The organism is Streptomyces sp. NPDC111606 (assembly GCF_055656945.1).
The window spans coordinates 1-54794 of record NZ_JBVKBY010000024.1 but is presented as its reverse complement, the minus strand read 5'-3'; the positions used below and the strand labels follow the sequence as shown (position 1 = coordinate 54794).

Sequence of the window (54794 nt, the reverse complement as noted above, 5' to 3'; positions counted from 1 at the left end):
GTGTCTTCGTCCACCTCCACGATCGCGATGTTGGGGTCGTCCAGGTTGTCCTGGACCCAGTCGGCGTCGACGAGGACGTCGCTGCGGCTCATGCTCTTTCTCCTCCGGGGCAGTTGCGGCGGGGCGTGCGAGTGAGAGGGGTGCGTGCTCGGACCGAGACGACGCACCTGTGCCCTGGTCAGGGCAGCGGGGAAACGCAGAAGTCGGAGCTTCCGCTCAGAAGGGGCGACAGAGCATGGCGGCAACGCGGCAGAGGTCTACTGCCCGCCGCTTCGTGAGATCCGCCTGTCGCTTCATGGGCTCGATCGTAGGGACGGACAGGCAGGCGTGTCACCGGCGTGTCGCATGCTGAGACGAGATTGTCCGGGATGCGGGATGCAAGGACCGCCGAGGCTGCTCCGGCCGGGCTTCCGGGCGGACGTATCGGCGGTCACATCTACGGTGCGGACGGCACCGTCTCACCAGCCGGACAGCGGGCAGCCGGGGGCCGGGAACACGACCCCGAGACCGACGCCGGTCCCGGTACTACCCGGCGAGGCGGACGTTCGAACCCTTCACCGTGATCTCGACGCCGTCCTTCGCCGCCTGGACGCTGTCGAGCTGGATGCCGCCGGGGAGGCCGTCGATCTTCTGCTCGAAGTCGGTGATCGCACGGGCGCGGTCCTCGGCGATGTCGGCGCCGCCGAAGTTGGGCAGGGTGTCGGCCTTCACCCGCACGGTGTCGCCCTGCGCGGAGACCGAGCTGAGGACGTAGACCGGGTTGGGGAGCTTGGTGCCGAGGACGGTGGCCTCGATGGCGACCTTGATCTTGCCGTTGCCGCCGTCGGAGAGGCCGACGACGTTCGCGGTGACACCGGGGGCGACCTGGGTGGGCTCGGACTTGGCGGTCTTCAGCAGCTCGGCGTAGGTGATGGACGCCGTGCCGGAGGCGGTCGTCGCGGTGGCGGAGCTGTAGTCCCCGGAGAACTCGACGCCCTTCATGTTCGCCGTGAGGTCGTCGATCCGGATCGTCTTGCCGTCGGTGCCGGCGGTGGCCTCGTAGTCCTTGATCCCCACCTCGACGTCGTCCAACGAGCCGCTCGCGACCTGCGTGAGGAACGGGAACCCCTTGATGGACACGTCCGGGGCGGCGGCAAGGTTCTCGCTCGCCTGAAGCTTCCCGGCCGCCTCGTCCTCGGCGAACCCGACGGCCAGCCGGTCGGCCAGCACGAAGAGGCCGCCCAGGATCACGACGACTATCAGCAGTATCCGCAGGGCGCGCATGTTGTGGTGTTCCCCCCACCTCGGCGTACGTCAACGACGCGAGGGTAACCCTGTGGCGGGGTTGACCGGCGAATTGTCGATCATCTGTGACAGGGGGTTTGCCTGCGGGCCCTGCCTTCAGCGGCTTCGCCTCTCGGCGTCGGTCCGGGCATTCCAGCCCGTCCGGCGTTTGAGGACGAGGCCCATTCAGGGCCGAAGCGGGGGTCTGGGGGCCGCAGGCCCCCAGGTCCGGGGTCGAAGGGGCAGCGCCCCTTCGAGGACGGGAAGGGCAGGGCGGCGGGGACGAGGAGAACCCCCGCCTCAGACCAGCGCCCGCCCCAGCAAGTAGACCGCCGGAGCCGCCGCCGCCAACGGCAGCGCAACCCCCGCCGTGAAGTGCACGAACCGGGACGGATAGTCGTAGCCGGCCACCCGATGGCCGATCAGGGCACACACCCCGGCCCCGAGCCCGAGCGCAGCCCCACCGGACCCGATCCCCGTCATCGCACCGACAACAGCGCCCGCCCCGGCCCCCGCCAGCAGAGCGGCCACGACGGAAGCCACCGTCGGCAACGGCAACGCCCGCGCCAGCACCGCGACGGCAACCGCCACCGCCCCGACGCTCACCGCATCCGGCTCGGCCGCGAGGTACCCCGCCGCGACGATCGCCAGCGCCGCCGAGACAACCGTCGCCATCAGCCCGTACATCCGCTCGTCCGGATCGGCGTGCGAACGCAGCTGCAGAACCAGAGTGAGCAGTACCCAGACACCCAGCGTGCCGAGGATCGCCGCGGGCGCCCCGTCGGCCACCAGCAGCGCCACATCCGCCGCCAGCGCCCCCGCGAAGGCCAGCGCGATGCCCTGCCGGGCGGGCCACATGCCGTTCAGCCGGAACCAGCCGGCGGCCGTCACGGCCTGCAGGGCGACAAGGGGCACCAGCAGGGCGTACGACCCGACCGCAGCCGTGACCGAGAGCAGCAGCCCCAGCAGCGCGGTGAGCGCAGCCGGCTGAATCCCGGGCTCGATGATCGGGGAACGGCCCTCGAGCCGGGCCCGCTGGGCGTCCGTGACCCGGGTGTTGCCGGCGACGGTCGCCGGACCGTAGTCGGGGCCGTCACCGGTTCCTGCCTCCGCCTCGGGCCGGGGGGCCTGGGCGTGGGACGGCTGAGCGTGGGATCGCTGAGCGTGGAAGTGCTGACCATTGCCCTGCTGGGCGCGCCCCTGCGGCTGAGCGGCGGCATGCCGTCCCTGGGCCTGTGCCTGGGCCTGCGGCACCCCGTCCCACCCCTGGGCCTCCGAAGCACCGCCGTACCCCGCATACGCCCCCGCGCCCTGCGAGGGCAGGTAGGACGTCTCCGCCGCAGAAGCCGGCGGCTGCACCTGGGTCTCCCAGGTCTGCCCCTGCCACTGCTGCGTGTACTGCTGGGCGGCCTGCGGATCGTCGTACGCCTGCTGCCCCGGCCACGCCTGCGGCGCGGTCGGCTGCTGCGGCTGCTGCGGCTGTCGCTGCTGCTGATACGGGTCGTACCCGTCGTAACCGTCGTACCCCTGATACGGCTGGTCGGTCATCGTCACCCTCCTGCGAACGGCGGGAGCACCTCGACCGTGCCGCCGTCGGCCAGCCGTACCGTCTCATGTTCGCGGGTGCCCACGGGGTCACCGTCGACGAGGAAGGAGCATCGCTGCAGGACGCGCACGAGTTCACCGGGGTGTCGCTCGCGTGCGGCATCGAGCGCCTCGGCGAGGGTGGCCGCGTCGAACGGCTCCTCGGCGATCCCGGCCGCGGCCTTCGCGGCGGCCCAGTAGCGCACCGTGACCTTTGGCATCCGGTTCCTCTGTCGATCGGCTGTGTACCCCGTCAGGCTAGCCGCCCCGTGCGGCGGCCCAGCCCCCGATCCGGGCCAGCAGTTCCTCGGAGGCCGCGTGCTCCGCATGGCCCATGCCGGGCTCCAGCCAGAGTTCGCCGTGGTCACCGGCCGCCTGGGCCAGCATGCGGGGGTGGTCGAGGGGGAAGTAGCCGTCCAGCTCGCCGTGCACGATCAGCAACGGCGTCGGCGCGATCCTCGGGACCGCCTCCACCGGGGACATCGGCACGGGGTTCCAGTCCCGGTGGTGGATCCGGGTGCGGAATCCGTACCGGCCCACCAGGCGCCCCTCGGGCCGGGTCACCAGCCAGTGCAGGCGGCGCATGGGGGGCGTGCCCCGGTAGTACCAGCGCGCAGGCGCGCTCACGGACACCACCGCGTCCGTGTGCGCACCGCGGCCCCCGTGCGCCCCGGGCGCCCCCAGCTCCTCGCCGCCCCCGCCATCCCTGCCGTCTCTGCCGCCCCCGCCGTCCTCTCCGTACAGAGCCGCGTGCCGCAGGACCACCGAGCCGCCCATGGAGAAGCCGATGGTCGCCACGCGCGTGTGCCCGAGTTCGCGGGCCCATCGCACCGCGGCCGCCAGATCGAGCACCTCCTTGTCCCCGACCGTGGACCGCCCGCCCGACGCGCCGTGCCCGCGGAAGGAGAAGGTGATGACGGCCGCGTGCCGGGTGAGGGCCTGCGCCACCCGTCGTACATGTGGCCGGTCCACATCGCCGGTGAAGCCGTGGGCGACGACGAACACCAGGTCACGGGCAGATGGACGTGAGGAGTCGTATACGACCGCACCCGGGTCGTATACGGAATCGATCGTCACACCGTCGTCCGTGTGCAGAAACGTCCGCATAGGTGTACGTCTGGTTGTCTCAGAGTTCGGACGAACCGTAGATCGTGCCACATCACCTGCCGGACCCATGCTCATGTGGGCTATTCTGCTGGGCAGAGGACTCGGGCAGCGTAGCCCCCGGGTCCTTTTGTGCTTTCGGAAGCGTTGTATACGACGCGGGAAACCTCAGGTGACCGCAGGTGTACGGGGCCCCGGGATCGCAGAGCAGTTCCGTACCGCACACGTCCTCGCAGGGACCGAGGAGGAACCAGACGTATGAGTTCTCTGCTGCTCCTGACCAACGCCCTCCAGCCGTCGACAGAGGTGCTCCCCGCACTCGGCCTGCTGCTGCACAACGTGCGCGTGGCCCCCGCGGAGGGCCCGGCACTCGTCGACACCCCGGGTGCCGACGTCATCCTGATCGACGGACGCCGCGACCTCCCACAGGTCCGCAGCCTGTGCCAGCTCCTGCGCTCGACCGGCCCCGGCTGTCCGCTCGTCCTCGTCGTCACCGAGGGCGGCCTCGCCGCGGTGACCGCCGACTGGGGCATCGACGACGTCCTTCTCGACACCGCCGGCCCCGCCGAGGTCGAGGCGCGGCTGCGGCTCGCGATGGGCCGTCAGCAGATCGTCAACGACGACTCCCCCATGGAGATCCGCAACGGCGACCTGTCGGTCGACGAGGCCACCTACAGCGCCAAGCTCAAGGGCCGGGTCCTCGACCTCACCTTCAAGGAGTTCGAGCTCCTGAAGTACCTCGCCCAGCACCCGGGCCGCGTCTTCACGCGCGCGCAGCTCCTCCAGGAGGTCTGGGGCTACGACTACTTCGGCGGCACCCGGACGGTCGACGTCCACGTACGACGGCTGCGCGCCAAGCTCGGACCGGAGCACGAGTCGCTGATCGGAACCGTCCGGAACGTCGGTTATCGATTCGTTACGCCCGAGAAGGTGGACCGCGCCGCCGAGGAAGCCAAGGCCAAGGCTGACCGGGCAAAATCGGCGGATGCGGACGAGATGGCCGCCCTGGACGGCGCCGAGGTCCGTGCCGACCTGTGACGGGCGCCCGGACGGGGTGTCGCGGGCGTTGCCTTCGCGCGGGAGAGTGACAGTGGAGCGGCAGGCAAGCTCCTTCACGCCCTGCCCAGAGCAGGTCCATCCGCGTAGACTCCGCGCGTGGCCAAGGTGACTCGCGATGACGTCGCACGGCTGGCAGGTACCTCCACTGCCGTCGTCAGCTACGTCATCAACAACGGACCCCGGCCGGTCGCCCCGGCCACGCGCGAGCGTGTCCTCGCCGCGATCAAGGAACTGGGGTACCGGCCCGACCGGGTCGCCCAGGCCATGGCCTCGCGGCGCACGGACCTCATAGGCCTGATCGTGCCGGACGCCCGCCAGCCCTTCTTCGGGGAGATGGCGCACGCGGTCGAGTGGGCCGCCGCCGAGCGCGGAAAGATGGTGCTCGTCGGCAACTCCGACTACGTCGGCGAGCGCGAGGTCCACTATCTGCGCGCCTTCCTCGGCATGCGGGTCTCGGGGCTCATCCTCGTCTCGCACGCCCTGAACGACCTGGCCGCCGCCGAGATCGAGGCGTGGGACGCCCGGGTCGTCCTCCTCCACGAGCGGCCCGAGGCCATCGACGACGTCGCCGTCGTCACCGACGACCTGGGCGGCGCCCAGCTCGCCGTACGCCACCTCATCGAGCACGGCAACGAGTACGTCGCCTGTCTGGGCGGCACCGCGGAGACCCCCGCGGTCGGTGACCCGGTCTCCGACCACGTCGAGGGCTGGCGGCGCGCGATGGCCGAGGCCAAGATCCCCACCGAGGGGCGGCTGTTCGAGGCGCCGTACAACCGCTACGACGCGTACCGCATAGCGCTCGACCTCCTCTCCGGGCCGCAGCGGCCGCCGGCGATCTTCTGCTCGACCGACGACCAGGCGATCGGCGTGCTGCGCGCGGCGCGGGAGTTGCGCATCGATGTGCCGGGGGAGCTGGCTGTCGCCGGGTTCGACGACATCAAGGAGGCGGCGTTGACGGATCCGCCGCTCACCACCATCGCCTCGGACCGGTCGGCCATGGCTCGGGCCGCGGTGGATCTGGTCCTGGATGACGGATTGCGGGTCGCGGGTTCCCGACGGGAGCGGTTGAAGGTGTTTCCGTCGCGGCTGGTCGTGCGGCGCTCCTGCGGCTGCGCCTAAGAGCTCGAGGCGTTCCGTCGTCGCGCGAGTGCCGGTCGTGCGGAGCTGGTCGCCCAGTTCCCCGCGTCCCTGAAGGGGCGCGGCCGGAACCGTCTTTACATCGGGCATACGGCCTTCTGCCGGGCTTCTCAGGCAGCGCTCAGGAAGCTCTCATGGTCGGGCGACAAGCTCAATGCCATGACCGAGAGCTTCCGCCGCAGCGGCGATTACGAGAACCCGTACCAGGGCGCCCAGCAGCAGCACGCCTCCTCCCCCGTGAACCCGGAGTGGCCGCCCCCGCCGGCCTACCGGCCGTCGGCGGAGCAGGCGGCCGGCGGAGCCCCCACCGCTCTCCTGACCGAGCCCGTCGCCCAGCAGCCGAGGTCGCGGCGCCGGCCCCGCGGCCCCGTCGCCCTCCTCGCCGCCGTCGCGATCGTCGCGGCGGCGATCGGTGGCGGCACGGCGTACGGCATACAGGAGCTGACCGGCAGCGACACCGTCGCCGCGTCCAGCTCCACCAGCACGAACGTCGTCCCGTCCAGCCAGAAGGGCACGGTCTCCGGGGTCGCCAAGGCGGTCAGCCCGAGCATCGTCGAGATCAACGCGGCCTCGAACGCCGGATCGTCCACCGGCTCAGGCGTGATCATCACCAGTGACGGCGAGATCGTCACCAACAACCACGTCGTCGCCGGCGCCTCCTCGGTCAAGGTGACGACCAACGACGGCAAGGAGTACACCGCCGAGGTCGTCGGCACCGACAGCAGCAAGGACCTCGCGCTGATCAAGCTGCAGAACGCGTCCGGCCTGCAGGCGGCCACCCTCGGCGACTCCTCCGGTGTCCAGGTCGGCGACGAGGTCGTGGCGATCGGCTCCCCCGAGGGCCTCACCGGCACGGTCACCAGCGGCATCGTGTCCGCGCTCGCCCGTGACGTGACCGTCTCGACGGACGAGGGCCAGCAGCAGCAACAGCAGCAGGGCGGCGGCGGATGGCCGTTCGAGTTCGGCGGTCAGGAGTTCAACGGCGACACGGGTTCGTCGACGACGACGTACAAGGCGATCCAGACGGACGCCTCCCTGAACCCCGGCAACTCCGGCGGCGCGCTGATCGACATGAACGGCAACATCATCGGCATCAACTCCGCGATGTACTCGGCCGCCGGGTCGAGTTCGTCCAACGCGGGCAGCGTGGGCCTCGGCTTCGCCATCCCGATCAACACCGTCAAGTCCGACCTGGCGAAGCTGCGGTCGGGATCGCAGAGCTGAGCCGAGCTCACCGAGCTGAAGGGGTACCTCATGATCAAGCAGGTGGAGAAGGTCGGCCGGGTCGAGCACACCGCGGCCGGCGTCGGACCGGCCGACCTGGGCCTGGCCCTGGCGGTCGCCGGCGCTCTGCACGCGCCCACCGCCCCGTCCCGGGCGCCGGAGGTGGCCACCACCCGCCCGGGCACGGCTCGCCGGACGGCCGCCGCCCGCAGCCGCCGCCGTACCGTACGAGGCTGAGAAAGCATGCGAGGCTGAAGGCGTCCAGCCCGATCAGCCCGCTCAGCGCCTGTCCTGCCCTCCCGTCCCACCGCACCCGAGGATCCCGAGCCCATGAGCCCCGCCGACGGCGACCGTGACCCCCAGCGCATCCTGATCGTCGACGACGAGCCTGCGGTGCGTGAAGCACTCCAGCGCAGCCTCGCCTTCGAGGGATACGACACGGAGGTCGCGGTCGACGGCGCGGACGCGCTGGAGAAGGCGACCGTCTACCGGCCCGACCTGGTGGTCCTCGACATCCAGATGCCCCGCATGGACGGTCTGACCGCCGCCCGCCGCATCCGTGGCGCCGGGGACACGACGCCGATCCTGATGCTGACCGCCCGCGACACCGTCGGCGACCGTGTGACCGGGCTGGACGCCGGGGCCGACGACTACCTGGTCAAGCCCTTCGAACTGGACGAGCTGTTCGCCCGGGTCCGCGCGCTGCTGCGGCGCAGCTCGTACGCGGCGGCGGCCGGTGCGGGCGCGGTGGAGGAGGACGAGGCGCTGACCTTCGCCGACCTGCGCATGGATCTCGCGACGCGGGAGGTGACGCGGGGTGGGCGGCCGGTGGAGCTGACCCGTACGGAGTTCACGCTGCTGGAGATGTTCATGGCGCATCCGCGCCAGGTGCTGACCAGGGAGCAGATCCTGAAGGCGGTGTGGGGCTTCGACTTCGAGCCCTCGTCGAACTCGCTGGACGTGTACGTCATGTACCTGCGCCGCAAGACCGAGGCGGGCGGCGAGCCGCGGCTCGTGCACACGGTGCGGGGCGTGGGGTATGTGCTGCGCCAGGGCGGCGCGGAGTGAGCAAGGTGCTACGCCGGTTCCGGTCACTGCCGATTCGCTCGCGGCTGGCGATGCTGGTGGCGGCGGCGGTGGCGTTCGCGGTGGCGGCGGTTTCGGTGACGTGTTGGTTCATCGTGCAGGGCAGGCTGTACGACCAGGTGGACGACGATCTGCAGCAGGCTCGGATGAAGCCCGGGCAGAACTTCGAGATGTCGAGCGCGCTCTCCAACTGCACGCAGACCCCCCAGGGCACCCAGCCCTTCCGCAACCTCTACTCGCAGGTCGTCAAGGCGGACGGAACTCCCTGCGTCACCGAGGAATCTGTCGGCAGGATCGAGGTCACCCAGGCCGACAAGGACGTGATCAAGGGCGGTAGTGCCAGCGATGGCATCATCCGCAACGGCACTGCCGAGGACGGCACTCCGCTGCGTGTGATGACCATTCCACAGGTCGCCCGGAACCAGGCCACGGGCGAGCAGTCCTACGTCGCCGTCACCGTCGCCGTCTCCCTCAAGGGAACCGAGTCCACCCTCAACGACCTGGCCCTCATCCTCCTCCTCGTCTCCGGCATCGGAGTCATCGGCGCCGGCGCCGCCGGCCTCGCCGTCGCCCGCGCCGGCCTCCGCCCCGTCGACAAGCTCACCGAGGCCGTCGAGCACGTGGCCCGCACGGAGGACCTGAACGTCCGTATCCCGGTCGAGGACGACGCCGAGGACGAAGTCGCCCGGCTGTCCCGTTCCTTCAACTCCATGACGTCCGCCCTGGCCAGCTCCCACGAGCTCCAGCAGCAGCTCATCGCCGACGCAGGACACGAACTGCGCACCCCCCTCACCTCCCTGCGCACCAACATCGAGCTGCTCACCCGCAGCGAGGAGACGGGCCGTCCGATCCCCGAGGCGGACCGCAAGGCCCTCCTCGCCTCGGTGAAGGCCCAGATGACCGAACTGGCTTCACTCATCGGCGACTTGCAGGAGCTGTCCCGCTCGGAGGGCCAGCGCGGCGAGCGCGTGCAGGTGGTCTCGCTGGAGGACGCGGTCGAGTCGGCCCTGCGCCGGGCCCGGCTCCGCGGCCCGGAGCTGACGATCACCGCCGACCTCCAGCCCTGGTACGTACGGGCGGAACCGGCGGCCCTGGAGCGCGCGGTCGTCAACATCCTCGACAACGCCGTGAAGTTCAGCCCCGAGGGCGGCACCGTAGAGGTGCAGCTCACCGACGGCGTCCTCACCGTCCGCGACCACGGCCCCGGCATCCCCACCGACGAACTCCCCCACGTCTTCGACCGCTTCTGGCGCTCGCCGAGTGCACGCGCCCTGCCGGGCTCGGGCCTGGGCCTGTCGATCGTGGCGCGTACGGTGCAGCAGGCGGGCGGCCAGGTCACCCTGGCCCACGCGCAGGGCGGCGGCACGGTGGCGACCGTACGCCTGCCGGGCGCGCCGACGGCTCCGCCGGAGACGCCGTAGGGCGCTCCCGAAGGCCCTGGAGGGAGGTCGAACGGCTCTCCCTGGGCGGCAACCTTTCCGTGCGAGGCGGCGACTGATCCGCGGACCATCCCCCGCACGGAACGGATCGCCGTATGAGTGAGCAGCACAGCAAAGCGCGTCACCGCAGAGGCAGGAAGGCCCTTGCGGTCGGGGTCCCGCTGACCCTGACCGCCGCCGGAGCCCTCGCCTACGGCACGGACCTCGGCATCCTGGGCGCCGGTGTCCGGCAGGCGTCCGCCGCGACCGCCGCCGCCCCCACCTGGGCCACCGCCGCCGCCGACGGCTTCGCCTCCGTCAACTCGCTGGGGCAGAACGGCACTTATGGCGGACGGGACGGGCAGACCGTGACCGTCAGGACGCAGGCCGAGCTGGAGAAGTACGCGACGGCCGCCGAGCCGTACGTCATCGTCGTGGCCGGGACGATCACCATGAATCCGGTCGGCAAGGAGATCAAGGTCCGGTCGGACAAGACCATCGTCGGGTCCGGGACGTCCGGGCACATCGTCGGCGGAGGGTTCTTCCTCGGCACCGGCGTGCACAACGTGATCATCCGGAACCTGACCATCCGGGACGCCTACCAGGGCATCTGGAACGACAAGGACCACGACTTCGACGCCGTCCAGATGGACGGCGCCCACCATGTGTGGATCGACCACAACGACCTGCGGCACATGGCGGACGGACTCATCGACGTCCGCAAGGACAGCACGAACGTGACCGTGTCCTGGAACAAGCTGAGTCAGAACAACAAGACCTTCGGCATCGGCTGGACCGAGAACGTCAGGACGGACATCACGATCCACCACAACTGGATCCGCGAGACCGAGCAGCGCAACCCGTCCACCGACAACGCCGCCCACGCGCACCTCTACAACAACTTCCTGGAGGACGTGGCGGGCACCGACATCACGTCGTCGTACGGCAACTACTCGCGCGGCCGGACGGCGATGGTCCTGGAGAACTCCTACTTCCAGGGCATGAACAACCCCGTCACCAAGGACAGCACCGCGACGCTCGTCCAGCGCGGCAACCTCTTCACGGGCACCAGCGGCCGTAACGAGAGCGGCGGTACGGCCTTCGACCCGAAGGCGTACTACTCGTACACCCTGGACTCGGCCGCGAATGTGCCGTCGTTGCTCAAGTCAGGTGCCGGGCCGAGGAGTTCCATCGGTACGGCGGCGACGGGCACCACCGCGAGCACCAGGGCCGCGACGACGCTCACCGTCGCCAAGGACGGCAGCGGGCAGTACCGGACCGTGCAGGCCGCGGTGGACGCCGTACCCGCGAACAACCCGTCCCGTGTCGTCATCTCCGTGAAGCCGGGGACGTATCGCGAGGTCGTGAAGGTCCCGGCCAACAAGCCGCACGTCACCATCCAGGGCACGGGCGGCAGCCGCAAGGACACGGTCATCGTCCACGGCAACGCGGCCGGCATGCAGAAGCCGGACGGTTCGGGGACCTACGGCACCCCGGGCAGCGCCACCGTCTCCCTCCAGTCCGACGACTCGCAGCTGCGCAACCTCACCGTCACCAACGACTTCGACGAGGCCGCCAACCAGTCCCTCTCCGGCCACCAGGCCGTGGCGCTGCTGACCTCCGCCGACAAGATCTTCCTCGACGGGATCATCGTCAACGGCGACCAGGACACCCTGGAGCTGGAGACCGCCGCCAAGGACAAACCGGGCCGCGTTTACATCGCCAACTCCTACGTCACCGGCAACGTCGACTTCATCTTCGGCCGGGCGACGGCCGTCGTGGACAAGTCCGTCATCACGCTGAAGAAGCGCTGGAACGGCACGTCGGCGGGGTACGTCACCGCGCCGAGCACCCCCGGCAACCGCAAGGGCATCCTCATCAACCGGTCCACCGTCAACGGCGACGTGGCGAACGGCAGTTTCCACCTCGGCCGCAACTGGCACCCCGGCGGCGACACCACCGTCGACCCCCAGACCACGGTTCGGGACAGCACGCTGAGCGCGGCCGTCAAGGCCACGCCCTGGTCGGACATGAGCGGCTTCTCCTGGAAGGACGACCGCTTCGCCGAGTACCGGAACACCGGCCCGGGTGCCGGTTCCGCGAGCTCCGAGCGGCCCCAGCTGACCGACGCCCAGGCCGGCGGGCAGGAGGTCGCCGACTGGCTGGGGGACTGGACGCCCACGGCCTCCTGAGATCCTGCCGGCGACCGCTCAAAGTCAAGGCGGGCGCGGGAGAACGTCAAGAGCGGTCCAACGTTCGATCATGAGTTCCCCGCGCTCGACCATGATTCAGCAACGTGAACGTTTGTTCCGATGCTCGGGCGTACGTTCCACGCCGTGAACTCCGACAGATCCGTCGGCGCCCAGCCGACCGCGGCCGCCCACCAGCGGTTCGCCCTTGCCTCTCCCGCCCGCCGCGCACTCCTGCGGTTCGGGCTGACCGGGGCCGCGGCGCTGGGGGCGACCGCAGCCCTCGGCACGGCTCCCGCCTCCGCCACCACCCCCACATCCCCCACCACCGCCTCGCGTCACCGACCCGGCACGCCGGAGGAGGCCCTGCGGGAGCTCGCCGCGGGCAACCTGCGCTGGCGCACCTTCCGGCAGCGCCATCCCGACGAGTCGCCCGCCGTGCGCCAGAGCCTGACGTCGGGGCAGCAGCCCTTCGCCCTCGTCCTCGGCTGCATCGACTCCCGGGTCCCTCCGGAGCTGGTCTTCGACCAGGGCCTCGGCGACCTGATGACCGTGCGCTCCGCCGGCGAGGTCCTCGACGAGGCCGTACTCGGCAGCGTCGCCTACGGCGTGCTCGAACTGAACATCCCCCTGGTCATGGTCCTCGGCCACCAGTCGTGCGGCGCCGTGAAGGCCGCCGTCGAGTCGGACCTGTCCGGCGAACGGCTGCCGGCCCACATCCAGTACATCGCCGACCGGATAACCCCGAACATAGACCGCACCCAGGAGGGCGACGCCCGCATCGATTCCACCATCGACGCCAACGTACGGGCCATCCGCGCCCACCTCGCGGCCGAACCGGACCTCGCCGCGAAGGTGACCTCCGGCCAACTGGCCATCGTGGGCGCCCGTTACGAGCTGACGACCCAGCGGGTCCATCGGGTCGGCTGACAGCTGGGAGCGGCGGCGGGGTCAGCGCCTGAGGACGAGGGTCTCCTCCGTGGGCACCCCCGGTACCGGCCCCGCGAGCCCCCCGTACACCCCGCCCCGCGCCACCAACTCCGCGTGCGTACCCGCCTCCACCAGCCGCCCGTCGTCAACGACCAGCACCCTGTCCGCATCCGGCGCCAGGCTCAGGTCGTGCGTGATCACGAGGGTCGTACGGCCGGACATGAGGCGGCGAAGCGGCTGGACGACCTGGCGGGCGGCCACCGAGTCGAGACCGGCCGTCGGTTCGTCCAGGACCAGGACGGGGGCGTTGCGCAGCATCGCGCGGGCGATCGTGAGCCGCTTGAGCTGACCGCCGGAGAGGGCGGCCGTGCCGGGGGCGATGTGGGTGTCGTATCCCTCGGGGAGCGCGGCGATGAACTCGTGGGCCGCCGCCGCGCGCGCCGCCCGCTCGATGTCCCCGTCGCTCGCGCCCGGTCGGCCGCACGCGATGTTCTCGCGGACGGTGCCGTTGAGGATCAGGGTCTCCTGGGGCAGCAGCGTGACGTTCTCGCGCAGGAACCCCAGGTCCAGGTGCGGGAGCGGCACCCCGTCCAGGGTGATCGCGCCCGCCCCGGGGTCGTAGAACCGGGTCAGGAGCTTGGCCGCCGTCGACTTGCCGGCGCCGCTTCGGCCCGTGATGACCACCAGCTCGCCGGGGTCGGCCGTGAAGGTCAGGCCGGTCAGTGAGTCCCGGGTGGCGCCCGGGTGGCGGAAGGACACCCCGTGGAAGCCGACCCGGCCCCGGACCGGCCACGGCCCGACCGGTTCGGCGGGGTCGGTGACCGCCGGCTCGGCGTCCAGGATCTCGCCGAGGCGCTGGGCTCCGGCGGTGGCGGCGGTGAGGGTGAGACCGAGCCGGCCGAGGTCGCGGACGGGCGGGTAGAGGTAGCCGATGAAGGCGGCGAAGGCGAGGAGCTGCCCCAGGGTCATACGGCCGGCGGAGATCTCCCACACCCCGAGGCCGATCACCGCGAGCACGCAGATCGTCTCCACGACCTCGACGAACTGCTCGTACATCTCACTCAGCCGCGCACCCCGCACGGACGCCTTCATCCAGGCGCGTGCCTCGCGCTCGAGCCGCCTCTCCTCGTCGCCCCTGCGGTTGTAGGCCTGGGTGAGGAGGACGTGGCCCAGCGACTCCTCGACCACCGAGGTGATCGCGCCGTCGGCGACCCGTTCGTCCTGGGAGGCGGTGCGGATACGGCCGGCGAAACGGCGGGCGGCCAGCAGGAACAGGGGCGCCAGGACGAAGGTGGCCAGGGCCAGGTCCCAGCGCAGATACAGGGCGGCCGCCGCGTAGAAGACCGTCGAGAACGCCGCCGCGACCGCGCCGACCACGCCCGAGACGACCATCTCCTCGATGGCCTCGACATCCCCGGTGAGCCGCTCCACCAGGTCCCCGCGCCGGTGCTTCCGGAAGAAGTCCGGCGGCAGGTCCTGCACATGCCGGAAGACCTTCGCGCGCAGCCGCAGCACGAATCTCTCGGCGGTCCAGGTGGCGAGCGAGTTCCCGAGATACCCGACGATCGCCCCCAGCACGGCAACGCCCAGCCAGGCCGCCGCCGGACCCCAGAAGGCCGAGAGCGAACCGGCTTTCAGCGCGTTGTCGGTGAGTTCCGCGAACAGCAGGATCGACGCGGTCTCGGCGAGCGCGGCGACCACCACGCAGGCGACGATGACCGCCAGCCACTTGCGGTCCCCGCGTGTCAGCGGCCAGAAGCGCCCGAAAGCCGTGCGTACTTCCTTCATGCTCAAGTCCCTTTCCCGGCACCGGACATGACGGAGGCGGGGTCCCGAAGCCCGAGAGCTCCGGTGACCCCGCCTCGCGTGTCGTGTCCTCAGCCCTTGTGCGCGACCGGACGCCGCTTCGGAGCGGCCTTCTTCGCCACCGGCTTCTTCTTGGGCGCCGGGGCCGGGGCGGCGGGCTTGCGGGTCTTCTTGACGGGGGCGATCTTGTGGAAGCTCATCATGTTCTCCTTTGTTTCTGCATCGATTGCATCGATTGCGCCGATCGCATCGATTGCTTTCGACACGGAAAACATTACGGGACCTCGAACCATGAAATCGCCAATTCCCCTGAGACCTCTATTAATTGAGCCTGAGAGGGTTTTTCAGGGAATTCCCGGAACTAATCGCGAACTCACACAGAATTGATTACCGGCGCCCCACCGCCAGTCCGGCGCCTTCCAACCGCACCCTGATCCCGTCCTCCTCCACCCGCACATCCCGCAGCCGTACGTCCCCGCTCGGCGGTTCTGGGAGGCGGAAGCCCAGGGAGAGCTGGTCGGCGAGGACCGGGCGGGTCAGACGGGGAAGGGCGTCGAGGAGGGCGGGGTCGAAGCCGAGGAGCTTGAGGAGCTGGGGGTGCTCGAGGGCCAGGTCGATGAGGTTCAGGCGCATGGCCTGGCGGATGAAGCGCGGCGTACCGGTCAGCTCGGTGAGCTTGGACTCGTGGCGCAGGGCCTCGCGGACGACCGAGTCGGGCACGCCCAGGCGCCGTACGACGGCCGGGACGGACAGCAGCGCCTTCGCCTTGCGGGTCTCGTGGGCCAGGCGGGCCGCCGACCCACGGCTCAGGTGCAGGCCCTCCGAGGTGCGAGCACCCGGGCGGTACGTGGCCAGGTCGCCGATGTCCAGGCGCATGCCGCCGATGTGGGTGGCGATACCGCGGTCGCCGTTGCGCAGGATGCGGGCCTCGGCGCGCAGGTTGAGGTCGTGTCCGGCGACCGGCAGGGTGCCGCGGGCCCGGATGCGGTCGTGGCCCTCGCCGGTGAAGGTGACCTGGGACGCGCCGAGTTCACGGTTGAGGTCCGCGAAGGAGAGCAGGACGTCGCCCTCCAGCTCGGGGACGTCGGCGCCGCGCACCGACAGCGGACCGTCGGTGTCCAGCCGTACGTCTCTCGCCGTCGCCGTCACCTGGGCGAGCGAGATCCGGTCGGCGGCCACGTCGGGGACCGTCACCTTCACCGAGTCCAGCCGCTCGTCGGCGAGTTGGGTGAGGAAGGGGAAGCCGCCGATCTCCACCTCGGGAGCGGCCGCGAGGTCCAGATGGGTCTTGAGGGTGTCCGCCGCTCTGCGCTCGGCGTAGAGGAGGGCCCAGCGGTCGGCGAGGCTGAGGAAGGCGGCGAGGACGACGAGGCCGACGACCGCCTTCATCGCGAACGGAAGCCCCGCGAAGCGGCCTTTGCGCCGGCGACGGCCGTTGCGACGGTGATTGGGCGCGGCCCAGGGATCGTCCTGGGCCGCCGCTACGTCCGCTTCGTCCGGCTCGTCCGGTACGTCGTCGTGGAGGAACTCCTCCAGCGGACCGCCGTCCAGTCTGCCGAGCTCCTCGTACGGGTTCGTATAGGGAGTGTTTGGAAGGGGATGCGCCGTTATGTGGTGGGGGGAACGCATCGGACCATCGGACCATGCGCACGCCCCCCACCCGCAACCTCTACCGGAGGTTTGCGATCTAGTTCACGCTATTTCACTTCACTACTGCAGTTCACTTCACTGCTGCACGACCGTGATCCGGTTCGCCGCCGGCGGAGCGATCGGGTCAGTCGCCGAGGAGTTGGCCGTCAGGTACTTCTCCAGCACCGTCAGGTCGTCCGTCCCGACCAGGTCGTTCGTGCCCTGCCCCAGCGTGGGGAAGCCGTCGCCGCCGCCCGCGAGGAAGTTGTTCGTGGCGACGCGGTAGGTGGCCGTCGGGTTGATCGCCTCGCCGTTGAGCTTGATCGAGTCGCTCACCACACGGTCCGCGCCCGACTTCGTCAGGTCCAGCGTGTACGTCAGGCCCGAGGAGATCTGCAGAACCTTCGGCGAGGCCGCGTTCGTCCCGCTCACCTGCTCCTTGAGCACCTGGATCAGCTGTGCGCCGGTGAGGTCCTGCAGGTTCACCGTGTTGGAGAACGGCTGCACCGTGAAGCCCTCGGCGTAGGTCACCACACCGTCGCCCTCGGCCCCCTTGGCCGCGAACGTCAGCGGCGCCCGGATGCCGCCGGGGTTCATCAGCGCCAGGTCCGTCTCCGGGTCCAGCTCCTTGCCGTACGCCAGCTGCGCGTCCGCGATCAGGTCGCCGAGCGGGGACTCGGTGCCGGCGCTCGGGATGTCGGCGGAGATGTGGCCGATCGCGCGGTTGCCGATGGGCGCCGCGAGGGTGTTCCACTTGCTGATCAGCCCGGTCATGTCGGGCGCCTTGGGGACGTCCCGGGTGACCACACGGTTCGCGGACTTCACGGCCGTACGGGCGATGTCGCCGGTGTAGCGGTCGTACGTCAGCGTGGTGTCCGTGTAGAGGCGGCCGAAGGACGCCGCCGACGTGACCATGCGGGGCTTGCCCGACGGGTCGTCGATCGAGCAGACGTACGCGGCGTGCGTGTGGCCGGTGACCAGCGCGTCGACCTGCGGCGTGATGTTCTTGGCGATGTCGACGATCGGGCCGGAGACGCCGTCGCCCGCGCCCGGGGCCTCGCAGTCGTAGTTGTACGAGGCGGAGGCCGGGGCACCGCCCTCGTGGATGAGCGCGACGATCGACTTCACGCCCTGGCGCTGGAGCACCTTGGCGTACTTGTTGATCGTCTCGACCTCATCCTTGAACTTCAGGCCCTTGACGCCCTCGGCGGAGACGACGCCCGGCGTGTCCTCCAGGGTCACGCCGATGAAGCCGACCTTGACGTCCCGCTTCTTCCACACCCAGTAGGGCTTGAGGATCGGCTTGCCGGTCTTCTCGTCGAGGACGTTCGCGGCGAGGTAGGGGAAGTCGGCGCCCTTGAACTTCTTGTCCGAGTAGCAGCCGTCCTTCGGGTGGCAGCCGCCGTTCTGCAGGCGGGCCAGTTCCTTGGCGCCCTCGTCGAACTCGTGGTTGCCGACCGAGGTGACGTCCAGGTCGAGCTTGTTCAGCGCCTCGATGGTGGGCTCGTCGTGGAAGAGGCCCGAGATCAGCGGGGAGGCGCCGACCATGTCGCCGCCGGCCGCGGTGATGGAGTACTTCTCGCCCTCGCGCGCCTGGCGCAGATGCGTGGCGAGGTACTCCACGCCGCCCGCGTCGATGGTCTTCGTCGTGCCGTCCGCCTGCAGTTCGGTGACCCGGCCGGAGGAACCGGCCGGCGGCTCCAGGTTGCCGTGCAGGTCGTTGAAGGACAGCAGCTGGACGTCCTGGTAACGGCTGTGCTGGTGCCCGTGGCCGCCCTTGTCCGAGCGCTCGTCCGCCGACGCCGTCGCGGGCAGCGCCGCGGCGAGCGCACCCACGGTGGCGAGACCGGCGGCGGTCGCGATCAGTGCGTACGTACGGCGTCTGCGGTGCTGCTGGTGGGATGTGGCTGACATCCGCCCCCCTGTGAGTCGTGAGTCTTAAGTGACATGGCCCCGTCGGGCGGCAGCCTAGAGTCAACGCGCGTAGCGCGACAGGGGGTTCCGGGTTACAGGCTGGTTGCTTCTGTGCCGGGACTTTGGCGGAGGCGCCCCTTACCCTCGTACGCATGACCAGCGACGACACCGCACACCCGCTTCCGACCCGTTCCATCGAGACCCATCTCGCGCTCTCCCCGGAGCAGACCGAGGCCGTGCTCGAACTGCTCGCGGAGGCCGCCCGGAACGACGGGCAGCAGGCGGTGTCCGAGCAGGGACGGCTGCAACTGGGTGGCGGGGAGCGCGAGGGCGTGTCGCATCTGCTGCTGACGGTCGGCGGCGAACTCGTCGGCTACGCCCAGTTGGAGGACACCGACCCGGTGGAGGCCCCCGCCGCCGAACTGGTCGTCCACCCCTCGCACCGCGGCCACGGACACGGCCGCGCGCTGGGCTCGGCCCTCCTCGGCGCGTCCGGCAAGCGGCTGCGGGTGTGGGCCCACGGCGGCCACGCCGCCGCCCGCCACCTGTCCCAGGTCCTCGGCCTCACGCTGTTCCGCGAACTGCGCCAGATGCGCCGCTCGTTGACGGACCTGACGCTGCCGGACCCGGTGCTCCCCGAGGGCGTGACGGTCCGCACCTTCGAGCCCGGCCGGGACGACGCGGCCTGGCTCGCGGTGAACGCCGCCGCCTTCGCCCACCACCCCGAGCAGGGCTCCCTCACCCAGCGCGACCTCGACGACCGCAAGGCCCAGCCGTGGTTCGACCCGGCGGGGTTCTTCCTGGCGGAACGGGCCGGCGAGCTCATCGGCTTCCACTGGACGAAGGTCCACGCGGAGGAGGGGCTCGGCGAGGTGTACGTCCTCGGCGTGCGACCGGGCGCGCAGGGCGGCGGCCTGGGCAAGGCCCTCACGACGATCGGGCTGCGGCACCTGGCCGCGCAGGGGCTGCCCACGGCGATGCTCTACGTCGACGCCGACAACAAGGCGGCGGTGTCGGTGTACGAACGGCTCGGGTTCACCACGTACGAGACGGACCTCATGTACCGGACCGAGACCTGACATTCAGCGCTTAAGGGGCGGCGATCTTGACGCCGCCCCTTTCTTGCACCACCCTTTCACTACTCAATTAGTGAAAGGGTGGTGGAACGGATGGTCGAGTACCGCATCGACCGGCGCTCCGGCGTCGCCACCTATGTGCAGATCGTCCAGCAGACCAAACAGGCCCTGCGCCTGGGCCTGTTGGAGCCGGGCGACAAGCTGCCCACGGCCCGTGAGGTCGTCGAGGCAACCGCCATCAACCCCAACACCGTCCTCAAGGCCTACCGCGAACTGGAACGCGAAGGCCTGGTCGAGGCACGCCGGGGGCTCGGCACGTTCATACGGCGCGGACTGAACACCGCACCGGCCGACTCGCCTCTGCGCATCGAACTGGACGCGTGGGCCGTACGGGCCCGCGAGGCCGGGCTGGACCGCGACGACGTGGACGCTCTCTTCACTTCCGTACTGGACACGCACTTCAAGGGGGACGAGTCATGACCGAGACCGCCATCGAGGCGGCCGCACTGGGCAGGAGGTTCGGGCGGCGCCGCAAGCGGGCGCTGGACGGCTGCGACTTCCGCCTCCCCACGGGGACCGTGTGCGCCGTCGTCGGGCCGAACGGCGCGGGCAAGTCGACCCTGCTCTCCCTCGCCGCCGGTCTGCTGCCCCCCACCGACGGCTCGATCAGCGTCCTCGGCCAGGCCCCGGCGGCGGTCCGCGAGCGGATCGCGTACGTCGCCCAGGACAAGCCCCTGCACCCCCAGCTCACCATCGCCGACACCCTGCGCTTCGGCCGCGAGCTGAACCCCGGCCACTGGGACGACCGGGTCGCCGAGCGGATCGTCGCCGAGGGCGACCTCGACCCGGAAGCGAAGATCCGCACGCTCTCCGGCGGCCAGCGCACCCGCGTCGCACTCGCACTCGCCCTCGGCAAGTGCCCCGAACTGCTGCTCCTGGACGAGCCGATGGCCGACCTCGACCCGCTCGCCCGGCATCAGCTGATGGCCACGCTCATGGCCGACGCGGCCGAGCACGGCACCACGGTTGTCATGTCCTCGCACGTCGTGGCCGAGTTGGAGGGCGCCTGCGACCACCTCCTGCTGCTCGGCGCCGGCCGGGTCCGCCTCGCCGGCCCGCTGGACGACCTGCTCGCCGCGCACCGGCTCGTCACGGGCCGCGCCGACGCGCCCCTGGCCCCGCACACCGTGGTCGAGTCCCGCACCACCGGGCGCCAACTCACCGCGCTCATACGCCCCGAGGGCCCTCTCGGCGACGCGTGGCAGGCCACCACCCCCACCCTGGAGGAACTGGTCCTGGCCCACCTGCGCGCCCCCGAGGCCCCGGCTCTGCGCCTCGACGACGTACGGGAGGCCGCCGGATGACCACCGTGACCATCGAGACGTCCACCACCGCCATGCCCTCCCGGGGGCCGCGCGGCCTGGTCTGGACGACGCTGCGACTGCACCGCTCGGCGCTGTGGTTCTGGGTGATGCTGGTGGCCGTGGCCGCCGGGTCGATGCTGTGGGCGTACGGCCCGGGGGCGGACGCCGCCTGGGCCGCGTTCCGGAAGATGGGCTGCGCCTCGGCGCAGGAGGGCATGGGCTGCGACTTCACGGACCCCGCCGCCGTGCGGTACGACACGGTCGTCGGCGTCGGCGCCGGACTGCTCGCCCTCACACCGTTGCTCACCGCCGCCTGGGCGGGCGCCGCCCTCATCGGGCGCGAACTGGAGAGCGGCACCGCCCAGTTGGCGTGGACGCAGTCGGTCTCCCCGGCCCGCTGGCTGGCCGCCAAGGCCGCCGTCCCGGCCGCCCTGCTCGTCTCCGGCACGCTCCTGCTCACGCTGCTGCACCGCATGCTGTGGTCGGCCGACGGTGCGCTGCTCGCCACGAGTTCGCGCCGGTGGGACGACAGCACCAGCTTCGTGGCCAACGGCACCCTCGCCACCGCCTACGCCCTCCTCGGCCTCGCCGTCGGCATCCTCGCGGGCGTGCTCCAGCGCCGCGCCCTGCCCGCGCTCGGCACGGCGGTCATCGGCCTGATGACCCTGCTGTACGCGCTCACCGCGCTGCGCCCGCATCTGTGGCCGGTCGAGACGCTCGTCGACAAGGACGAGTACCCGCCGTACATCGGCATGGTCGTCGGCGAGGGCGCCCTCACCTCCGCCGGCGCCCGCGTCCCGGACCCCATCTGCGTCGACAACACCAAGTGCCTCGCGGACCACGACATCGTGGGCTTCTACCGCGACTTCCACCCGTCGTCGCACTTCTGGCCGCTGCAGCTGATGGAGACGGGCATCGCCCTCGCCGTCGCCGCGCTGGCGGTCCTGATCGCCTTCCGGCTGCTGAAGCGGCGTACCGGAGCCGCCGTATGACGACCGCGCTCGCCGCCACGACCGCCCCCGCCGGGCGCACCCCGCGCGGGCCGCGGGGCCTGGTCTGGACCGTCCTGCGGGTGCACCGCACGGCGCTCGTGTTCTGGGCGCTGGCCCTGCTCGCCGCCACGGCCGTCCTGATCTGGATGTACGTCATCGGCGACGAGGCCCGCAAGGGCAACGTCCCGTGCATGACCCCGGCCCGCGACGGCTTCCCCGGCTGTGCGTCCATCGAGTCGATCACCGTGGACGACGTCTACGCCGGCTGGATCGAGACGATCACCAGTGCCCTGACCTACACGATCCTGCCCGTCGCCGCCTGGGCCGGCGGCGCGCTCGTCGGCCGCGAGCTGGAGAGCGGCACCGCGCGGCTCGCCTGGACCCAGTCGGTCACCCCGACCCGCTGGCTGGCGGCCAAGCTCGCCGTCCCGGCCGTACTGCTCGCCACCGGCACCGGCGGACTCGTCCTGCTGAACAACTGGGCGCGCGGCGACGGCGACCCCGAACTGGTCGGGGACTGGTACAACGCGGACGCCTTCATCGGGACCGGGCCGACCGCCGTCGGCTACGCCCTGGCCGGCCTCGCCCTCGGCGCACTCGCCGGGCTGCTGCTGCGGCGGGCCCTGGCCGGCGCCGGGGCGGGCTTCCTGGCCGCGCTCGTCCTGTGCGGCGTGCTGGAACGCTTCCGCGAGGACCTGTGGCCGGCGCTCATCCGCACCGCGACGGGCCGTCTCGACATGCCCCGCTCGGCCCTGGTGATGACCCGGGACGAGACAACCACGGACGGTGTCCGGCACATCCGGGTGACGTATCACCCCGAGTCCCACTACTGGCCGATCCAGTACGTCGAAACCGGCATCCTGCTCGCCGTTGCCGCCGCCGCGACGCTCGCCGCCTTCTGGCTGCTGCGCCGCCGCACGCCGTAGCTCCCGCCGCACGTCCCTCACGGGGGAAGGGACGTGCGGTCCGGACAGCCGCCCGGCGATGTAGACGTCCGCGAGCCGCCCCCCGCTATCCCACACGCCATGTCTCCGTAACCATTGGTTCAGACGGGCTTGCGACGCTCAGCCAATGACCCCCGCCGTGCCAGAGCCTTCGCCGCACCCGGGAGGGAGCGCGAGGAACGGGGCCGCCCGACGCCTCCCCGCCAAGCTCCCGCCCGCGCTTTCCGACGCGCCCATAAGCCTCGACACGCGGAACAATGGGCATATGAGCCAGTCCTCGAACGCCCAGGCAAAGGTCCAGCACGCGCAGCCCTCCGTGGGCTCCATTGCGGCGCACCGTCCGCACGGGGTCACCTCGGCAGTGGTCTCCGACCTGGAACCCGACATCGATGCCGACCTCGACGCGTACGAGGTCACCGAGATCGACGGCGTCCAGTTGCCCCAGGGACGCTTCCTGGACCGGGAGCGCAGCTGGCTCGCGTTCAACGAGCGCGTCCTCGAACTCGCCGAGGACCCGAACACCCCGCTCCTCGAACGGGCGAATTTCCTGGCGATCTTCGCCAGCAACCTGGACGAGTTCTTCATGGTCCGGGTGGCCGGTCTGAAGCGCCGTATCGCCACCGGTGTCGCCACCCGGTCCGCGTCCGGCCTGCAGCCCCGCGAGGTCCTGGAGATGATCTGGGCCCGCTCCCGCGAGCTGATGGCCCGGCACGCCGCCTGCTACCACGAGGACGTCGCCCCCGCCCTCGCGGAGGAGAGCATCCACCTGGTCCGCTGGAGCGAGCTGACGGAGAAGGAGCAGGCCCGCCTCTTCACCCTGTTCCGGCACCAGATCTTCCCGGTCCTGACCCCGCTGGCGGTCGACCCGGCGCACCCCTTCCCGTACATCTCGGGCCTGTCCCTGAACCTGGCCGTGCGGGTCCGCAACCCCGTCACCGGCACGCCGCACTTCGCCCGCGTGAAGGTGCCGCCGCTGCTCTCCCGCTTCCTGGAGGCCTCCCCCGGCCGGTTCGTCCCGATCGAGGACGTCATCGGCGCGCACCTGGAGGAGCTGTTCCCGGGCATGGAGGTCCTGGAGCACCACGCCTTCCGGGTCACCCGCAACGAGGACCTGGAGGTCGAGGAGGACGACGCCGAGAACCTCCTCCAGGCCCTGGAGAAGGAGCTCATGCGGCGCCGCTTCGGGCCGCCGGTGCGCCTGGAGGTCGAGGAGAACATCAACCAGGAGGTCCTGGACCTGCTGGTGCGCGAGCTCAAGATCAGCGAGGCCGAGGTCTACCCGCTGACCGGCCCCCTGGACCTCACGGGCCTCTTCCGCATCGCCTCCATCGACCGGCCCGAGCTGAAGTACCCGAAGTTCGTCGCGGGCACCCATCGCGATCTCGCCGAGGTCGAGTCGGCGTCCGCGCCGGACATCTTCGCCGCGCTGCGCAACCGGGACGTGCTGCTGCACCACCCGTACGACTCCTTCTCGACGTCCGTGCAGGCCTTCCTGGAGCAGGCGGCCGACGACCCGGACGTCCTCGCGATCAAGCAGACGCTTTACCGGACGTCCGGCGACTCCCCCATAGTCAACGCGCTCATCGACGCCGCCGAGGCGGGCAAGCAGGTCCTGGTGCTGGTCGAGATCAAGGCCCGCTTCGACGAGCACGCCAACATCAAGTGGGCGCGCAAGCTGGAAGAGGCCGGCTGCCATGTCGTCTACGGCCTCGTCGGCCTGAAGACCCACTGCAAGCTGTCCCTGGTGGTCCGCCAGGAGGGCGAGACGCTACGGCGCTACAGCCACGTCGGCACCGGCAACTACCACCCGAAGACGGCGCGGCTGTACGAGGACCTCGGCCTGCTGACCGCCGACCCGCAGGTCGGCGCCGACCTGTCCGACCTGTTCAACCGCCTGTCCGGCTACTCCCGCCGGGAGACGTACCGCCGTCTGCTGGTGGCCCCCAAGTCGCTGCGTGACGGCCTGATCTCGCGGATCAACAAGGAGGTCCAGCACCACGGTGCCGGGCGTCCCGCCTATGTCCGCATCAAGGTCAACTCCATAGTCGACGAGGCGATCATCGACGCCTGCTACGCCGCCGCCCAGGCGGGCGTGCCGGTCGACATCTGGGTCCGCGGCATCTGCGCGATCCGCCCGGGCGTCACGGGACTGTCGGAGAACATCCGCGTCCGCTCGGTCCTCGGCCGCTTCCTCGAGCACTCCCGGGTCTTCGCCTTCGGCAACGGCGGCGAACCCGAGGTGTGGATCGGCAGCGCCGACATGATGCACCGCAACCTCGACCGCCGTATCGAGGCCCTGGTCAGGGTCACCGACCCGGCCCACCGCGCCGCGCTCAACCGGCTCCTGGAGACCGGTATGTCCGACACCACCGCGTCCTGGCACCTCGGTCCGGACGGCGAGTGGACCCGGCACGCGACGGACGCGGAAGGCCAGCCCCTGCGCAACGTCCAGGAGATGCTCATAGACGCCCGGAGGCGCCGGCGTGGCACAGCAACACCTTGATCCGACGGACCCCATGGCCGGGGCTGTGACCGGGGACGCCCTCGCGGGTTACCTGCGCGCCCAGGCCACGGAGTTCCTCCGAGCCCTGCGCATGCACCGGGAGACCGGCGGCGGCACGGCCAACGGTGGCTCGGAGGAGTCCGTCGACGCGGCCCGGGCCCTGCGCCGCTCGGCCCGCCGCATCAGCGCCAGCCTGCACACATTCCGCCCGTTGCTGGACACCGACTGGTCCGAGGCCATCCGCCCGGAACTGGCCTGGCTGTCGGGCACGCTGGCGATGGAGCACGCGTACGCGGCCCGCCTGGAGCGCCTGCTGCTGGCGCTGCACCGGTTGTCGGGGGCGGCGGTGCTGCCCGCGCAGACGGGGGTGACCGGCGTGCCCGGCGCGAGCAGGTCCGCGGGCGGGCCCGCGGGGAGCGGTTCCACCGATGCGTCCCCGGGCAGCCGCGCCGGAGTCGGCCCTCAGAAAGGGGAACCTGCTGAGGCCGGTCCCCCGGCCCACCCGGCGGCCACCCCGGAACGCGGCAATCTGACCGTCGGCGCGGCGAAGGCGGGCGCACTGCTCGAACGCCAGCTCACCCTGGCCCGGACACGAGCGCACAGCACGGCACTCCAGGCCCTGGGCAGCAGCCGTTTTCACGCCGTGGCCGACAACATCGCCGTACTGGCCAGCGAGGTCCCCCTCACCCCGGCCGCGGCGACCACCGACCTGCGCCCCCTCGCGGCCGCCGCCGAGGAGCGGCTCACCGACGCGGTGACGGCGCTGCCCCTGGTGACCGCGGGCCACCCCTACAACGCCGAGGCCCTGATCCACGGACTGTCCCCGGACCCGGCCCCGCATCCGCAGGACGCGCCCTGGCACCAGGTCCGCCTGCTGCTGCGCCTGCACCGCTACGCCCGCGAGGTGCTGCACGGCGACAGCGGCCCGGTGGACGTACGGCTGCTGGCGACCGGTCAGTCCCTCAACCGGCACCGCGACGCCTCCGAGGCCGCGGCCGCCGCGGCCCAGGCGGCCCGCACCCCGCGGATCGCCCCGGCGACGGCGTACGCCCTCGGGGTCCTGCACGCCGACCAGCGGCACGAGGTGGAGGCGGCGCGGTTCGCGTTCCAGCAGTCCTGGGAGCGACAGACGGTGGGCACGCCCTAGGCATCCCTGAGACGGGAACTCCCGAATCAGGAACTCCCGAAGGAGGCTTCATCCGGTGACGCACGCGAACGACCTCACCGTCCATGCGGCCGGCTGCGTGCTGTGGCGCCGTTCGCCGGTAGACGGTGAGCTGGAGATATGCCTCATCCACCGGCCGAAGTACGACGACTGGTCCCATCCCAAGGGAAAGCTGAAACGCGACGAGGCGCCCCTGGCCGGTGCGCTGCGCGAGGTCGCGGAGGAGACGGGGCACTCCGCCCGGCCGGGCGCCGAACTGCCGACGATGCGGTACACGGCGAACGACCGCCCCAAGGAGGTCCGCTACTGGGCGGCCGAGGCGGGCCCCGGCACGTTCACCCCGAACGAAGAGGTGGACCGGATGCTGTGGCTCTCGCCCACGGCTGCCCGCAGCCGCCTCACCCAGCCGAGAGACCGCTCCCTCGTGGACGCCCTGCTGGAGTCGCTGCGCCCGGCATAGTCCGCAACAACCCCCCACAAAGCCTCGGAATGCCACCGTGTCCTCAACGTAAGCGTTCCGTGACCTCACCGCACCGTCCCCAGGGGTTCACCCCCCGTTCATTTACGCCCTTCGGCGCCTTCACCTGTTCTGCCTAATTTCGGCCTTGCACGATGACGGACCGCGCCCGGGGGACGGGTCCGCATCACCCATTCTTCGCACGCCGCCGAATTCAGGACGGCGGCTCCTGGAAGGAACTCTTTCAAGTGAAGCTTCAGCGCAAGAACCGGCGGGCTCTCGCTCTCGGCGCTCTCGCCGTCTCCGGCGCCCTGGCCCTCACGGCGTGCGGCTCCGACGACACCGGCACCAACGGCGGCGGCGACTCGAGCGCCAGCGCCGACGCCAGCAACATCAAGTGTGACGACGCCCAGGGCCAGCTGCTCGCCGACGGCTCCTCCGCGCAGAAGAACGCGATCGACGCCTGGGTCAAGCAGTTCACCGCCGCCTGCAAGGGCGTCCAGATCAACTACAAGGGCGGCGGCTCCGGCGCCGGCGTCACCGCGTTCACGCAGGGCCAGGTCGCCTTCGCCGGCTCCGACTCCGCGCTGGACGAGGAGGAGATCACCGCCTCCAAGAAGATCTGCTCCAGCGGTCAGGGCATCGACCTGCCGATGGTCGGCGGCCCGATCGCGGTCGGTTACAACGTCCCGGGTGTCGAGAACCTGGTCCTGGACGCGCCGACCCTCGCCAAGATCTTCAACGACAAGATCAAGAACTGGAACGACGAGGCGATCGCGAAGCTGAACCCCGAGGCGAAGCTTCCCGACCTGAAGATCCAGGCGTTCCACCGCTCGGACGAGTCCGGCACCACGGACAACTTCACCAAGTACCTGATCGCCACCGCCAAGTCCGAGTGGCCGTACGAGGGCGGTAAGGCCTGGGAGGCCAAGGGCGGCCAGTCCGCCGCCGGCTCCTCCGGTGTCGCCCAGCAGGTCAAGCAGACCTCCGGCGCCATCAGCTACATGGAGCTGTCGTACGCCAAGGACGGCATCAACTCGGTCCAGATCGACACGGGCGCTGCCGCCCCGGTCGAGGCCACCACGGCCAACGCCTCCAAGATGATCGCCGCCGCCAAGCGCGTCGGCACCGGCAAGGACATGGCGCTGGAGCTGGACTACGCCACCAAGACCGACGGGGCCTACCCGATCACCCTGGTGACGTACGAGATCGTCTGCGACAAGGGCAACAAGGCCGAGACCCTGCCCGGCACCAAGGCGTTCCTGCGCTACATGGCTTCCGAGGACGGCCAGAAGATCCTCGAGGAGAACGACTACGCCCCGATGCCCGAGGAGATCATCTCCGAGGTTCGTACCACCATCGATGGCCTGAGCTGACCTGAGTGCGGTCCGGTCCGGGGCTGAAAAGACCCGGACCGGCCCGCACCGTCCGGTGCACCGCCGCCCGGAGCCGTACACCACCTACGGCTCCTCCGAGCCACCGCAGACCCGCGTGGCTCCGCAGACCGGAGAACCCGATGGACATATCGACACAGAACACTCAAGCACCTCCCCCCACTCCACAGCCCAAGGCCGCCGAGCAGAAGCGCGCGGCCCGTGGTACCACCCGGCCCGGTGACCGGGTCTTTCTCGCGCTCTCCCGCGGTTCCGGCATCTTCCTGCTGGTGATCATGGCCGCCATCGCGGTCTTCCTCACCTACCGCGCGACCCTCGCGATCAGCAAGGACGACGCCAACTTCCTCACCGCCTTCGAGTGGAACACCGGCACGATCCCGCCGAAGTTCGGCATCGCGGTCCTGGTCTACGGCACGATCATCTCCTCGATCATCGCCATGGTCATCGCAGTCCCGATCGCCGTCGCCATCGCCCTGTTCCTCACGCACTACGCGCCGCGCAAGCTCGGCGGCCCCATCGCGTACGTGATCGACCTGCTCGCCGCCGTGCCGTCCATCGTGTACGGCCTGTGGGGCGCCCTGATCCTCGTACCGAACATGGACGGCCTCTTCGGCTGGCTGGATCAGTACCTCGGCTGGACCGGGATCTTCTCCTGGGAGGGCGGCGCACCCCGCTCGATGCTGACGGTCGGCATCCTGCTCGCGATCATGATCCTGCCGATCATCACCAACGTGAGCCGTGAGGTCTTCCGCCAGGTCCCGCAGATGCACGAGGAGGCGGCCCTGGCGCTCGGCGCCACCCGCTGGGAGGTCATCCGCATGTCGGTCCTCCCCTTCGGCCGCTCCGGCGTCATCTCCGCCTCGATGCTCGGCCTCGGCCGCGCCCTCGGCGAGACGATGGCCGTGGCCACCGTGCTCTCCCCCGACTTCGACATCCACGCCAGCCTGCTCAACCCCGGCGGTGGAACCTTCGCCCAGAACATCGCCAGCAAGTTCGGTGAGGCGTCCGAGTTCGGCCGTGACGCGCTGATCGCCTCCGGCCTGGTCCTCTTCGTCATCACCCTGCTGGTCAACGGCGCGGCCCGCGCGATCATCGCCCGCCGCAAGGAGTACTCGGGGGCCAACGCATGAGCCACGCACTCGCCGACAAGCCCAGCAGCCTGCGCGGGGCCCGTCTGCCCAAGTGGTCCCCGTACGCCATCGCCGGCGGCTCCATCGCCCTCGCGGTCGGCATCGGCCTGGGCGCCGGCCTCGACAGCCGGATCCAGTGGGGGCTGATCGCCAGCCTCCTCTTCATCCTCGGTACGTACGTCATCGCCGCCCGCGTCGAAGGCCGCCGTCAGGCCAAGGACCGCATCGCCACGACGCTGGTGTGGGTGGCCTTCATCCTCGCCGTCATCCCGCTGGCCTCCCTGGTCTGGGCGACCGTGCAGCGCGGTGTGAAGGTCCTCGACGTCTACTTCCTGACCCACTCCATGGGCGTCGTCGCCGACTCCGAGCCGGGCGGTGGCATCTATCACGCCATCCTCGGCACGCTGGAGCAGGTCGGCCTCGCCACCCTGATCGCCGCGCCGGTCGGCGTGCTCACCGCGATCTACCTCGTGGAGTACGGGCGGGGCAACCTCGCCCGGGCCATCACCTTCTTCGTCGACGTCATGACGGGTATCCCGTCGATCGTCGCGGGTCTGTTCATCCTCAGCCTCATGCTGATGATGGACATGCAGCCCTTCGGCTTCGCCGGTTCGCTGGCGCTCGCGATCCTGATGATGCCGGTGGTCGTCCGCTCCACGGAGGAGATGCTCAAGCTCGTCCCGAACGAGCTGCGCGAAGCCTCCCTGGCGCTGGGCGTGCCCAAGTGGCGCACCATCCTGAAGGTGGTCGTACCGACCTCCATCGGCGGCATCACGACCGGCATCATGCTCGCGGTCGCCCGTATCACCGGTGAGACCGCGCCGGTGCTGCTGCTGGTGTTCGGCAACAGCTTCATCAACTCGAACCCGTTCGAGGGTGCGCAGGCGTCGCTGCCGCTGTACATCTACCAGCAGTACGCGAACAGTGCCGGGTCGTCGGCGGCGTACGACCGTGCCTGGGCGGCATCGCTCACGCTGATCGCGTTCGTGATGATCCTCAATCTGCTGGCCCGCGGGATCGCCCGCTGGAAGGCCCCGAAGACCGGTCGCTGACGCGGCCACGGCGACTGATCCGAATCTGGAAGTGAAGTAGACATGGCCAAGCGAATCGACGTAAGCGGGCTCACCGCCTACTACGGCTCCCACAAGGCAATCGAAGACATCTCGATGACGGTCGAGCCCCGCTCGGTGACGGCCTTCATCGGCCCCTCGGGCTGCGGCAAGTCGACGTTCCTGCGCACGCTGAACCGCATGCACGAGGTGACGTCGGGCGGCCGTGTGGAAGGCAAGGTCCTCCTGGACGACGAAGACCTGTACGGCGCCGGCATCGACCCGGTGTCGGTGCGCCGTGAGGTCGGCATGGTGTTCCAGCGTCCGAACCCGTTCCCCACGATGTCGATCTTCGACAACGTGGCGGCGGGACTGCGGCTGAACGGCAGCTTCAAGAAGAGCGAGCTGCAGGATGTCGTGGAGAAGTCCCTCAAGGGCGCGAACCTCTGGAACGAGGTGAAGGACCGCCTGAACAAGCCGGGTTCCGGCCTCTCCGGTGGTCAGCAGCAGCGTCTGTGCATCGCTCGCGCGATCGCGGTGGAGCCGAACGTCCTGCTGATGGACGAGCCGTGCTCCGCCCTGGACCCGATCTCCACCCTCGCCATCGAGGACCTGATCGGTGAACTGAAGGAGCGCTTCACGATCGTCATCGTGACGCACAACATGCAGCAGGCGGCGCGTGTCTCGGACCGCACGGCGTTCTTCAACCTCTCCGCCGTGGGCCAGCCCGGCAAGCTGATCGAGATCGACGACACGGAGCGCATCTTCTCCAACCCGTCGGTCCAGGCCACGGAGGACTACATCTCCGGCCGCTTCGGCTGACAGACCCCTCGCGGTGCTGCATGGCGGTGCCACCGCGAGGCAGATAAAGGGCCCGCCCCCCGGCTCCCGGGGGGCGGGCCCCTGTCTGTGCCGCGATGCCTGCGGCGGCCTGTGGCTGTGTGGTGCGGGTTCGCGTAGCGCCTGGGGTTCGGTGGGTGGGTCGGGGACGTGCCGGGGGGTGTCCGTCCTCGGACCGGCGGTTGGGGTCGGGCAGGGAGGGCGCCGTTCCTTGACGCCGGCCACTGCGGGCGGACACCCCCGGCACGTCCCCTTGCCGCCGTACGCGGGTGCGGCGCCGCGCACCTTGCTGCCGCAGGGACTTCTCGGTGCCGGCCCAGGCATTCCAGCCCGTCCGGCGTTTGAGGACGAGGCCCGTTCAGGGCCGAAGCGGGGGCCTGGGGCGGCAGCCCCCGGGACCGGGAAGGGGAGGGGCGGCGGGGGTAGGGGCGGCGGGGGCGAAAGAAACCCGGCGCCTACAGGAACGCCAGGTTCACGATCCCGAACGCACCCGCCGCAACCAGCGCCGCCGCAGGCATCGTGATGAACCACCCGAGCACGATGTTCTTGGCCACACCCCACCGCACGGCATTCACCCGCTTCGTCGCCCCGACACCCATGATCGCCGAGGTAATGACGTGCGTCGTGGAAATCGGCGCCTTGAACAGGAACGCCGTGGTGAACATGATCGACGCCCCCGTCGTCTCCGCGGCAAACCCCTGCGGCGGATCAAGCTCAATGATCTTGCGCCCGAGCGTCCGCATGATCCGCCATCCACCCGCATACGTCCCGAGCGACAGCATCACCGCACAAACGATCTTCACCCACACCGGAATCGGATCGCCGTAATCCTCGACATCGGCGATGACCAGCGCCATCACCACAATGCCCATCGTCTTCTGCGCATCCTGCAGACCATGCCCGAGCGCCATCCCGGCGGCAGAAACGGTCTGCGCTATCCGGAACCCCCGCTTGGCCTTGTGCGGGTTCGCCCGCCGGAAGATCCACATGATCGCCGTCATCACGAGATAGCCCGCGCACAGCCCGACAATGGGCGACACGAACATCGGGATGACGACCTTCTCCAGCACCCCGCTCCAGTACACCGTCGTACCGCCGGCCAGCGCCGCCCCCACCATGCCGCCGAACAGCGCGTGCGAGGAGGAGGACGGCAGGCCGTAGTACCAGGTGATCAGGTTCCAGGTGATCGCGCCCACCAACGCCGCGAAGAGGATCCCCATCCCCTTCGAGCCTTCCGGCGTCTGGATCAGCCCCTCACTGACGGTCTTGGCGACGCCGGACCCCAGGAAGGCACCGCCGAGATTCATCACCGCGGCCATCGCCAGCGCGGCCCGAGGCGTCAGGGCCCGCGTCGATACGGACGTGGCGATGGCGTTCGCCGAGTCGTGGAAGCCGTTGGTGTACGTGAAGAAGAGCGCAACCGCGATGGTCACGACCAGAGCAAAGGTGTCCATGTGAGGGTCTCAGGACTCCTTGACGGCGATGGTCTCCACCGTGTTCGCCACGTGCTCGAAGGCGTCCGCCGCTTCCTCCAGGACATCCACGATCTGCTTGAGCTTGAGGACCTCGATCGCGTCGTACTTGCCGTTGAAGAGATGGGCGAGGAGCTTGCGATGTATCTGGTCGGCCTGGTTCTCGAGGCGGTTGACCTCGATCCAGTACTCCGTGAGGTTGTCCATGGTGCGCAGGTTCGGCATGGCCTCGGCCGTGAGCTCCGCGGCCCGCGCCAGCACCTCGATCTGCTGCTCGACGCCCTTGGGCAGTTCCTCGACGTTATAGAGGACGACCAGGTCGACGGCCTCCTCCATGAAGTCCATGATGTCGTCGAGGCACGACGCGAGCTTGTAGATGTCCTCGCGGTCGAACGGCGTGATGAACGAGGAGTTCAACTGGTGGAAGATCGCGTGTGTGGCGTCGTCACCTGCGTGTTCCGCGGCCCTCATACGCTCTGCGATCTCGGCCCGGCCGGCGGTGTCCGCCCCGAGCAGTTCCATCAGGAGTTTCGAGCCCGTGACGATGTTGTCCGCGGATGCGGCAAACATGTCATAAAAGCTCGTCTCCCGGGGGGTCAGACGAAATCGCACGTGTGGTCCTCAAGAAGCATCGGTTTCGGTCAGGCTGATGCTAGGCGCATCATCCGGCCACGGCTAATGGGCCGTCCTCCAGTGTCGCCCATCAGGCACAGTGGTCGGCACGGGGGCTGCCCAGTGGTCCAGTCCAGCGGCCGAATCACGGCGTCGGCCACAGGGCCCCTATACCCAGCAAAGTTCGATACGATATACCCAGTAGGGGTATGTGGCGCGGTTTATGTCTGGAGGACGCGATGACGACCACCGAGGCCGGCGCGGGTGCACCCTCCGCCGCTGATCAGCCCGCCACCGAGGTCGTGACGGACCACGACCGGGGCATCCACGGCTACCACAAACAGAAGGACGAGCACCTCAAGCGTCTGCGCCGGATCGAGGGCCAGATCCGCGGCCTGCAGCGCATGGTCGACGAGGACGTCTACTGCATCGACATACTCACGCAGGTCTCCGCCTCGACCAAGGCCCTGCAGTCCTTCGCCCTCCAGCTCCTGGAGGAACATCTGCGCCACTGCGTCGCCGACGCGGCCCTCAAGGGCGGTACGGAGATCGACGCCAAGGTGGAGGAGGCCACGAAGGCGATCGGCCGACTGCTGCGGACGTGAGGGACGCCTCACTCACCGACGCCTCACCCACCGTCGGCGTCGCGCTCCTCGGCCACTCGCAGCACCTCGTCGATGTCCTCCAGGCTGAGCCGGTCCTCACGAGCGGCCGAGGCCGCGATGATCAGCTCTCCGCACAACTCGATCTCGGCGAGGGCCACGTAGTCCTGAACTGCCGTACCGCCGACCGGAGCCACGTGCATCACCTCTTCTCTGCCGTTACCGACTTCCTAGAGTAGGGAGCGGCCTACACACCGCGCATGGCACGGACGGGCTAGTTCTTGACGCCTGTCACGTACACCCGCGGCGGCCCTCACTCCTCGGCGATCTTGCCCGCATAGATGTCGTCACCGTCCGGCAGCCGTACGTCGACGGGGGCCCCGAAGTCGTACAGCAAGGTCGTCGAGGCCACGGCGACGGCACTCTGCTGCTGCCCGTTGACGAAGCTGAACCGGTGCCGCACCTTGCGGATCCGCCCCTCGTCATCGAGATAGACGTCGAACGGTACCTCGTCCGTGGCGAACCCTTTTGCCGCCGCCGCGAGGGACTCCGCGTTCCCGTCGGAGGCCTCCCGCGCGGCAACCCGCAGGTCAGCCGTCCCCCGGTAGTGCCGCACCGCCGTCCCCGCGACCTCTTCCTCACCCACATACTTCGCCGTCCGAGCCCCGCGCAGCACCTCCGCCGCCGCGTACGGATCGGTCGCCCCACCGGTGACGAGGTTCCCGTCGGACAGCGACCGCGTCTCGACGCGCACCCATTTGTCGGCGGGCACACCGGCACCGCGGTTCTTCATGAACAGCGCCCCGGGAGCGAGCAGCTCCACGATCGGCCGCTGCGCGGGGGCACCGGCGGGGTCCTGCGGCAGCAGCACCTTCAGCCGCCCCACCTGCCGACGGAAGTCGTACACCCCTTCACCCCGGATGGTGACCCGCGTCCCACCGGTGGCCATCTCCATGGACGTACGGGCCTTGGAGGACCGGGCCCCGGCCAGCGCATCGGCTGCGCGCCGCACGACCTTCACGGCGTCCCCGTGCCGCGAGTCGTCGACAGCGGCCCCGCTCTCCGCCACGCACCCGCTGCCCGCGAGGCAGACACACAGGACCCCTGCCGCAACGCCCGCCCCACGCCTCTGCCTGTGCTGCTGCCGCTCCGTCATCGCCTGCCTACCCCCAGCCGGTACGTCCGTCACGGGCCCCCTTCGTTCCGGATAACGACGGGTAGGTGCCCCCGTCACGCACGCGGGAGGCGTTGCGTCTACTTGCCTTGGGTAGCGTTGCCGCCGTGGCGCAGAAGGACGAACCAACGTCTCCCCCCATTCCCGACGACCCCTCGAACCACCGCACGACAACAGTGGAGAAGGGCCACTTCTGCACAGCCCACTGCACCTGCGGCTGGCGCGGCCCCGCGAGACGGGCCCGCAGCCTGGCCCGGGCGGATGCGGAGGGGCATGTGAGGGGATGATGGGGCGCATTTCCAGCCCGTCCGGCGTTTGAGGACGAGGTCGTTCAGGCCGATGGGGGTCCAGGGGGCGCAGCCCCCTGCCGGGGTTGAAGGGGTGGAGCCCCTGGGGGTGGGACGGGTAGGGGCGGCGGGGGCGAGAAACACCCGACCACCACCCAGGTCATCCCCCACCCCATGGAACCCCGCCCGCCACCACCCCGTCTCGTTCCACGAACCCCCAGGAGGCGACATGGAACGGCGCACCTTCATCGGCGGCACGGCAGCAGCCGTAACCGCCCTGACGGCAACGGCGTGCAACAGCAGCTCGGGCAACGGCACCGGCGCAGAAACAGCCACCAGCACCACCACGAGCAGCACGGGCACCGGCACCCGCACCCAAACCACCGCCACCAGCAAATCCGCCGCCGCCAACTGGACCGCCCTCGCCCAAGACCTGGACGGCCCCCTCATACGCCCCGGCGACGCCTCCTGGAAATCCGCCCACCAGCTCTACAACACCCGCTTCGACACCCTGAAGCCCGCCGCAGTCGCCTACGTCTCCCACCCCGACGACATCCGCACCACCCTCGCCTACGCCCGAGCCCACAACCTCCACGTCGCCATACGCAACGGCGGCCACTCCTACGGCGGTTGGTCCTCCGGCAACAACCGCCTGATCCTCGACGTCTCCAAGCTCAACCGCATCCGCGCCTCCGGCAACACCGCGGTGGTCGGCGCCGGTTCCAAGCTCATCGACGTCTACCGGGCCCTCGCCGCCAAGGGCGTCACGATCCCCGCCGGTTCCTGCCCCACCGTCGGCGTCTCCGGCCTCACGCTCGGCGGCGGCCACGGCGTCACGTCGCGCGCCTACGGCCTGACCTGTGACAGCCTCACCCAGGCCACCCTGATAACCGCCGACGGCAAGCAGCTCACCGCCAACGCCACCACCAACAAGGACCTCTTCTGGGCCCTGCGCGGCGCCGGCAACGGCAACTTCGGCGTGGTGACGGAGCTTCACTTCAAGACGCACCCCGCCCCCCAGGCCGTAACGGCATACATGACCTGGCCCTGGTCGAAGGCGACCGCGCTGATCAAGGCCTGGCAGGAGTGGGGGCCGACCCAGCCCGACGAGATCTGGTCGTCCCTGCACCTCGCGAACCACGCCGGCGGCACCCCCACCATCTCCGTCGCCGCATTCTCCCTGGGCACGTACCGCGAACTCCAGAACGCGGTGGACCGCCTCGCCGACCGCCCCGGCGGCCCCGGCCCCGCGAGGAGCGTCTCGCTGAAGCGCCGCTCGTACGAGGAGTCGATGGAGCTGTACGCGGGCTGCTCGTCCTTCTCCACGGACGCGCAGTGCCACCTCCCCGGCTCCACTCCGGGCCGTTCCCCGCAGGGCAAGCTGGGCCGGGAGACATACGCGGCGAAGTCGGACTTCTTCGACCGTTCGCTCTCCGCGGCGGGCATCCAGACGCTGCTGAAGCAGGTGCAGTCGGTGCGCGGCGGCGCCAGCAGCATCGCCTTCACGGCCCTCGGCGGAGCCGTCAACCGCGTCTCCCCCACCGCGACGGCCTTCGTGCACCGCCGCTCCCGCATGCTGGCCCAGTACCTCGCCTCCTGGGGCGCCGGCACGGCGGGCACCACGGCCCAGGCCTGGCTGACAACGGCCCACGACGCCATGCGCCCCCACGCCTCGGGCGCCGCCTACCAGAACTACTCAGACCCGACCTTGAGGAACTGGCGCAAGGCGTACTACGGCGACGCGGCAACCCGCCTGACCAAGCTGAAGAAGCAGTACGACCCGCAGGGCTTCTTCACCTACCCACAGGCGCTCTAACCCTGCGGCCGGGGCCCTGACAGGTGCCGGCCGGGGCGGTGGCAGCTAGGCCGCAAGATCCCGCTCCTCAGCACCCGCGGTCTCCTTCCGAGCCCCCGGAATCACCGCTTCCTGCCCGCCCGCCCGGGACTGCCCCCGAGCCTTGATCAGCCGGCCACCCCTCGGCGACCGTTCGACGGCGGACATCACGGGGGTCAGCAGGGCCATGGCCGGCGGTGACAGCAGGAGGGCGACGGCGGTGCCGAGGGCGAAGCCGCCGATGACGTCGGTCGGGTAGTGCACGCCCATGTAGACCCGGCAGAACCCTTCGAGGAGAGCGAGGCCGATCCCGGCGAGGCCGAACTTCCGGTTGGCGACGAACAGCCCGACTCCCAGGGCCATGGCGATCGTCGCGTGGTCGCTCACGAAGGAGTAGTCGGTCTTGCCGCTCACCAGGACCTCGAGCCCCTGGTGATCACGGAACGGCCGGGGCCGCTCGACGAACCCCCGTATGGGCACGTTCACCAGCACCGCGATCCCGGCGGCCAGCGGGGCCCACACGAGCGCGGCGACGGACGAGGCGGCGTCCTCGTCACCACGGCGCCGTACCGACCACCAGCACCACACCACGAGCAGCACCATGGCGAGCACGAGCCCGTACTCACCGACGTACTCCATGACCCGGTCGAACCAGCGCGGGGCATCCTTGGCCAGGCCATTGATGTCGAAGAGCAGGTCGACGTCGGGGTTCGACCCGGATTCTGCGAGTCCAGCCATGATGCTGCGGCCCCTTCGTCGTCTCTCCGGCGCATCGTGCGTACGCCGCTCCGCCCACCCCCGTGGTTGTGGATCCGGCTACGACACCAGGAACGCACGGCCCCTGTTGATACGTTCCACACTCCACTGAATGATCACGCAGACGTTATCGAAGAGAGACCCATCGCCGCAGCTCAGGGGGTGGGTTCACACTCCGTCTACACCGTCGTGGGCAGCGCTTTCGCGCCATCTTCCGTTACCCGGGTCGCCCCGAAGTAGTCCGGGGTGTCGATCGGGTCGAACCGGATCACAGCACCCGTTCTCGGCGCGTCGATCATGTACCCGCCACCTACATAAATACCCACATGCCGGATGGCCCGGGAGTTGGTGAGGTCGTCCGAGAAGAACACCAGATCTCCCGGCAGCAGTTCGTCCCTGGCCGGATGCGGCCCCGCGTTCCACTGGTCGTTGGCGACGCGCGGCAGCGTTATCCCGACGCTCTCGTACGCGGCCTTCGTCAGCCCCGAGCAGTCGAACCGCCCGTTGTCCTCGGCAGTACCGTCCCCACCCCAGAGGTAGAGCGTGCCGAGCTTCTTCTGGGCGTAGTAGATGGCGCCGGCGGCCTGCTTGCTGGGATCGACACGGCTGACGGGCGCGGCGAAGCTCTGCTGCAGCGTCGTGATCGTCTTGACGTAGTTCTGGGTCTCCTTGTACGGCGGCACACCCTTGTACTTGATGACCGCGTACGCCCCCGCGTTGTACGACGCGAGCATGTTCTTCGTCGGGTCGCCGGGTACGTCCTTCACGTACGAGGCGAGCTTGCAGTCGTACGACGCGGCCGACGGAATCGCGTCATTCGGATCCCAGACGTCGCGGTCGCCGTCCCCGTCGCCGTCCATCCCGTGCGTGGCCCAGGTCCCGGGGATGAACTGCGCGATGCCCTGCGCCGCGGCCGGGCTCTGCGCCTTCGGGTTGAACCCGCTCTCCTGGTACAGCTGGGCGGCGAGCAGCGCGGGGTTGATGGCGGGGCACAGGTTGCCCCACTTCTGCACGAGCGCCGAGTAGGCGGCCGGCACGGCCCCCTTGGCCAGCGCTTTGGACGCTCCGCCCACTCCGCCGGCGAGGTTCCCGGCGACGATGTAGACCCCGACGACGAGCAGCATCACGAAGCTGAGCCCTGCCGCGAGTGCGGCGCCCGCCACGATCCATGCCTTACGCACCGTCAACCGCCCCTCGCCCACCGGGATTCCGCCCGCGCCAGTCTATGAGCTTCCCACCGGGAATCCGCGGCAACCGAGGCAGCCATGACCGGCATTACCTGAGCGGTAATCGATCCCCCGCAAGCCCGCGTGCCACCCTCGACCCCAGAGGGAGCCCGACCGAACGGAAGGACACCATGCCCGCCTACGCCATTGCTCACCTGCAGGAAGCCGCCCCGCACCCGGAGATCGCGGAGTACATCGAGCGCCTCCCGGCCACCTTCGAACCGTACGGCGGCCGCTTCCTCGTACACGGCACGCAGCACGAGGTGAAGGAGGGCAGCTGGCCCGGCCACGTCGTGATGATCGGCTTCCCGGGGATCACCGAGGCGCGGTCCTGGTGGGACTCGCCGGCCTACCGCGAGATCGCACCTCTGCGCTCCCGGCACATCGAGGGCGACATCATCCTGGTCGAAGGCGTCCCCGAGAACTACGACCCGACGGCCACCGCGCGGACCATCCGGGACGCCGTGTCCGCGAAGTAGCTTTCAGCACTGCCGGCTTGCCGGTGGGCGCGTCGACGGGGGCCGGTCAGGCGGTCAGTTCCGTCCGACCCGACGCACGGGAGACCGGATCCTGCCGGATGTACCACTCGGTCGCCAGAATCCGCTCGCGCACTGCCGCCGGGAAACCGGCCAGCAACCCGGGTACAGCCCCTCGCTCCACCTCGGTGCGATGGGCCGCTACGGCCGCCCACTTCTGCTCCAGCCAGGGGCGCACGTCGACGGTCGCGGTGATCCGCTCGTCCGGCACGGTGTTCATCCCCTTGCCGGCACGGGCCAGTTCCGCCAGGGCGGGAAGCGCCGAGTGCGGATGGGTGGCCAGGTAGAGGGCGCTCGGCTGCCAGGGGGCGCCGGCGTCCGGGTGGAGCCGTTCGAGGCCGGCCTCCTGGACCGCGAGGGTGGTCACGCGGTGGGTGTGCACATGGTCGGGGTGCCCGGTCAGGCCGCCGTACGCGTCGTGGGTGAGCACGATCCGCGGCCGGAACTGCCGTATGTGAGCGACCAGCCGCCCCACCGACTCGTCGAGCGGCGCATCGCACAGCCGCGGACGGCCGGGGGCGGAGTGCGGCGCCCCGGCGTCGGCATAGCCGAGCATCCGTGGCTCACCCGCACCGAGAATCCGCAGCGCGTCGGTGAGTTCGGCGCCGCGCTGGGTGTCCGGGGTCCAGGTCGCCGTCACGACGGCCGTGCGGGCACCGGCGGCCGCGTGCCGGGCGAGGACTCCGCCGGCGAACAGGGCCTCGTCGTCCGGGTGCCCGAACACCCCGAGCAGGCTCGGCAACGTCATCGTGCGACCACCTCCGCGTACGGCCTACCCCTGAGTACGCATACTCAGGCACCAGGTCATCCGGCACGGCAGGCTGGGCCCCGAACGAGCAACTGACCCAGTCCGGACGCGACTTCAAGGGGAACGATCGTGAGACGAACCAGCCGTGCCCTGCCCGTGACGGCCCTCGTGGCCTGTGCGCTGACCGGCGTGGCGGCGGGCCCTGCCGCCGCATCGACCGATGTCCTGCTGCCCCATCCGGGGCCGGAAGGACTGCTGTGGGTGGAGGAGCAGACAGGGGACGGCGGAGCCGTGTCCGGCGGCGCGTGGCAGAGGTTGCCGACCGTGCTCACGGTGGCGTGCGAGGGCGGCGGCGATGTGCGGGTGACGATGTCGCAGGAGACGGAGACCGCCGCGTTCTCGGTCGACTGTCCCGCCGGGGAGGCCGGGGTGGGCTCCGTGACCATGGACCCCGGCGTGGTCCGCCCCGGGTCCTTCGTGATCGCTGTCGACGCCTCGGCGGACGACATCCGCTGGGCTCTGACGGTGACGCAGCCGGAGTCCTGACCAAGCCCGGGGGCGGCGGAGTGTCCTATCGCTCGGCCGCCACCCGGTCCATCGCCCCCAACGGCGAGCTCACGCCCGTCAGTTCCTCCGACACCGTCCACAACCGCCGCGCCACCTCCGCGTCACTGGCCGCCGTCGTCCGCCCGACCAGCGTCGGCGCACCCCGCATCTCGCCCAGCCCGTCGGGTCCGACGTAGCTCGCACCGGGAAGGTCCTGGGTCGCGGCGTACAGCGTCGGCAGCGCGCCCGCCTTGTCGTCCTGCGCGAAGACCCTGTTGCCGATCCTCATGAACGCCCGCATCACCGGGCTCCCCGCGTGGCTCTGCAGATTCGTGGCGGCATAGCCGGGGTGGGCGGCCAGGGCACGGACCGGGGAGCCGGACTCCGTCAGGCGGCGCTGGAGTTCCAGCGTGAACAGGAGGTTCGCCAGCTTCGACTGGGCGTACGCGCGATTCGGGTGGTAGTCGGACGTCCAGTTCAGGTCCTCGAAGCGGATCCTCGCGCCGGACCACCGATGGGCACCGGACGACAGCGTCACGACCCGGTCGGTGACGTAGGGCAGAAGCAGGTTCGTCAGCGCGAAGTGGCCCAGGTGGTTGGTGCCGAACTGCATCTCGAAGCCGTCCGCCGTCCGCTGCTGCGGCAGCATCATCACGCCGGCGTTGTTGATCAGCAGATCCAGCGGCCGCCCCTGCCACGCATCGGTGAACTCCTGCACGGACGCCAGGTCCGCCAGGTCCAGGCGCCTCACCTCGGTACTGCCGGTCACCGTCGCGGCGGCGGCCCGGCCCCGCTCGAGGTCCCGTACGGCGAACACGACATGCGCGCCGGATCGGGCCAGCGCGTCAGCCGCGGTGAGGCCGATGCCGCTGTTGGCACCGGTGACGACGGCCGTGCGGCCGCCCAGGTCAGGGAGGCTGGTCGCGTCCCACGTCTTCTTCCTCGTCTTGTCAGCCATACCAACGAATGTAGGCGTCGCCAACAATGCTGTCAATGACAACAATGGTGACGTCGCCAACAAAGATGGCGCCGACAACATCAAGCTACGATGGTGCGCATGCCCGAGAGCCGCCCCTACCACCACGGAGACCTGCGCGCCGCCCTGCTCGCCGCAGCCGAACGCACCTTGCGCGAGAAGGGCGTCGGCGCCCTCTCGCTCCGCGAACTGGCCCGCGAGGTCGGCGTCAGCCACGCCGCCCCCGGCCGGCACTTCAAGGACAAGCAGGCCCTGCTCAACGCCCTGGCGCTGGCCGGCTACGAGCGGCTCGGCCGGGCCCTGGGGGCGGCCGACGACCCGGCGCTCCCTCTGGAGCCCCGCCTCACCGCTCTCGCCCGGACCTACCTCGGCTTCGCCATCGACAACGCCGAGCTGCTGGAGCTGATGTACGCCCGCAAGCACGAGCCGGGCGCCTCGGAGCAGATGGCCGCCGCGGTCGAGCAGACGATCGGCAGCCTCGAACGGGTCCTCGCGGACGCCCAGCAGCGAGGCGAGATCATCGAGGGCGCCCCGGAGGAACTCAACCTCGTCACGGGCGCCGCCCTCCACGGCATGGCCGCCTTCATCGCCGGCGGCATGCTGACCCCCGAGGTCGCCCTGGCCGGCGTCGACGGCTTGGTCCACCACTTGCTGCACGGCCTCAGGCCCCGCTGAGGGCCACTCAAAAACCTGCGCTGCAAGCCCTGAAGGGGCGCGGGGCCGGATCGACATCCGGCTTCGCCGCAGGGGCGCGCCCCACCACGACGAGCCCGCACATCGTCGCCCATCACCCGCACCCCTACGGCACTACTACCGCCCCAGGCCCGCTCAGCCGCCGAAGGCCCCCTTCAGCACGCTCACCGCCTGCCCGATCGCCGCCCCCGCGGCCCGCGTCCCCCGCAGCGCGTTCAGCATCACGAAGTCATGGATGATGCCCTGATACCGCACCGCGGTGACCGGCACCCCGGCCGCACGCAGCTTGTTCGCATACGCCTCCCCCTCGTCCCGCAGCACATCGGCCTCGGCCGTGATGACGAGCGCCGGCGGCAACCCCCGCAGCTGCTCGACACCGGCCCGCAGCGGCGACGCCGTGATCTGCGCCCGCTCCGCCTCGTCGGTCGTGTACTGGTCCCAGAACCACTGCATCGCGTCCCGGCGCAGGAAGTACCCCTCGGCGAACCGGTGGTACGAGCCGGTGTCGAACGCAGCGTCCGTGACCGGGTAGAAGAGCACCTGCTGCACCAGCGGAACGTCCCCGCGTTCCTTGGCCATCAGCGTCAGCGCGGCGGTCATGTTGCCGCCCACCGAGTCACCGGCCACGGCGATCCGGCTCGCGTCCAGCTCCTTGCTCGCGCCCTCGGCGACGACCCACCGCGCGACGGCGTAGTTCTGCTCCACGGCGACCGGGTAGCGGGCCTCGGGCGAGAGGTCGTACTCGGGGAAGACGACCGCGGCACCGGTGCCGACGGCCAGCTCGCGCACGAGGCGGTCGTGGGTGTGGGCGTTGCCGAAGACCCAGCCCGCGCCGTGGATGTAGATGATCACCGGGAGTGCCCCGGTGGCCCCGGCCGGGCGGACGATTCGGGCCTTGACCTCTCCGGTCGGCCCACCGGAGACGGTGATCCACTCCTCGTCGACGGCGGGCTTGGCGATCTCTCCGGACTGCACCTCGTCGACGGTCTTGCGCCCCTCAGCCGGCCCCAGGTCGAACAGGTAGGGCGGATTGGCGGTGGCCTCGACGAAGGCCTGCGCGGCGGGTTCCAGGACGGGACGGACGGGTTCGGTCATGGCGATCTCCTCGGATCGGGGCACCGCACGGGATCGGCGGCACAAGATGAACGTAGCGCGCGATTAAGTCGTGTGCAACTGATTAGGGCTCGATGGATTAGCCCTCGATAGAATCGAGGGGACACGAATACCCGAAGACGCAAGATCCCTGACACGAGACCCGGGAGCCCTGATGAGCCGAGCCACCGACACACCCCCGGGAGACGGCTCCCTGCTCCTGGACGACCAGCTCTGCTTCGCCCTGTACGCCGCCTCCCGCGCCGTCACCGCGCGCTACCGACCCCTCCTCGACGAGCTCGGCCTGACGTATCCGCAGTACCTGGTCATGCTCGTCCTCTGGGAGCGGGACTCGATCTCCGTACGCGACCTGGGCACGGCCCTCCAGCTGGAGTCCAGCACCCTGTCCCCACTGCTCAAGCGCCTCGAAGCGGGCGGCCTGCTGCGCCGCGAACGCCGCCCGGACGACGAACGCTCGGTCGCCATCCGCCTCACCGACACCGGCGCCCGGCTCCGCGACCGCGCGAGCACCGTCCCGCTCGCCATCGGCGCCGCCATGGGCCTGACCCCCGAGCAGGACGCCCTCGCCAAACAGCTCCTCCGGCTGATCACCGCGAACGTCGCCGAGAACTGACCGTCCGTCACCATGCCCGGCAGGCACGGGCGGCCGTGGCACCCTGCCTGGGGATGTTCATGCATCGGCGATAACCTTCACCCGCAGAACACCGGCACGACCCCCTCACCCGACCACCCGTCAGAAGCGGCACCCGGCGTGAAGAGGGCTAACGACGGAACCACACGACAGGTTCCGCTCAGGCCTCGTTGCCCGGCGTGACCTGCCGTGATACACAGAGTGACCGTACGAGGTTTTCGTACGAATCCCGCCCATCGATGACGCCAAGTCGACATACGACAGCGCCATTGTCGGCGAGAATGAGACCTGACCTCTGCGCACCGCAGGGGACTGCGGAACTACCCAACAGGGGCGGTGACTTACATGCTGTTTGCGGCCGATAAGGGCGATATCAACACCATCATCGGCGGGATCGCTCCGGACTGGGGCCCCTTCGGCAGCCTGGGCAACGAGGCGAAGGTGATGATCGAGGTCGTGATGGCGGTGGCCATCCTGCTCTGCCTCGGCATCGCCATCTGGGGGGCGGCCAAACAGCGCATCGGCGCGACCGCACTGCGCGACACATTCAGCGCCGAGCAGGGCAAAGGTCTCATCATCGCCGGGCTGACGGGCGTCTTCATCATCGGCTCACTGGGCACGCTGTTCACGATCGTGTACGGCATGGCCGTTTAGCCGCCTCAGTCGCGCTCACTGCTCGAACCGCTCCTCCCTCTCCCTCTCCTCCGTCCGCTCCGGGCACGCCCGGTCCCCCTCGTCCCCCACCCACCCGTCGTGCCCACCGGCTGAGGTTGCGTTTCCCTGATGTCGAGTCACCACACCGCGCCCATGCGGGAACCAGCACGGCTACCGTCGTACTCCAACATGTTGTTGTCCGACGTCGAGGGGGCGTACGCGGCATGAGTCTTGGAGACGAGCGGGAGCCTTCCGGCGGTTACGGAGGCACGGGTCAGACCCGTACGCGCCTGCCCGAAAGCGGTGGTGACGCGTACGGGGGCGCGCGGCGGGGCGGCCGTTCCTCGTCCCGGAGCCTGGTCACCGTGGTCGGCGTGGTCGTCCTCCTCATCGCCGCAATCGCCTTCGCGAACCGTGGAGGCGACGACTCCGGTTCCACGAGCGGGGACGAAAACCAGCCGAAATCCTCAACGACGGCAGCCACGGGGACGCGACCGGTGGACGGCAAGGCGGCGGGGATTCCTGGGGGGTTCGCGCAGGATGAGCAGGGGGCGGGGAGTGCGGCGGCCAACTATGCGGTGACGCTGGTCTCGGCCGACATCCTCCAGCCGGCCCGCCGGGCCGAGATCGTCCAGCAGGTCTTCGTAGCCGACAAGCAGGCCGAGCTCGCCGCCAAGCTCGACAAGGCGTACTCCAAGGAGTTCCTGAGCAACATCGGCCTGGACGAGAACGGCAACGCGACGGCGGGCAACACCTACGTCTCGCGCACCGTGCCGATCGGCACCAGAGTCACGAGTTTCTCGGCCTCCGCAGCAAGCGTCGAGGTGTGGTGCACCGGCGTGTTCGGCATGGCCGGGGAGAGCTCGACCAACCCGGCGAGCAGCGACTGGTTCACCATGACGCTCCAGCTTCGCTGGGCAAACGGTGACTGGAAGGTCGAGAGCTTCTCCCAGAAGGACGGCCCCACACCCGTCCCTGGGGACAGCAGGGCGTCCAGCGCCGACGAGATGGCCAAGGCCGTCGAGGAGTACGGAGGGTTCACGTATGCCCGATAGCCCGCGCCGCGTACTCAAGGTCGCCGCGACCTTCACCGCCGTACAGACCACGCTCGTACTGCTGGCCACGCGTGCCGTCGCCGCGCCCACGCCGTCACCGACCCCGTCGGGTGACAACTGCGACCTCATCGTCGGCCCCGCCAAGGACTACTGCGAAAAAGACAACGGCACCGGAGGCGGAGGCGGCGGATCCAGGTCCCTCACCGACCCCACCTCCACCCTCGACCCCCTCTCCTCCCTCGCCAAGGGCTGCGCCGAAGCCGCCGCCTGGACCGTCGACAAGCTCAGCGAGGCCGTGAAGGAGACAGCGAACGTCGACTTCACGAACACGAAGTTCCTCCAGCAGTACGCGGTCGTCTTCGCGGCGTCGACGATCCTCACCCTGCTCCTGTGGCTGCTGGCCGTGACCAAGCGAGCCGTCCGCGGCGTACCTCTCAGCACCGCCATCTCCGAGGCGATCGGCTTCCTCTGGCTGACGGTCCTGGCGTCCGCGTTCACGCCGCTGATCCTCTACACGGTCGTATCGGCCACGGACGGCATCACGGACGTCCTCGCGAAAACGACCGGCGATCAGACGGACACCTTCTTCGGCACCTTCTCCGGCGCCCTGGAGAAGGGCGAGGACATCGGCGGCGGCCCGATCATGCTGATCGTGGTGTCCCTGGTCTCCATCCTCGCCGCCGGCGTCCTGTGGCTGGAGCTCGTCATCCGCGCCGCCCTGCTCTACGTCGGCGCCCTCCTCGGCACCGTCGTCTACGCCGGCCTGGTCGACAAGAACCTGTGGGGGCACGTCCGCCGCTGGGCGGGCATCATGATCGCCGTCATCCTCGTGAAGCCGGTCATCGTCATAGTGCTCGGCCTGGCAGGCGCCCTGTCCTCCGCCGACGGCCCGAACGCCTTCTCGGCCGTGGTCTCCGGACTGGCGATCATCCTGCTCGCCATCTTCGCGAGCGCGATGATCTACCGCTTCGTCCCCGGCTTCGGCGACGAGCTCGCCGGCTCCCGCAACAACCGCCTCATGCGCGGCGCCGAAGGCAAGGCCGCCGCGGTCATCAGCTCCCCGGCGACCCTCGTCGCCCAGGGCATCAAGACACACAGCTCCCGCGCGGACAACAAGGGCGGCGGGGGCCAGTCCAGCTCCTCCGCACGCCCCTCCAACCCCGCCTCCGGCGGCGTCGCCGCGCACAGTTCGCGCTCCTCGAACGGCGGCGGAACTGTCCCCTCCGCCGCACCCGCACCCCGCTCGAGCAGCCCGGTGAACACCCCTCACGCCAGCAACACCCGCAGCAATCGTTCAGGAGGTGACGGGCGTTGACGACCGAGTCCCATGTGTCCCATCCGGTCACGCCCCGCCGTACATATCTGATCGGCCGCGCCCGGCCGAACGCGATCGTCGGCCGCAACCGCGAGACCGGCGAGATCGCGCTGATCATCGGGGGCGCGTTCCTCGGCATGATGTGCGGACTCCTCGTCCCCGTCCTGTCCCTGCGCATCGTGCTGCTGATGGGCTTCCCGCTGCTCGCGCTCGGCGCGGTCTACGTGCCGTACAAGCACCGGACCATCTACAAGTGGTTCGAGATCAACCGCAGCTTCAAGCGCACCCTGCGCCAGGGCACCACCTACCGCTCCAGCGCCGTCGAGGCCGGCACCGGTCTCGACGGGCGCGAGGTCGAGGTCGGCCCGCCGCCCGGGATCGGCCGCATCACCTGGCTGGCCGCCCCCTTCGGGCCCGACGAGATCGCCGTGCTCCTGCACGCCGACCGCCGTACGGTCACGGCCGCGATCGAGATCGAGGGGCCCGGCGTCGGCCTGCGCGACTCCGAGGACCAGGAAGCCCTCGTCGACCGCTTCGGCACCCTCCTCAAGCACGTGGCCAACGGCGACGGCTTCGTCACCCGGCTGCAGATGCTCGCCCGCACCCTGCCCGCCGACCCGGACGCCCACGCCAAGGACGTGGCCGTACGCGGCGACGAGCGGGCCCCGGGATGGCTGCAGCAGTCCTACGACCAACTCCAGTCGATGGTGTCGACGAGCAGCGAGCAGCACCGCGCGTACCTCGTCGCCTGCATGCACTTCACACGCGAACTGGCCGCCGAGGCCCAGGCGATGGCCCGCGCGGCCCGCCCGCACGGCGGCAAGGTCGACCGGGACTCGGGTCTGGCGGTCGTCATGGCACGCGAGCTGACCGACATCTGCTCGCGCCTCCAGGAGGCCGACATCCGCGTACGCCAGCCCCTCGGGCAAGGGCGTCTGGCCTCGCTCATCCACTCCATGTACGACCCGGACCACCCGATCGACCACATCCAGGCGATGACGAAACGCAATGCCTGGCCGGCCGAACTGGACGCCATGGAACCGACGTTCCTGCAGGCGAAGACCCGGGAGTCCTCCACGCGCGCGCCCTGGTGCCACGCCACGGCCTGGGTGAAGGAGTGGCCGATGACCCCGGTGGGCGTCAACTTCCTGGCCCCGCTGCTCGTCCACACCCCGGACGTCATCCGTACGGTCGCCGTGACGATGGACCTCGAACCCACCGAGGTCGCCATCGAACGCATGCTCACCGAGAAGACCAACGACGAGGCGGAGGCCAGCCGCGCCGCCAAGATGAACCGGACCGTCGACCCGCGCGACATCGCCGCCCACAACCGCCTCGACCAGCGAGGCGAGGACCTCGCGAGCGGCGCGGCCGGCGTCAACCTGGTCGGCTACATCACCGTCTCCTCCCGCTCCCCCGAGTCCCTGGCCCGGGACAAGAGGACCATCCGGGCGTCGGCCGGAAAGTCGTATCTGAAGCTGGAATGGTGCGACCGGGAGCACCACCGGGCATTCGTCAACACACTCCCCTTCGCCACCGGCATTCGGAGGTAGGACCTGATGCGGGACCCGCTGTCCGTCCTCACCGACGCCTTCACGTCCTTCCTCTTCGGGAAGGTCGAGACGACGCGGCTGCCGGTGCGCACGTCGACGGGCCAGGCCCAGGCGGTCTACCTCCCGACCGCCGCCCCCGGCCTCGGCGACTCGGGCGTCATCATCGGCCGCGAGGTGTACTCCGGAAAGGGCTACATCTACGACCCTTTCCAGCTCTACGGCCAGCAGCTCCCCGCCCCGCACTGGCTGGTCCTCGGCGAGTCCGGCAACGGCAAGTCGGCGCTGGAGAAGACGTACGTCCTGCGCCAGCTGCGTTTCCGCGACCGCCAGGTCGTCGTCCTCGACGCCCAGGGCGAGGACGGCGTCGGCGAGTGGAACCTCATCGCGCAGGAGCTGGGGATAACCCCCATCCGCCTGGACCCGACGGCCGCCCTGGACATGGGCATCCGCCTCAACCCGCTCGACCCCTCGATCACGACGACGGGCCAGCTGGCCCTGCTCCGCACGATCATCGAGGTCGCGATGGGCCACGGCCTCGACGAGCGCTCCGGCTTCGCGCTGAAGGTCGCGCACGCGTACGTCAACGAGACCATCCTCGATCGCCAGCCGGTCCTGACCGACATCGTCGAGCAGCTACGGCACCCCGAGCCGGAGTCGGCGGAGGCGATGAACGTCGCCATAGACGACGTACGCGCATGGGGCCTGGACGTCGCCCTGGTCCTGGACCGTCTCGTCGACGGTGACCTGAGGGGCATGTTCGACGGCCCCACGACGGTCGGCATCGACCTCGACGCGCCGCTCATTGTGTTCGATTTGTCCCACATCGACCGCAACTCGATCGCCATGCCGATCCTGATGGCGATCGTCGGCGTTTGGCTGGAGCACACCTGGATCCGCCCCGACCGGAAGAAGCGCATCTTCCTGGTCGAGGAGGCCTGGCACATCATCAACAGCCCGTTCGTGGCCCAGCTCTTCCAGCGTCTGCTGAAGTTCGGCCGCCGGCTGGGTCTTTCCTTCGTGGCCGTCGTCCACCACCTGTCCGACGTCGTCGACGGCGCGGCGGCGAAGGAGGCCGCCGCGATCCTGAAGATGGCGTCGACCAGGACGATCTACGCCCAGAAGGCGGACGAGGCGAGGGCGACGGGCCGCGTACTGGGCCTGCCGCGCTGGGCGGTGGAGATCATCCCCAGCCTCACCCCGGGCATCGCGGTGTGGGACGTCAACGGCAACGTCCAGGTGGTCAAACACCTGATCACCGAGACCGAACGCCCACTGGTCTTCACCGACCGCGCGATGACCGAGTCGTCCACCGACCGCGACCTGACCGACGACGCCCTGCGCGCCGCCGAGCTGGAGGCGGAGGAACGGGCGGCGGCCTTCGTGGAGCAACACCTTGGCGACTCCGAATCGACGGTGGCGTAGGGGGCAGCGTGAGACCGGACGACCGCCGGGAACACCGGTACACCCGGGACAGTGGAGGCAGCCAGGGAGGCATCCCCGACGGCCTGCTGATCGGCCTGCTCGCCTTCCTCCTGGGCATGACGCTGCTGGTCTGGACGGCGACGGGCCTCGCGGGCCTGTTCGCGCACGGCTCCTGGCCCGCCGGCGTCACCTTCGCCCGCACGCCTCTGGCCATGCGCTCCCTGGTCGCCCAGCCCCACGACATCCCGGGCGCGTGGCCGGAGACACCGGACGGCCAACTGTCGGGGTACGGCCTGTTCTGGGGGCTGTTCATCGGGCAGTTGATGGTCCTGGTCGTACTGACCGTGTTCGTGCTGGGGACGGTGGCACGGTGGCGGGCGGTCAGGGCGGGGAGGCGCGCGGGCAAGGCGGAGGCTGTCGAGCAGACAGCCGGGGCGGAGCAGACGGACAGCGCGGTACAGCCCGGCTTCTCATCGGCCCCTGAGCCCGCTCCGGCACCGGTACACGGCGACGTGCCGGCGCCGCGGACGGAAGCGGAGCCGATGGCGGCGGTGCCGATGACGGCAGCGACGACAGCAGCGGCGGCAGTAGTAGCGGCAGCAACCTCGGAGACAGCGGTACGCAGCGAAGGGCCGGTGCCCGACGCCGAACCCCACACCGCGCTGCTCACCGAACGGGTGGGCTCGTGGGAAAAGATCCACGTAGCCCCGAGGGAGAGCCGCCAAGCCACTGCAACCCAAGCAGTACGCGACGCGGAAGGCCCCGCCCTCGTCGTCACGTCGAACCCCGCGGTCTGGCAGGACTCGAAGGACGCCCGAGCGAAACTCGGCCCGGTCCTCCTCTACGACCCCACCCACCTCTGTGACACGCCGGCCCGCCTCCACTGGTCCCCCACAACGGGCTGCGAGGACAAGCAGGCCGCGGTCTCACGAGCGGCGGCACTCCTGACCCCGGTCCGCCCCAGCTCCCGCCTCGACCAGGCGGTCAGCGACACCGCCGAAACGCTCCTGCGCAGCTACCTGCACGCCGCGGCCATCGACGGCCGCACCATCCGCCACGTCCACCGCTGGTCCCAGGGCACCCAGATCCAGGACGCCGTACGCATCCTGCGCACGAACCCGAAGGCGGCCCCGGGCGCGGCAGGCGAACTCGAAGCGGCCCTCACCGCCCACCCCGAACGGCGGGACATGGCCCAGGAGTTGACGACGAGGGCACTCTCCGCCCTCTCCACGGTCAACATCCGGGAGTCCTGCACTCCAAACCGAACTGATGCCCTCACCTTGGATTCCTTCGTCCACGAAGGGGGCACGCTTTATGTGGTGGGTGAATCCATCGAGGACCCCCGAGCCAACCCCGGCGCCATGCCACTCCTGACGGCCCTTGCCGCAAGCGTGGTCGAGCGCGGCCGGCGCATGGCCGAACGGTCATCCTCCGGTCGCCTCGACCCACCAATGACGCTCGTCCTGGACGACGTCGCCGCCGTGGCTCCACTTCCCCAGCTTCCGGAGCTGCTGGCCACCGGAGCGGACCGGGGCATGCCGACCCTGGCCCTGCTCCGGTCCCGGGAACAGGCGCGCTCCCGCTGGCCGCACGACGAACTCCCGGCGTAGCCGAGCCGAACAGCCGGTACAGACAAGCCGATCACCGAACCCGGCCCCTACGGCCGCCCGATGACGAACTCCCACTCGACCTCCGCCGCCTCCTCACCCAGCGGCACGGTCACCCCACTCGGCTCGAACCCGACCTTCCGGTAGAACCGCTGCGCCCGCCCGTTCTCCTCGTGCACGATGAGCCGCACCCGCTCCGCGCCCCGCGACCACGCCCACTCCAGGCCGGCGTCGAAGAGCACGTCGGTCAGCCCGCTCCCGCGCTCCTCGGGCCGTACGAACACGGCGACGACATGCCCCTGCTTCTGCTCGACCGCAAAGCCGGCCCAGTCGGTCGTCCCCGGCTCCTCGACCAGCACGGTCAACGTCCCGACCCAGGCCCCGTCCGGTCCTTCGGCGATGATCTGCTGCGCCCCGTCGGCCCCTTCGCAGGCCCCTGCGGCCCGCTCCTGCCAGAAGGAGTCGGGCCGGGCAACGGCCTGCTCGTACGTCTCCAGAAACGCGAGCGGCGCGACAGGATCCTGCAGCGCGACAAGCCGCAACTCCTTGGCGGCGGGCCACTCGTCGGCACGGATGGACCGGATGACGTAGGCCCCGGGGTTCGTGGTGCTCATGCTCGCCACCGTAGTACCCGGGTACGACATCGCTCATCCGGATTCCTGCCCAGGGCCCTGTGCCGGCCATCACCGAACCCCGCAGGATGGACCACGTGACGCACGAGCGAGCGACGACGGAGCCCCTCACCCAGCACATCCAGCGCATCAGCCGACGCGTACGTGCCTTCGACGGACGCCATCCGCTCGTCTGGGACCTGCACCTCACCGGCTTCTGGGTGCTGGCCGCGCTGATCGACTACTACGGCGACGGCTGGCTCAACGTGGCCCGCGACCGCGACAACCCCGGCTGGCTGGTCCTCACCCTGAGCCTCGGCCTGTCCGTCCCCCTCCTCCTGCGACGCGCCCACCCCCGCGCCGTACTCCTGGCCATAGCCCCGTTCGCCCTGGTCAACGCCTGGACCGGCATCGCCCTCCAAGCGGTCCTGCTCCAGCTGCTCGTCGTCTTCCACATCGCCCTGCGCCGCCCTCCGCGCAACCTCTGGTGGGCGACGGCCCTGATCACCGCGCCCATCGCCGTGATGGCGGCCCGTCACCCGCAGGGAACCCCGGACAAGGACATCGTCCCGGTACTGATGTCGATCGCCGTCGCGGTAGCCATCGGCATCACGGTCCGCACCCGCCGCGACCACACCGAGGCCCTCGAGGACCGCGCCCGCCGCCTGGAGATCGAACGCGACCAGCAGGCCCAGCTCGCCGCCGCAGCCGAACGGGCCCGTATCGCCCGCGAGATGCACGACATCATCGGCCACAACCTCTCCGTCATCACCGGCCTGGCCGACGGCGGCCAGTACGCGGCCGCCAAGTCCCCGGAACGCGCCACTCAGGCCCTCCACGCCATAGGCACCACCAGCCGCCAGGCCCTGGCCGAACTACGCCGCCTCCTCGACGTCCTACGCGACGACGAACACCCCCGAGCACCCCACCCGGAGCTGACCCCCCAACCCACCCTCACCGACCTGACCCAACTCCTCGACGGCGTACGCGCCGCAGGCCTCCCCGTCCAGACCACCACCCACGGCACCCCGAGCCTCCCCCCGGGCCGCCAACTCACCGTCTACCGCGTCATCCAGGAAGCCCTCACCAACACCCTCAAACACGGCGGCCCCCACACGACCGCGCACATCGACCTCTCGTACGAGGAGAAGGGCGCCGTCACCGCGACCGTGACCGACACCGGCGCTGGCGGGCCGGCCGTACCCACCGGCGGCCGCGGCCTGCCCGGAATGCGCGAGCGAACGGCCCTGTACGGCGGCACACTTGAGGCTGGCCCACGCCCGCACCCCGAGCAGGGCTGGCGCGTCCACCTGCATCTCCCGGAGGAAACCCCGCAGTGACCACCGTCCTCATAGCCGACGACCAGCCCCTCCAGCGCTTCGGCTTCCGAATGCTCCTCGAAAGCCAGGACGACATGACGGTGGTGGGCGAAGCCGCCAACGGCAGCGAGGCGATCCGCATGACAGCGGAACTACACCCCGATGTAATCCTCATGGACGTCCGCATGCCCGGCCTGGACGGCATCGAGGCCACCCGCCGCATCACCACCACCGGCGACCGCACGAGAGTCCTGATCCTCACGACCTTCGACCTCGACGAGTACGCCTACGCCGGCCTCCGCGCAGGCGCCTCCGGCTTCCTCGTCAAGGACGCCCAGCCGGAGGAACTCCTCTCCGGCATCCGCGCAGTCGCGACCGGAGACGCGGTGGTCGCCCCCAGCCTGACCCGACGCCTCCTCGACGCGTACGCCCATCACCTACCGGCGCAAGGCCTAACCGACGGCCAGGAACCCTCGCCGCTGGACCACCCGCGCCTCTCTCCCCTCACCGACCGCGAACGCGAGATTCTCTCGGTGATCGGCAAGGGCTGGACCAACACGGAGATAGCCGCTCGCCTCCACCTCGCCGAGTCGACGGTAAAGACCCACGTGGGCCGCATCCTCGCGAAGACCGGCTCACGGGATCGAATTCAGGCGGTGATTCTGGCGTACGACACGGGACTGGCGCAGCCGTCCTGAGCCAGAAACGCAGAAAGGCCCACACCATAAGGTGTGGGCCTTTCTCACAATTTGTTCGGCGGCGTCCTACTCTCCCACAGGGTCCCCCCTGCAGTAC

General features: G+C 70.1%; 53 protein-coding genes and 1 pseudogene. 34 read left to right on the top strand and 20 right to left on the bottom strand.

Features of this window, described 5'->3' with window-relative positions; all coding sequences use genetic code 11:
• The 6 genes and pseudogenes from ACZ7M7_RS43900 to ACZ7M7_RS43875 all read right to left on the bottom strand — a co-directional run.
• Positions 1–92: pseudogene (locus tag ACZ7M7_RS43900) on the bottom strand (sulfurtransferase); the annotation flags it as partial.
• 124 nt (positions 93–216) lie between these two features.
• Positions 217–297 (bottom strand): Ms5788A family Cys-rich leader peptide, encoded by an 81-nt coding sequence (locus ACZ7M7_RS43895; protein ID WP_350751515.1) that lies wholly within the window; start codon positions 295–297, stop codon positions 217–219.
• Between the two features lie 228 nt (positions 298–525).
• On the bottom strand, positions 526–1263 hold the full coding sequence (locus ACZ7M7_RS43890; protein WP_383607203.1) for an LmeA family phospholipid-binding protein: 738 nt from the start codon (positions 1261–1263) through the stop codon (positions 526–528).
• A gap of 300 nt (positions 1264–1563) precedes the next feature.
• On the bottom strand, positions 1564–2811 hold the full coding sequence (locus ACZ7M7_RS43885) for a hypothetical protein (RefSeq protein ID WP_472127342.1): 1248 nt from the start codon (positions 2809–2811) through the stop codon (positions 1564–1566).
• Positions 2812–2813: 2 nt separating this feature from the next.
• Positions 2814–3068 (bottom strand): MoaD/ThiS family protein, encoded by a 255-nt coding sequence (locus ACZ7M7_RS43880; RefSeq protein WP_030052141.1) that lies wholly within the window; start codon positions 3066–3068, stop codon positions 2814–2816.
• A gap of 37 nt (positions 3069–3105) precedes the next feature.
• Positions 3106–4029, bottom strand: a complete 924-nt coding sequence (locus tag ACZ7M7_RS43875; protein WP_472127340.1) for an alpha/beta hydrolase — start codon at positions 4027–4029, stop codon at positions 3106–3108.
• A 180-nt stretch (positions 4030–4209) separates the two neighbouring features.
• Between ACZ7M7_RS43875 and ACZ7M7_RS43870 the strand changes: the two genes are divergently transcribed.
• The 8 genes from ACZ7M7_RS43870 to ACZ7M7_RS43835 all read left to right on the top strand — a co-directional run bounded on the left by ACZ7M7_RS43870 (position 4210) and on the right by ACZ7M7_RS43835 (position 12994).
• Complete coding sequence (locus ACZ7M7_RS43870; protein WP_383607206.1) at positions 4210–4989, top strand: winged helix-turn-helix transcriptional regulator; 780 nt, start codon at positions 4210–4212, stop codon at positions 4987–4989.
• A gap of 117 nt (positions 4990–5106) precedes the next feature.
• Complete coding sequence (locus ACZ7M7_RS43865) at positions 5107–6129, top strand: LacI family DNA-binding transcriptional regulator (protein ID WP_383607207.1); 1023 nt, start codon at positions 5107–5109, stop codon at positions 6127–6129.
• A gap of 177 nt (positions 6130–6306) precedes the next feature.
• A complete protein-coding gene (locus ACZ7M7_RS43860) occupies positions 6307–7371 on the top strand; it encodes a S1C family serine protease (RefSeq protein ID WP_451175235.1) in 1065 nt (354 codons plus the stop codon).
• Between the two features lie 30 nt (positions 7372–7401).
• On the top strand, positions 7402–7608 hold the full coding sequence (locus ACZ7M7_RS43855; RefSeq protein WP_383607209.1) for a hypothetical protein: 207 nt from the start codon (positions 7402–7404) through the stop codon (positions 7606–7608).
• Positions 7609–7701: 93 nt separating this feature from the next.
• Positions 7702–8439: a response regulator transcription factor gene (locus ACZ7M7_RS43850; protein WP_383633365.1), complete on the top strand. Its 738-nt coding sequence runs from the start codon at positions 7702–7704 to the stop codon at positions 8437–8439.
• Positions 8436–9878 carry a sensor histidine kinase gene (locus ACZ7M7_RS43845; protein WP_472127337.1) on the top strand — a complete coding sequence of 481 codons (1443 nt, stop codon included), beginning with the start codon at positions 8436–8438 and terminating at the stop codon, positions 9876–9878. The genes ACZ7M7_RS43850 and ACZ7M7_RS43845 overlap by 4 nt, the downstream gene beginning before the upstream one ends.
• Positions 9879–9991: 113 nt before the next feature.
• The gene (locus tag ACZ7M7_RS43840; RefSeq protein ID WP_472127335.1) at positions 9992–12067 is read left to right on the top strand and encodes a pectinesterase family protein; all 2076 of its coding nucleotides are present in this window, start codon (positions 9992–9994) and stop codon (positions 12065–12067) included.
• A 144-nt stretch (positions 12068–12211) separates the two neighbouring features.
• Positions 12212–12994 (top strand): carbonic anhydrase, encoded by a 783-nt coding sequence (locus ACZ7M7_RS43835; RefSeq protein ID WP_383633356.1) that lies wholly within the window; start codon positions 12212–12214, stop codon positions 12992–12994.
• A 21-nt stretch (positions 12995–13015) separates the two neighbouring features.
• On the opposite strand, the gene ACZ7M7_RS43830 is transcribed toward ACZ7M7_RS43835, so the two are convergent.
• From ACZ7M7_RS43830 to ACZ7M7_RS43815, 4 genes are all read right to left on the bottom strand, one after another.
• Positions 13016–14782, bottom strand: coding sequence for an ABC transporter ATP-binding protein (locus ACZ7M7_RS43830; protein ID WP_472127333.1), 1767 nt, complete (start codon positions 14780–14782; stop codon positions 13016–13018).
• An 89-nt stretch (positions 14783–14871) separates the two neighbouring features.
• A complete protein-coding gene (locus tag ACZ7M7_RS43825) occupies positions 14872–15000 on the bottom strand; it encodes a hypothetical protein (RefSeq protein WP_472127331.1) in 129 nt (42 codons plus the stop codon).
• 187 nt (positions 15001–15187) lie between these two features.
• Positions 15188–16429, bottom strand: coding sequence for an LmeA family phospholipid-binding protein (locus tag ACZ7M7_RS43820; RefSeq protein WP_383607216.1), 1242 nt, complete (start codon positions 16427–16429; stop codon positions 15188–15190).
• 96 nt (positions 16430–16525) lie between these two features.
• Positions 16526–18343: a bifunctional metallophosphatase/5'-nucleotidase gene (locus ACZ7M7_RS43815; RefSeq protein WP_451175219.1), complete on the bottom strand. Its 1818-nt coding sequence runs from the start codon at positions 18341–18343 to the stop codon at positions 16526–16528.
• Positions 18344–18495: 152 nt separating this feature from the next.
• Between ACZ7M7_RS43815 and mshD the strand changes: the two genes are divergently transcribed.
• From mshD to pstB, 12 genes are all read left to right on the top strand, one after another.
• Complete coding sequence (gene mshD, locus ACZ7M7_RS43810) at positions 18496–19422, top strand: mycothiol synthase (RefSeq protein ID WP_383607218.1); 927 nt, start codon at positions 18496–18498, stop codon at positions 19420–19422.
• Positions 19423–19512: 90 nt separating this feature from the next.
• Positions 19513–19899, top strand: coding sequence for a GntR family transcriptional regulator (locus tag ACZ7M7_RS43805; RefSeq protein WP_472127330.1), 387 nt, complete (start codon positions 19513–19515; stop codon positions 19897–19899).
• The gene (locus ACZ7M7_RS43800; RefSeq protein WP_472127328.1) at positions 19896–20783 is read left to right on the top strand and encodes an ABC transporter ATP-binding protein; all 888 of its coding nucleotides are present in this window, start codon (positions 19896–19898) and stop codon (positions 20781–20783) included. The genes ACZ7M7_RS43805 and ACZ7M7_RS43800 overlap by 4 nt, the downstream gene beginning before the upstream one ends.
• Entirely contained in the window at positions 20780–21775 is a 996-nt protein-coding gene (locus ACZ7M7_RS43795) for an ABC transporter permease (RefSeq protein WP_472127326.1), read from the top strand. The genes ACZ7M7_RS43800 and ACZ7M7_RS43795 overlap by 4 nt, the downstream gene beginning before the upstream one ends.
• Positions 21772–22701: a hypothetical protein gene (locus tag ACZ7M7_RS43790; RefSeq protein ID WP_472127325.1), complete on the top strand. Its 930-nt coding sequence runs from the start codon at positions 21772–21774 to the stop codon at positions 22699–22701. The genes ACZ7M7_RS43795 and ACZ7M7_RS43790 overlap by 4 nt, the downstream gene beginning before the upstream one ends.
• A gap of 145 nt (positions 22702–22846) precedes the next feature.
• Positions 22847–25222, top strand: a complete 2376-nt coding sequence (locus ACZ7M7_RS43785; protein ID WP_472127323.1) for an RNA degradosome polyphosphate kinase — start codon at positions 22847–22849, stop codon at positions 25220–25222.
• On the top strand, positions 25203–26369 hold the full coding sequence (locus ACZ7M7_RS43780; protein WP_472127321.1) for a CHAD domain-containing protein: 1167 nt from the start codon (positions 25203–25205) through the stop codon (positions 26367–26369). The genes ACZ7M7_RS43785 and ACZ7M7_RS43780 overlap by 20 nt, the downstream gene beginning before the upstream one ends.
• 55 nt (positions 26370–26424) lie before the next feature.
• Entirely contained in the window at positions 26425–26847 is a 423-nt protein-coding gene (locus tag ACZ7M7_RS43775) for an NUDIX hydrolase (RefSeq protein ID WP_472127320.1), read from the top strand.
• A gap of 245 nt (positions 26848–27092) precedes the next feature.
• Positions 27093–28220, top strand: coding sequence for a phosphate ABC transporter substrate-binding protein PstS (gene pstS / locus ACZ7M7_RS43770; RefSeq protein WP_472127318.1), 1128 nt, complete (start codon positions 27093–27095; stop codon positions 28218–28220).
• 140 nt (positions 28221–28360) lie between these two features.
• Positions 28361–29368, top strand: coding sequence for a phosphate ABC transporter permease subunit PstC (gene pstC, locus ACZ7M7_RS43765; RefSeq protein WP_383633332.1), 1008 nt, complete (start codon positions 28361–28363; stop codon positions 29366–29368).
• Positions 29365–30420 (top strand): phosphate ABC transporter permease PstA, encoded by a 1056-nt coding sequence (gene pstA / locus ACZ7M7_RS43760; RefSeq protein ID WP_383607228.1) that lies wholly within the window; start codon positions 29365–29367, stop codon positions 30418–30420. Before pstC ends, pstA begins: the two co-directional genes overlap by 4 nt.
• Before the next feature lie 42 nt (positions 30421–30462).
• Positions 30463–31239 (top strand): phosphate ABC transporter ATP-binding protein PstB, encoded by a 777-nt coding sequence (gene pstB, locus ACZ7M7_RS43755; protein WP_383607229.1) that lies wholly within the window; start codon positions 30463–30465, stop codon positions 31237–31239.
• 473 nt (positions 31240–31712) lie between these two features.
• Here the strand turns inward: pstB and ACZ7M7_RS43750 are convergent, their stop codons facing one another.
• Complete coding sequence (locus ACZ7M7_RS43750; RefSeq protein WP_383607230.1) at positions 31713–32711, bottom strand: inorganic phosphate transporter; 999 nt, start codon at positions 32709–32711, stop codon at positions 31713–31715.
• Between the two features lie 9 nt (positions 32712–32720).
• Positions 32721–33341: a DUF47 domain-containing protein gene (locus ACZ7M7_RS43745; protein WP_362388253.1), complete on the bottom strand. Its 621-nt coding sequence runs from the start codon at positions 33339–33341 to the stop codon at positions 32721–32723.
• Positions 33342–33580: 239 nt separating this feature from the next.
• Here ACZ7M7_RS43745 and ACZ7M7_RS43740 point away from each other — a divergent pair, with 239 nt between their 5' ends.
• Entirely contained in the window at positions 33581–33946 is a 366-nt protein-coding gene (locus ACZ7M7_RS43740) for a metal-sensitive transcriptional regulator (protein WP_427843779.1), read from the top strand.
• 23 nt (positions 33947–33969) lie between these two features.
• On the opposite strand, the gene ACZ7M7_RS43735 is transcribed toward ACZ7M7_RS43740, so the two are convergent.
• Both ACZ7M7_RS43735 and ACZ7M7_RS43730 read right to left on the bottom strand, forming a co-directional pair.
• Positions 33970–34146 (bottom strand): hypothetical protein, encoded by a 177-nt coding sequence (locus ACZ7M7_RS43735; RefSeq protein ID WP_383607232.1) that lies wholly within the window; start codon positions 34144–34146, stop codon positions 33970–33972.
• Between the two features lie 110 nt (positions 34147–34256).
• Positions 34257–35099, bottom strand: a complete 843-nt coding sequence (locus ACZ7M7_RS43730; protein WP_383607233.1) for an SCO4651 family lipoprotein — start codon at positions 35097–35099, stop codon at positions 34257–34259.
• Positions 35100–35633: 534 nt separating this feature from the next.
• On the opposite strand from ACZ7M7_RS43730, the gene ACZ7M7_RS43725 reads away from it, so the two are divergent.
• Positions 35634–37220 carry an FAD-binding oxidoreductase gene (locus tag ACZ7M7_RS43725; protein WP_472127315.1) on the top strand — a complete coding sequence of 529 codons (1587 nt, stop codon included), beginning with the start codon at positions 35634–35636 and terminating at the stop codon, positions 37218–37220.
• A 45-nt stretch (positions 37221–37265) separates the two neighbouring features.
• On the opposite strand, the gene ACZ7M7_RS43720 is transcribed toward ACZ7M7_RS43725, so the two are convergent.
• Both ACZ7M7_RS43720 and ACZ7M7_RS43715 read right to left on the bottom strand, forming a co-directional pair.
• A complete protein-coding gene (locus tag ACZ7M7_RS43720) occupies positions 37266–37976 on the bottom strand; it encodes a phosphatase PAP2 family protein (RefSeq protein WP_383633319.1) in 711 nt (236 codons plus the stop codon).
• Between the two features lie 197 nt (positions 37977–38173).
• Positions 38174–39196, bottom strand: a complete 1023-nt coding sequence (locus ACZ7M7_RS43715) for a C40 family peptidase (protein WP_472127313.1) — start codon at positions 39194–39196, stop codon at positions 38174–38176.
• A gap of 155 nt (positions 39197–39351) precedes the next feature.
• Here ACZ7M7_RS43715 and ACZ7M7_RS43710 point away from each other — a divergent pair, with 155 nt between their 5' ends.
• Positions 39352–39699, top strand: coding sequence for a DUF1330 domain-containing protein (locus tag ACZ7M7_RS43710; RefSeq protein ID WP_451175163.1), 348 nt, complete (start codon positions 39352–39354; stop codon positions 39697–39699).
• Positions 39700–39745: 46 nt separating this feature from the next.
• Here the strand turns inward: ACZ7M7_RS43710 and ACZ7M7_RS43705 are convergent, their stop codons facing one another.
• On the bottom strand, positions 39746–40504 hold the full coding sequence (locus tag ACZ7M7_RS43705; RefSeq protein WP_472127311.1) for a PIG-L family deacetylase: 759 nt from the start codon (positions 40502–40504) through the stop codon (positions 39746–39748).
• A gap of 129 nt (positions 40505–40633) precedes the next feature.
• Here ACZ7M7_RS43705 and ACZ7M7_RS43700 point away from each other — a divergent pair, with 129 nt between their 5' ends.
• The gene (locus ACZ7M7_RS43700) at positions 40634–41050 is read left to right on the top strand and encodes a hypothetical protein (protein WP_472127309.1); all 417 of its coding nucleotides are present in this window, start codon (positions 40634–40636) and stop codon (positions 41048–41050) included.
• Positions 41051–41075: 25 nt separating this feature from the next.
• Here the strand turns inward: ACZ7M7_RS43700 and ACZ7M7_RS43695 are convergent, their stop codons facing one another.
• Positions 41076–42008 (bottom strand): oxidoreductase, encoded by a 933-nt coding sequence (locus ACZ7M7_RS43695; RefSeq protein ID WP_472127307.1) that lies wholly within the window; start codon positions 42006–42008, stop codon positions 41076–41078.
• A 90-nt stretch (positions 42009–42098) separates the two neighbouring features.
• Here ACZ7M7_RS43695 and ACZ7M7_RS43690 point away from each other — a divergent pair, with 90 nt between their 5' ends.
• Positions 42099–42701 (top strand): TetR/AcrR family transcriptional regulator, encoded by a 603-nt coding sequence (locus ACZ7M7_RS43690; RefSeq protein ID WP_383607241.1) that lies wholly within the window; start codon positions 42099–42101, stop codon positions 42699–42701.
• Positions 42702–42854: 153 nt separating this feature from the next.
• Here ACZ7M7_RS43690 and ACZ7M7_RS43685 read toward each other — a convergent pair whose 3' ends face one another.
• Positions 42855–43814: an alpha/beta hydrolase gene (locus ACZ7M7_RS43685; protein WP_472127305.1), complete on the bottom strand. Its 960-nt coding sequence runs from the start codon at positions 43812–43814 to the stop codon at positions 42855–42857.
• 172 nt (positions 43815–43986) lie between these two features.
• Between ACZ7M7_RS43685 and ACZ7M7_RS43680 the strand changes: the two genes are divergently transcribed.
• From ACZ7M7_RS43680 to ACZ7M7_RS43650, 7 genes are all read left to right on the top strand, one after another.
• On the top strand, positions 43987–44445 hold the full coding sequence (locus tag ACZ7M7_RS43680) for a MarR family winged helix-turn-helix transcriptional regulator (RefSeq protein WP_451175152.1): 459 nt from the start codon (positions 43987–43989) through the stop codon (positions 44443–44445).
• Between the two features lie 363 nt (positions 44446–44808).
• A complete protein-coding gene (locus ACZ7M7_RS43675) occupies positions 44809–45117 on the top strand; it encodes a hypothetical protein (RefSeq protein ID WP_003991275.1) in 309 nt (102 codons plus the stop codon).
• 224 nt (positions 45118–45341) lie between these two features.
• The gene (locus ACZ7M7_RS43670; RefSeq protein ID WP_472127303.1) at positions 45342–46172 is read left to right on the top strand and encodes a DUF8175 domain-containg protein; all 831 of its coding nucleotides are present in this window, start codon (positions 45342–45344) and stop codon (positions 46170–46172) included.
• Positions 46162–47487, top strand: coding sequence for a hypothetical protein (locus ACZ7M7_RS43665; protein ID WP_472127301.1), 1326 nt, complete (start codon positions 46162–46164; stop codon positions 47485–47487). The genes ACZ7M7_RS43670 and ACZ7M7_RS43665 overlap by 11 nt, the downstream gene beginning before the upstream one ends.
• Positions 47484–49040, top strand: coding sequence for an SCO6880 family protein (locus tag ACZ7M7_RS43660; RefSeq protein ID WP_383607246.1), 1557 nt, complete (start codon positions 47484–47486; stop codon positions 49038–49040). Before ACZ7M7_RS43665 ends, ACZ7M7_RS43660 begins: the two co-directional genes overlap by 4 nt.
• A gap of 6 nt (positions 49041–49046) precedes the next feature.
• Complete coding sequence (locus ACZ7M7_RS43655) at positions 49047–50462, top strand: ATP-binding protein (protein WP_383607247.1); 1416 nt, start codon at positions 49047–49049, stop codon at positions 50460–50462.
• Between the two features lie 8 nt (positions 50463–50470).
• A complete protein-coding gene (locus tag ACZ7M7_RS43650) occupies positions 50471–52072 on the top strand; it encodes a type IV secretory system conjugative DNA transfer family protein (RefSeq protein ID WP_472127299.1) in 1602 nt (533 codons plus the stop codon).
• A gap of 47 nt (positions 52073–52119) precedes the next feature.
• On the opposite strand, the gene ACZ7M7_RS43645 is transcribed toward ACZ7M7_RS43650, so the two are convergent.
• On the bottom strand, positions 52120–52683 hold the full coding sequence (locus ACZ7M7_RS43645) for a GNAT family N-acetyltransferase (protein ID WP_383607249.1): 564 nt from the start codon (positions 52681–52683) through the stop codon (positions 52120–52122).
• An 86-nt stretch (positions 52684–52769) separates the two neighbouring features.
• Here ACZ7M7_RS43645 and ACZ7M7_RS43640 point away from each other — a divergent pair, with 86 nt between their 5' ends.
• Positions 52770–54020 carry a sensor histidine kinase gene (locus ACZ7M7_RS43640; RefSeq protein ID WP_472127297.1) on the top strand — a complete coding sequence of 417 codons (1251 nt, stop codon included), beginning with the start codon at positions 52770–52772 and terminating at the stop codon, positions 54018–54020.
• Positions 54017–54697, top strand: coding sequence for a response regulator (locus tag ACZ7M7_RS43635; protein ID WP_472127295.1), 681 nt, complete (start codon positions 54017–54019; stop codon positions 54695–54697). The genes ACZ7M7_RS43640 and ACZ7M7_RS43635 overlap by 4 nt, the downstream gene beginning before the upstream one ends.
• The last annotated feature ends 97 nt before the right edge of the window (positions 54698–54794 follow it).

Coding starts and splice junctions, on each gene's coding strand:
- pstA (WP_383607228.1), top strand. CDS start 29,365: ATGAGCCACGCACTCGCCGACAAGCCCAGCAGCCTGCGCGGGGCCCGT.
- ACZ7M7_RS43675 (WP_003991275.1), top strand. CDS start 44,809: ATGCTGTTTGCGGCCGATAAGGGCGATATCAACACCATCATCGGCGGG.
- ACZ7M7_RS43750 (WP_383607230.1), bottom strand. CDS start 32,711: ATGGACACCTTTGCTCTGGTCGTGACCATCGCGGTTGCGCTCTTCTTC.
- ACZ7M7_RS43825 (WP_472127331.1), bottom strand. CDS start 15,000: ATGAGCTTCCACAAGATCGCCCCCGTCAAGAAGACCCGCAAGCCCGCC.
- mshD (WP_383607218.1), top strand. CDS start 18,496: ATGACCAGCGACGACACCGCACACCCGCTTCCGACCCGTTCCATCGAG.
- ACZ7M7_RS43740 (WP_427843779.1), top strand. CDS start 33,581: ATGACGACCACCGAGGCCGGCGCGGGTGCACCCTCCGCCGCTGATCAG.
- ACZ7M7_RS43785 (WP_472127323.1), top strand. CDS start 22,847: ATGACCCCCGCCGTGCCAGAGCCTTCGCCGCACCCGGGAGGGAGCGCG.
- ACZ7M7_RS43705 (WP_472127311.1), bottom strand. CDS start 40,504: ATGACGTTGCCGAGCCTGCTCGGGGTGTTCGGGCACCCGGACGACGAG.
- ACZ7M7_RS43815 (WP_451175219.1), bottom strand. CDS start 18,343: ATGTCAGCCACATCCCACCAGCAGCACCGCAGACGCCGTACGTACGCA.
- ACZ7M7_RS43670 (WP_472127303.1), top strand. CDS start 45,342: ATGAGTCTTGGAGACGAGCGGGAGCCTTCCGGCGGTTACGGAGGCACG.
- ACZ7M7_RS43850 (WP_383633365.1), top strand. CDS start 7,702: ATGAGCCCCGCCGACGGCGACCGTGACCCCCAGCGCATCCTGATCGTC.
- ACZ7M7_RS43855 (WP_383607209.1), top strand. CDS start 7,402: ATGATCAAGCAGGTGGAGAAGGTCGGCCGGGTCGAGCACACCGCGGCC.
- ACZ7M7_RS43820 (WP_383607216.1), bottom strand. CDS start 16,429: ATGCGTTCCCCCCACCACATAACGGCGCATCCCCTTCCAAACACTCCC.
- ACZ7M7_RS43725 (WP_472127315.1), top strand. CDS start 35,634: ATGGAACGGCGCACCTTCATCGGCGGCACGGCAGCAGCCGTAACCGCC.
- ACZ7M7_RS43875 (WP_472127340.1), bottom strand. CDS start 4,029: ATGAGCATGGGTCCGGCAGGTGATGTGGCACGATCTACGGTTCGTCCG.
- ACZ7M7_RS43800 (WP_472127328.1), top strand. CDS start 19,896: ATGACCGAGACCGCCATCGAGGCGGCCGCACTGGGCAGGAGGTTCGGG.
- ACZ7M7_RS43880 (WP_030052141.1), bottom strand. CDS start 3,068: ATGCCAAAGGTCACGGTGCGCTACTGGGCCGCCGCGAAGGCCGCGGCC.
- pstC (WP_383633332.1), top strand. CDS start 28,361: ATGGACATATCGACACAGAACACTCAAGCACCTCCCCCCACTCCACAG.
- ACZ7M7_RS43690 (WP_383607241.1), top strand. CDS start 42,099: ATGGTGCGCATGCCCGAGAGCCGCCCCTACCACCACGGAGACCTGCGC.
- ACZ7M7_RS43665 (WP_472127301.1), top strand. CDS start 46,162: ATGCCCGATAGCCCGCGCCGCGTACTCAAGGTCGCCGCGACCTTCACC.
- ACZ7M7_RS43890 (WP_383607203.1), bottom strand. CDS start 1,263: ATGCGCGCCCTGCGGATACTGCTGATAGTCGTCGTGATCCTGGGCGGC.
- ACZ7M7_RS43655 (WP_383607247.1), top strand. CDS start 49,047: ATGCGGGACCCGCTGTCCGTCCTCACCGACGCCTTCACGTCCTTCCTC.
- ACZ7M7_RS43735 (WP_383607232.1), bottom strand. CDS start 34,146: ATGCACGTGGCTCCGGTCGGCGGTACGGCAGTTCAGGACTACGTGGCC.
- ACZ7M7_RS43885 (WP_472127342.1), bottom strand. CDS start 2,811: ATGACCGACCAGCCGTATCAGGGGTACGACGGTTACGACGGGTACGAC.
- ACZ7M7_RS43710 (WP_451175163.1), top strand. CDS start 39,352: ATGCCCGCCTACGCCATTGCTCACCTGCAGGAAGCCGCCCCGCACCCG.
- ACZ7M7_RS43830 (WP_472127333.1), bottom strand. CDS start 14,782: ATGAAGGAAGTACGCACGGCTTTCGGGCGCTTCTGGCCGCTGACACGC.
- ACZ7M7_RS43795 (WP_472127326.1), top strand. CDS start 20,780: ATGACCACCGTGACCATCGAGACGTCCACCACCGCCATGCCCTCCCGG.
- ACZ7M7_RS43695 (WP_472127307.1), bottom strand. CDS start 42,008: ATGGCTGACAAGACGAGGAAGAAGACGTGGGACGCGACCAGCCTCCCT.
- ACZ7M7_RS43685 (WP_472127305.1), bottom strand. CDS start 43,814: ATGACCGAACCCGTCCGTCCCGTCCTGGAACCCGCCGCGCAGGCCTTC.
- ACZ7M7_RS43805 (WP_472127330.1), top strand. CDS start 19,513: ATGGTCGAGTACCGCATCGACCGGCGCTCCGGCGTCGCCACCTATGTG.
- ACZ7M7_RS43645 (WP_383607249.1), bottom strand. CDS start 52,683: ATGAGCACCACGAACCCCGGGGCCTACGTCATCCGGTCCATCCGTGCC.
- ACZ7M7_RS43680 (WP_451175152.1), top strand. CDS start 43,987: ATGAGCCGAGCCACCGACACACCCCCGGGAGACGGCTCCCTGCTCCTG.
- ACZ7M7_RS43840 (WP_472127335.1), top strand. CDS start 9,992: ATGAGTGAGCAGCACAGCAAAGCGCGTCACCGCAGAGGCAGGAAGGCC.
- ACZ7M7_RS43870 (WP_383607206.1), top strand. CDS start 4,210: ATGAGTTCTCTGCTGCTCCTGACCAACGCCCTCCAGCCGTCGACAGAG.
- ACZ7M7_RS43790 (WP_472127325.1), top strand. CDS start 21,772: ATGACGACCGCGCTCGCCGCCACGACCGCCCCCGCCGGGCGCACCCCG.
- ACZ7M7_RS43895 (WP_350751515.1), bottom strand. CDS start 297: ATGAAGCGACAGGCGGATCTCACGAAGCGGCGGGCAGTAGACCTCTGC.
- ACZ7M7_RS43730 (WP_383607233.1), bottom strand. CDS start 35,099: ATGACGGAGCGGCAGCAGCACAGGCAGAGGCGTGGGGCGGGCGTTGCG.
- ACZ7M7_RS43860 (WP_451175235.1), top strand. CDS start 6,307: ATGACCGAGAGCTTCCGCCGCAGCGGCGATTACGAGAACCCGTACCAG.
- pstB (WP_383607229.1), top strand. CDS start 30,463: ATGGCCAAGCGAATCGACGTAAGCGGGCTCACCGCCTACTACGGCTCC.
- ACZ7M7_RS43640 (WP_472127297.1), top strand. CDS start 52,770: ATGGACCACGTGACGCACGAGCGAGCGACGACGGAGCCCCTCACCCAG.
- ACZ7M7_RS43720 (WP_383633319.1), bottom strand. CDS start 37,976: ATGGCTGGACTCGCAGAATCCGGGTCGAACCCCGACGTCGACCTGCTC.